This window comes from Actinacidiphila epipremni (genome assembly GCF_012034175.1).
Classification (GTDB): Bacteria; Actinomycetota; Actinomycetes; order Streptomycetales; family Streptomycetaceae; genus Actinacidiphila; species Actinacidiphila epipremni.
In genome coordinates, this window is record NZ_JAATEJ010000022.1 from 115,343 (window position 1) to 165,958 (window position 50,616).

Sequence of the window (50,616 nt, forward strand, 5' to 3'; positions counted from 1 at the left end):
CCGGCCAAGCGTGCCGCCCGCCGCCCGCGCCGGTCACGGCCTCCGGGACGGCCCGGGGGGAATCCGCCGATGCCCCTTCGGGCAGGTGCGGGCGGGCGAGGGGGCGCGTCCCGTGGCCGTCACACCGGTTCCGGCTCCCGGTCGGCGGCCGGCGGCGCCGCCGCGGGGGCGGGAACGGGCGGCCGGCCGGCGAGGATCGCGTCGATGTCGGCGCGTTGCGCCGCTGCCGCCTGCCGGATCAGCGACTCGTCGGGCTTGGCCGAACTCGTCCCGCGCGCGGCCCCGTTGGTGCCCTGCTCGCCGCCCACGGCGGCGACGGTGCGCCGGATCGCGCCCTCGGCGAGCATCGTGAAGGCCCGCAGCGCGTTCGCCGCGCTGTCGCCCGCGCCGACCCGGCCCGGCTGGGCGCCCGTCCGTACCCGGCCCGCCAGTTGCCGCAGCAGCGACTGGTCGCCGCCGGGGCTGTCGGTCTTGAGGTCGGCGGCGCCCTTGTAGATGAGGATCGTGTGCATCCCGCCGTACTCGCCGGGCGTGACCGCCGACTGGCCGCGGGCGGCGAGCAGGCTGTCGACGTACGACCGCGGCACGACGTGCTCGGACTCCAGCTCCCACATCCTGGCGTACGAGGCCATGCCGGCGGGCGGCTGGTAGCGGGCGGTCTGCGAGCGGTGCGGACGGATCTCGCCGAGGTTGGGCGGATCGCCGAGGTGGCCGGTGAGTTGGGCGACGAGCGTCGGGTCGGCGCGGATCAGGGCGATCATCGCGGCGATGACGCGGCGCCGCTCGGCGCGGGTCGCCGTCGCGGGCAGCGCGCGGTATTGGCCGTGCAGGGTGCGCAGTTGGTCGATGCGGCTGACCGGCTGCGGGTTCTCGGAGGCCACGACGAGTTCGCCGCCGGGCGCGTCGAAGATCTCGTGGTCCTGGCCGTCGAGGGTGAAGTGCTCGTGCACCGGCCCGGGTTCGCCCTCCGCGCCGGTCTCGGCCGCGTCCTTGACGTCCTTCTTGTCCTTGCCCTTGAGCTTGTTCAGCACGGCCTTCCCGGCGGCGACGATCTTGGCCACGACCCAGTCGACGACCTTCATCACCGGTGCCTGGATCTTCTCCAGGATCGAGCGGATCTTCTCCCCCACACCGCCGAGGCCGAGCAGGCTCGCGAGGAAGTCCAGGACCACCGGGACCGCCTTGGCCAGCGAGTTCTCGATCAGCGCGGGCACACCGCCGGCGCCGCCGCCCGCGATCGCCTCGACCGAGTCCAGCACGGAGTCCACGAAGCTCTTGATCTGCGCGGCCCGGTGGACGAAGAACATCACCACGTCGTAGATGGCCTTGCAGGCCCGCACGAAGGCCGACGCGGGGTTGAGCAGGCTGACGATCCAGGTGACGCCGGCGGTGACGATCTTCTCGGTGACGAAGTCCTCGATCGCGCCGATCACCGTCTCCTTGATGTCGGCGAGCTTCTCGACGATCCACCGCCACAGGCCCGCCGCGCCCTCCGTCAGCAGGATCTTGACGATCTCGAAGGTCGACTCCAGTGCCTGCATGGCCGGTTCGCCGATCGCGGTGACGACCCGGGTGCGGATCCTGGCCCACGTCAGGCCCAGCACCGACAGCACCAGCTTGATGACGCCCTTGGCGTCGAACTCCTCGGGGATCTCGATACCGCCCGCCGCCAGCTGCCCGAACAGCCATTCCTTCAGGCCGGTCTTGAGATGGTCGCCGATACGCGAGGCGAAGCCCATGACACCGGACTTGACGGCATCGACGAGGTGGCCGAGGAAGCCGATCGGGTCGGTGACGATCCTGTCGATCGCGCCGGCGGCCCGGGCCAGCACGCCCAGCAGCATGTCCTTGAGCTGCAGGACGGTACGGGCGGTGTCGGCGATGGCGTCCTCGGCCTTGCTGAGCAGGCCGCGGTTGTCCGCCTGGAGGGTCTTGATCTCCTCGTCCAGCTCGCCGCGTGCGGCGGTGTAGCGCTGCGCCAAGTCCTCCACGAGACCTTGCGACTTGTCGGTGACGGACGAGTCCAGCTGGTCGAAGTCGGCGGAGATCTGCTGGGCGGCGGACTGCGCGAACTGCCGTAGCCGCGGGCCCTGCCGGGCGACGATCGCGGCGACCTCGTCGCGGCCCCGGGCGATCCGGGCGGTCGCCTCGGCAAGGCGCCGGCCGATGGTGTCGGCGATGTCGCCGATCACCTTCTGCATCTCGGCCTCGTAGAGCCGGCGCGACTCGGTGAAGATCTGGTTCGCCGCAGGCGGCAGGTCCATCACCAGGTCGCCCAGCCAGCGGGCGGCGCCCTCGATGCCGGAGTAGCGGGCGTCCTTGTACGCGGCCATCCGCGCCTGGTGGTCGGCGGTGAAGGCCGCCTTGGCGCGGTCCTGCCCGGCGTCGAAGGCGGTGTCCACCTCGCCGTCGAGGTCGCCGAGGATCTTCTCCGTCTCGGTCTTCGTGGCGTCGAAGGACGCCTTGATCTCGGCGGTGACGGCCGCGCGGGCCTGCTCGTCCTGCGACTTGGCAGCGCCCTGGCCGCCGGCGACCTGCTGGTTCGCGCCCGCGCGGGCGCCGGCCATCTGCTGCACACCGGCCGAGCCGAGCGCCGCCGCGCCGGTCTGCTCGGCGGCGACCCGCGCGCTCTCGGCGGCCCGGTAGCCGCCGGGGGCGATGGCCGCGTGCGCGTCGGCGGCCTGCTTGGCGGCCAACGCCTCGGTGAACTGCGGCTCGTTGGCCTTGCCCAGCTGCTCCGGGGTGAGCCCGGCGTCGGCCAGCTGCGTGTCGGTGCGCCGCGGGGTGCCGGACAGGTCGGTCTGCTCGGCGGGCGCGGGCGCCACCGCGGCGGACCTCGCGTCCGGCGGTGCGGGCGCGGGGGTCGCGGCGGGCGGCGGCAGCGGCGTGACGGGCTTGTCCACCGCGCGCGACGGGTCGGGCGGCGCGGCGGTCTTGTCCGCGACGTCCTTGGCGGAGGCGGCCTTGCCCGCGGTCACCTGCCCCGCGACCTCGCCCTTGATGGCGTCGGCCTTGCCGGAGGCCGCGAACTTGTCGGCCTCGTCGAGCGTCTTGGGCGCCTGCGCGGCGACGGCCTTGTCAACGGCGGCGACGAACGCGGCCTTGTCGAACCCCGCCGGCCGCGCCGTCCCCATCTCCGCGACCCGCGCCGCCTTCGCCTGCGCCTCCCGGTCGTCCTGCGGCCCCACCGCCGCGTCCTGCGCGGCCTTCACCGCCGCGGCCCCGCTCGGGTGCCGGGTGAGCGCGGCCTTCTTGGCCCGTACGTCGGCGCTGACGGCCGCGAACCGCGGGTCCTGGGCGGGAGTGAGCCCCGGCGGCGGTACGGGCCGCTCACCGGCCTCCAGGCGCTGCACGAGCCGCTCACCGGCCTCCAGGCGCTGCACGAGCCGCTCACCGGCCTCCAGGCGCTGGAGTGCGCGCAGCCGGTCGGCTCCGGCGGCGGACGCCGGCGCAGGCCCGGCGTCCTGGCGCTGCACGGCGGACGCGGCCCCGGCTGCGGACTGCGGTGCGGGCGCCGCCTCCGCGCGCTGTACGGCCAGGTCACGGGCCGCCGCCTCCGCGCCGTCCGGGCGGGCCGCCCCGCGGTCCCCGGCGCCCGTCGCCGCGCCCTGCGGACGGCCCGCCCGGCGCTCGGCCAGCAGCCGGGCCACCGCCGCGTTGCCGGCCTGGGCCTGGAGGCGCTGGAGGGCGCCCAGGGCGCCGCCCGGGGGCCCGGCGGGGCGGCGTACCGGTGCGGCGGCGGGGGGCGGTGTGCGCGGCGCTGGGGCCTTCGCGGCGCGCCCTGGGGCGGTCATTCCGCCGGGGCCTCCTCCTCGACGGGCTCCTCCTCGCGCTGCACCACCCGCGCCGCGGTCGCCGCCGCCTCCTGCTCGAAGCGGTCGGCCGGGTCGCTGACCCGCACCCCGCCGCCCGCGTCCGTACCGTCCACAGGGCCCGAGCGCTGCTGGACGACGTGCGTCAGCTCGTGCGCGAGCGTGGTGCGGCCCTGGTGCGAGCCCGGGTCGTAGGCGTCCCGCTGGAAGACCACATGCGAACCGACCGTGTACGCATGGGCGTTGACCGCCTGCGCGGAGTGGTGCGCGGCGGCGTCGGTGTGGACGCGTACGTCGCCGAAGTCGTGGCCGAGGCGCGCCTCCATGTCGGTGCGGACGGCGGGCTCCAGCGGCGTACCGCCCGAGCCGACGACGTCGTGCACCGGGGACTGCTCCTCCTCGGGGGCGAGCGACGCGGACACCGCGCCGTTGCCGAGCGCCCGCTGGAGCCGCAGCAGGCCGCCGCTGCCCAGCACATCGGTACGGCCCGCCGCCGCGGCCTTCAGCAGCAGGCCCTCCGGCACCGCCGGTGCCGCCTGCCGCGGCGCCGCCGACTCGCCCTCTGTCTCGTGGTCACGCTCGAACCCGCGCACGGCCCCTCGCCTCCGCCGCCCAAGGCGGCGCCTGCGCCGCCGCCTTCCACGGTCCCATCGCCGCCCGGGCCCGGCCATTGCGCCGCGGGCACGCCTGCGTGCCCTTTCGTCCCGCGCCCGGTGCCCTGCCCGCGGGTCACGCCTCGGCGGAGGCGTACGCCATGTACGGCCCGAACTCGTTGGGCAGGCACAGCCGTCCGAGCTTGCGGTACTCGCGTCCCACCGCCGCGACCAGTTCGCGCATGCCGACGCCGTGCCCCGCCTCCGCGGCGAGGTACGCGGCGGTCACGGCGGCCGACCGGATGTCGCCGCCGGCGAGCTCGAACGCCCGCCCGCAGAAGGCGAGATCGAGGTCGTCGGCGCGCGGCACGGCGGGGCCGAGGCAGCGGTCCCACAGGGCGGTGCGCTGTGCGGCCTCCGGCAGCGGGAAGTCCACGACGAGGTCCAGCCGCCGGGTGAACGCCTCGTCCAGGTTGGCCCGCAGGTTGGTGGCGAGCACGGCGAGGCCGTCGAAGGACTCCATGCGCTGGAGCAGGTACGCCGACTCGACGTTGGCGTACCGGTCGTGCGCGTCCTTGACCTCCGAGCGCTTGCCGAAGACCGCGTCGGCCTCGTCGAAGAGCAGCACCGCGTTGACGCCGGCCGCCTCGGTGAAGATGCGCTCCAGGTTCTTCTCCGTCTCGCCCACGTACTTGTCGACGACCGTGGCGAGGTCGACGGTGTAGAGGTCGAGGCCGAGCGCGCCCGCGATGACCTCCGCGGACATCGTCTTGCCGGTGCCGGAGTCGCCGGCGAACAGCGCCATGACGCCCCGGCCGCGCCCGCCGCCCGGCCGCATGTTCCAGTCGCCGAGCACCCGGTCGCGATGCCGTGCCCGGGCGGCGAGTTCACGCAGCCGGGCCATGACCGGCGGCGGCAGCACGAGGTCGTCCCAGCCGACGCCGGGCTCGATCCGCCGGGCCAGCCGCTCCAGGCCCGAGGTGTTCTGCGCGCGGGCGCCGTGCAGCAGGTGCGCGTCGGTGAGGTGCCCGCCGGCCAGCAGCGCCTGCTGGTGCGCGGTCCGCGCGGCCCGCTCCACCTGCTCGGGCGACAGCTGGAAGACCGCCGCGGACTCATGGCGTACGCCGTCCAGTCCGCTGACCCCTTCGGGCGCGGTACGGGCCAGGGCCGCGCGCCACAGGGCCGCGCGGGCGCCGGCGCCGACCCGGCGGGCCTCGGCGAGCAGCGGCGGCCGGTCCGCCCACTCCGGGTCCCATGACGCCCGCCCGGTCAGCAGCACGGGCACGGGCAACGCGGCCAGGGCGCGCAGCAGTTCGGGCCGCCCGGCGAGCGCCTCGACGGGCCCGGCGACGAGCCCGCCGTGCCCGAAGGCCGCCTCCCGGCCGGCTGCCGCGACCGCCGCGGCGGGGTCGGCGCGGCCCGCGAGCCGGGCCAGGTCCAGCCCGTAGGCGGCGAGCCCCGCGGCCCGCAGCGCCTGCGCGCCGAGCGCACGGGCGGCGCCGCCGGGGGCCTCCCGCAGATAGCCGGGCCCGATTCCGGCACGCAGTACATTGCCGAGCCGAACGGCCGGCCCGTCCTCATCCGGCTCCGCCAGCTCCGCCGCGAGGTGCGGGGCGAGGGGTTCGAGGAGGTCGAGCAGCCCCGGGTCCGGGGTGTCGTCGCCGAGCAGATGCGCGCTCACCCGGTCCGGTACCCGCAACGCCCGGCTCAGCAGCGGCCGTTCCGGCTCCTCGACGACGAGCAGGCCGCGGGCGACCAGCGGGGCGGCGGGCGAGAGCCGGGCGCGGGCCCCGGCCGAGGCGGGCGGCACCCCGCACAGGCCGAGCGCGAGCCCGACGGTGGGGCGGCGGCGGGTGACGTCGTCGTTGAGGTAGCCGTACAACTGCTCGTAGCGGCGGTCGAGATCGGGTGCGAGGCACACCAGCAGCAGCTCGGTGTCCAGCGGCAGCAGCCCGAAGTCCCGCTCCAGGGCCCGCAGTCGTACGCCCGGGTCGGCGGCGGCGTCCAGTTCGGCGCGCAGCGCCTGGTCCACCGGGTCGGGCTCGGGGACGGCGGCGGGGTCGTCGAGCAGCCGCAGCACGGCGTCGTCGGAGAGGTAGACCCCGCGGAAGGGGTCGTCCGGCTCCGGGTCGCCGGCCCTGCGCGCGGCCACCGCCCGCCGCACCCGGGCCTCGACGAGCCCGAGCCGGGCCATGAGGTGGGCGAGCCCGGCGTCGCCCCGCGTGAAGGAGCCCGGGCCGTCCTGGGCCGTACCGCTCACCGCTTGTGCCGCCGCGGCGCCCGCGTACCGCCCTCGCCCGCCGCCGGGCCCGGCTCGGCGGCGGGCGCCCGTGTGTCGTCCAGGTGCAGGACCAGGCCCTCCTCGACCGGCGGACCCGCCTCGTACAGCGGGCCGACTGCCACCGGTGCGCTCACGACGAGGTCCAGGGACGGTTTGAGCTCGCCGCCGAGCGCGCTCCACACGTCGGCGAACGCCCGGTCCTCGGGCGGTGGGAGGGCGATGGTGAGCGGCACCGGCAGCCCGGTGGCCGACAGTTCGGGGCCCAACCCCGCAGCGGGCAGCGCTTCATGGCGCAGGAAGCAGTGCAGCAGCGTGGCGAGCAGCCGGTGTTCGTCCTCCGGGCGCTGCGTCCAGGCGCTGATCAGGTAGGACAGCTTGAAGTAGCGCGGCGGCAGCCCTCGGGAGACGACCTCGCCCTCTTCGCCGTAGACGTTCTGCCGGCCGCGCGAGCGGCGCTTGAGGTCCTCGCGGATGTCGTAGAGGTAGAGGTTGACGGTGGGGGCGTTGCGGCGGGCGGCCCAGTCGCGGGTGGGCGCGTCGAAGACGACCTCGACGTCGGGGCTGCCGATCTGCCCGCGGACCAGGTCCCGCAGGGCCTCGTCCACCTCGTGGATCACCGGCGCCACTTGAAGTCGGAGGGCTGCAACACCCCGGGGACGACGAGGTAGTCGGCGTGGACCTCGCCGAAGGCGGGGGTCGCCGCCTGGTCGGTGACGAGCAACTGCCGCGGCCCCAGGGCGTCCTGGACGAGCACCAGCATGGGCGCGGTGAAGGTGCCGTTCGCCGCGGCCCGCACGGGCGCCGAGGCGACCGTCACGCCTTTGTCCCAGCGCAGTTGGAGCCGCGCGCCGGGCGGGAAGTCCCGTCCGAAGGCCTGCGTGACGCCGCCGGGCGGGCCGACTGCGGGCACGAGCTGGACGACGGGCTGCTTGACGGTGAGGGCGGCGGTCGCCGTGTCGTCGGTGGTGTCGCTGTCGCTGCCCGTGGTGCTGAGGTTCGCGGTGACGGTGCCGGTCAGCGCGCCCGGGGTGGCGAGCGTGACGGTGACGGTGGTGCTGGCGCCCGGGTCGAGGTCGGCGACGGGGCAGCCGGCGGCGGTCGCGCAGGCCGAGGCGGCGTCGGGGGTGACGCCGGGCGGCGCGGCGAGCACGAGGGTGAGGCCGGTGGCGCGGGCGTGCCCGGGGTTGCGTACGGTCACCCGGGCGGTGGTGCCGGGGCCGCCGGCGTAGGCGGTCGCGGGCGCGAGCGACAGGCCGACCGCCGGGTCGGCGCTCTGCCGCGCGGGCGGTGTGGTCGGCGGGGTCGTGACGGGCGGCTTCTGCGTCACGGTGAGCGGCGCGGTGGCGGTGTTGTTGCCCGGGTCGGCGTCGGTGGAGGTGGAGCTCACGGTGCCGACGGCGTTGCCGCTCAGGGCGGTTGCGGAGGTCACGACCCGGGTGACGGTCGTGCTCGCGCCGGGCGCGAGCGTCCCGAGGTCGCAACTCACGTCCGGGCAGGCGGGGTTCGCGGTGGTGACGGTGACGCCGGCGGGCAGTGTGACGGTGAGCGCGACGCCGGTGGCGGGGCCGTCGCCGCGGTTGGTGACGGTGTAGGCGACGGTCGCGGGTTCGCCGGTGAGGACCGCGGGTGGGGTGACAGTGACGGTCACCGCGGGGTCGGGCTTGAGCGGGTCGACGACCTCGACGGTGACGGCCGCGGTGTTGTCCTGCTCGTCGCGGTCGGTGAGCCGGCCCGCGCCCTTGCCGGTGACCAGCTGCGTACCGGCGACGGCGGCCCGTACGGTCAGGTGGATGTCCGCGGTCGCGCCGACCGGGACCGTACCGAGGTCGCAGTGCAGGGCGGCGGCGGTGCAGGCGCCCTGCGAGGGGACCGGGTCGCCGACCGCGACGAGGCCCGCGGGGAGCGTCAGTTCGGCCTGGGTCGCGGGCGAGTCGGCGATGCCCTGGTCGGTCAGGTGCAGGGTGATCGTCGTGGTGTCGCCGACGGTGACGGGTGCGGACGGGCCGGCCATGGTCACGGCGAGGTCGGCGCTGGGCTGCCAGGTGGGCTCGGTGTCGTCGTGGTAGAGGTTGTTCGGCAGCACCTCGCCGGTGCCGGTGGCCGGGTCGAGGACGGCGAGCCGCACGCTGCGGCCGTCGCCGACGCCGACTTCGGCGTCCACCGCGATCCGGTCGCCGGTGGGCGACCACGCGGCGTCGTCGGGCCGGTAGAAGGGCGCGTCGTCGGCCGGGAGCGGCGGGGCGGTCGGGCAGCCGCTGGTCTGCGGGACGACGCCGTGGCAGCCGGTGCCGTCGGCGCGGGCCAGCAGGATGATGCTGTCGTCGTAGCCGTCGGAGACGGCAAGCCGGGGCTGCACGGGGCCGTCCGGCGTCCCTTCCGCCGCGCGGACGCGGACGACCGGCCCCGAGTCGCTGGGCGAAGGCGACGGTGACGGGGAGGGCGACTGCGAGGACGGCGACGGGGACGGGGACGGGGACGGCGAGTCGGAGGTCGGCGGGGTCGCGTCGCCGCGCCGGGTGAAGGCGAGCGCGCCGTCGCCGGGCCGGTAGGCCGGACGGGCGTCCTGCACCTGGCAGTTGGTGCCGCCGCAGGTCGCCTTGGTGACGTCGTAGGGCCCGCTGCCGTCCGCCGCGTCCACGGTCACGATGTGCCGGGTCTCCGTGCCGGGGGTGATCAGCGGCGCCGCGGCGCCGGGTCCCGCCGCGATGCCGAGGTGCTGGCAGGCGCGGTAGCGGGACAGCGCGATCCGCCGGCCGTCCGGGGACCACGCCGGGTCGCGGTCGTCGGTGGTGCAGGCGTACGCGCCCGCGTCCGGCGGCGGGTAGGGCACGGTGTAGAGCAGCCGGGCCTGCGCGGGCCCGCCGGTGACGTCGAAGACGGAGACCGCCGCGTCGTCGCTGCCGCCCTCGGTGCCGGCGTCGCCCCAGTGCGAGACGGCGAGTTCCGTGCCGTCCGGCGACCAGGCGGCCCGCCCGTAGTTCTCCGTCTCGTCGAAGCCGGTGCGGACGGCGACGGCATCGGCGAGGTGGTCGGCGGGGCCGACCATGACGGAGGCCGGGTCGGGTTTCCCGCCGGTGCCGTGCTGGACGGTGGTGAAGGCGAGTCGGGTGCCGTCCGGGGAGTAGGCGGGCTCGTCCAGGTCGTATTCGGCGCCGAGCGTCGGCCGAAGCAGCAGGCGGTTCAGGGGTTTTGCCGCGTCGACGCCCTCGATCGCGGTGGTCTCGGGGTCCTCCCGGCCGAGCAGGACGGCGGGTCCGCCGCCGGTGGGCGTGTAGTAGGTGAGGTCGTCGATCGCGTAGCCGTCGTCGAGGTCGTCGGGCAGCAGGCGGGTGGGGTCGCAGCTGCTGCCGCAGCCGCCGGCCGGCTGCACGAGGTAGGCGTGCCCGGACAGGAACGCCAACGTGCGCCCGTCCGGGGCCCATGCGACGTCCCGGGAGGCGGACGCGTACTCGCCCTTGGCGATCAGCTTCTGCTCGCCGCCGTTCGCGGGCGTGAGCGCCAGGCGCTGCGTGTAGTCGGTGTCGTCGACGACGACGTAGGCGACGCGGTCGCCGTCCGGCTCCCAGGCCGGGGTGAACGCCTCGGTGCCGGGGGGCGAGAGGGCCAGCGGATGGCCGTCGCCGGCGACCGGTGCGACGTAGACGGTGCCGTCGTCGACGTAGGCGAGCCGGGTGCCGTCGGGCGACCAGTCGGGCGAACTGCCGTGCGCAGCCACCTGCGTGAGGCCGGTGCCGTCGGTGTGCACCGTCCACAGCGAGACGTTGGCGGTGTCGACGTTCTGGCTGGTGCAACTGCCGCCCCCGTAGCGGTCCTCGAACGATCCGAAGACGATCGTCTGCTTGTCCGGGGAGAGTTTCGGGGTGGTGATGCGCCAGCCGGGGCGCAGCAGCACGGTCTGCACCGGGCCTTCGCTGGTGCGCCGGTAGATGCCCTCGCCCTCGCCGCCGCGGTCGCTGACGAACACGACGTCGTCGCCGCGCGCCGCCGGTTCGCAGTCGTCGCCGGCGAGGCCCTGCGGCAGGTAGGGGCTCAACGACCGTGTGCCGGCGACCTGGAGGCTGTGGCGCGGCCCGTAGCCGACGTACGCCAGGCGTCCCGGGTCGGCGCCCGCGGACACCGGGTCGGCCGACGCGGTCCGCGATGTGCCGGTCACTGCCACGGCCACGACAAGGGAGGCGACCAGTCCGGCGACCGGCACCAGTGCCGCCCACCGCGGCGTCCTGACTCTCCGCACCGCCCACCCGTCCCCGGTCCCGGCCTGCCCGCCACCTGACCCTGCACGCCAACCCTGGCGCTCCGCCCGCCCGTCCACCACCCACAGCCGGGGCAGCGCTGCGGGTATCCGGCGGTGCCCCAACGGGCAGCGTCCGCACGGGGGTTACGGCAGCAGGTGGTGGGGCTCGCCCGGCCGCAGGGTGATCTCCCGCCGGCCGGTGGGCCATTGGACGGTGCGGGACAGCGGGTGGCCGGTGCGCAGGACGGCCTCGCGGAGGGTGCCGGCCGACCAGGTGAGGCGCTCGACGGTGAGGCCGCCGCGGGCGCGCAGCCCGGTGACCTCGCCGGCGGGCCACGCCGGGGGCAGCGCGGGCAGCAGGTCGAGGATGCCGGGGCGGTGGGACTGGAGCAGCATCTCGGCGACGGCCGCCGTCGCGCCGAGGTTGCCGTCGATCTGGAAGGGCGGGTGGGCGCACAGCAGCGAGGGGTAGACGCCGCCGCCCTCGGTGTCGGTGGTGACGGGGCGCAGCATGAGGCCGAGCAGGCGGTGAGCGGCGGGGCCGTCGCCGAGCCGGGCCCACAGGGCGGCCTTCCACGCGGTGGACCAGCCGGTGCCCTCGTCGCCGCGCAGCTCCAGGCTGCGGCGGGCGGCGGCGCGCAGCCTCGGGCCGGTGAGGCTCGCGCCGGGGAACAGGCCGACCAGGTGGGACAGATGGCGGTGCCGGGGCTCGGACTCCTCGCGCGCGGTGTGCCATTCGAGCAGTTCGCCGCGGGGCCCGACGCCGAGCGGGCGCAGCCGCGGGAGCGTGGCGGCGATGGCGTCGAGCAGCGCGGGGTCGGCGGCGGGGCCGGCTTCGTCGGCGGACTCCTGGAGGAAGGTGAGCAGTTCGCGGACGAGGGTGAGGTCCATGGCGGTGGACCGGTCGACGGAGGCGGGGCCGTCGGGGGTGCGGAAGCGGTTCTCCGGGGAGGTCGCGGGGGCGGTGACGAGCCGGCGCTGCGGGTCGTCGGGGTCCTCGTGGAGCAGGCCGAGCAGGAAGCGGGCGGCGCCGGCGGCGACGGGCCAGGCGCGGGTCCGCAGGAAGCGGCGGTCGCGGCCGTAGCGCCAGTGCTCGGCGAGGTGGAGGCTGAGCCAGGCGCCGCCGAGCGGCCAACTGGCCCACATCGGGTCGTCGTTGCCGTCGCCGACCGGCCAGGTGGCGCGCCACAGGTCGGTGTTGTGGTGCACGGTCCAGCCCGCCGCCCCGTACAGGTCGCGGGCCACGCCCCGGCCGGCGTCGGCGAGGTCCGCGACGAGGTCGGTGAGCGGCAGGTGGCACTCGGGCAGCGCGGTGGACTCCGCGGGCCAGTAGTTCATCTCGGTGTTGATGTTGACGGTGTAGTCGCAGTGCCAGGGCGGGGTGACGGAGTCGTTCCACAGGCCCTGGAGGTGGCCGGCCTGGGTGCCGGGGCGGGACGAGGCGAGCAGCAGGTAGCGGCCGAAGTCGAAGAGCAGCACGGCGAGTTGCTCGTCGCGCGGACCGGCGCCGTAGGAGCTGCGCAGCCGTGCGTCCAGGGGCGCGGGGTGGTGCGCGCGCTCCGGTCGCGGTGCGGCTGCCGCGCCGGGCCGGTGCTGCTCGCCCAGCCGGAGGCGTACCCGCCGCATCGCCGCCCGGTGCTCGTGCACGTGCGCCGCGTGCAGCTCGTGCCACGGGGTGCGGCCGGCGGCGTCCAGGGACCGTACGGCCTGCTCCAGGCAGTGCTCCGGGTCGGTCAGCGGCGGGCGGTTCCAGGCGGTGAAGCCGGTGCGGACGTCGACGAGGATCACGCACTGCGTGAAGCCGCGCGCCCGCAGCCGGTCGCCCTCGGCCTCGACGCGGCCGGTGTCGCAGTGGACGCGGGCCAGGGCCGCCGCGGCCATCGCGGTGCCGCCGTGCTCGACGACCGGGCGGCGCTGTGCGTCGTCGCCGACGTGCGAGGGGGCGTGCAGCAGCAGCGCGAGGCCGCCGGTGCCCACCGGCCGTACGGTGTGGCGCAGTTGGGGGGTGCGGAAGCCGATCCCGAGGTCGGCGCGGGCGGGTTCGCGGGGGCGCAGCCGGATCACCAGGACGCCGGACGCGGTGTCGGCGAAGACGTCCTGCGCGTAGCCGTCCGTGACGTGCCGGGCGACGCCGGAGGCCAACTCCAGCTCGCGGAAGCGCTCCTCGCCGCCGCCGGCGGCCGTCAGCACGAGGTCGCCGACCGGCTGGTACGCCTCCGCGCCGCGCCCCTGTGCGGCCTTCAGCCGCTCGCCCGCGGCCACATGGCGCCCGGCCCGCAGATCGGCCCGTACGGCGTCGAGCAGGCCCGCGGGGACGGCCGGCGTCGCGGCCGGGGGCGGCCCGGACCAGAAGGTGTCCTCGTTGAGGGACAGCCGCTGCTCGGCGAGCGGGCCCCAGATCATCGCGCCCAGCCGCCCGTTGCCGACGGGGATGCCGTCGGTCCAGCGGCCGGCGGGCCGGTCGTACCAGTACGGCGAGGTCGGCTCAGGTTCCACCCGCACAGCGCAACACCTGCTCTTGTTCCGGCTCCCCAGCCGGGCGCGAGCCTACCGCGCCCGGCCGGGTCGCCGCGGCGGGCCGGTCAGGCGCCCGGACGGGCCAGCAACAGCTCGGTGTTGTGGTCGGCGGCGGCGCCGAACTTGGCAGCGGGCGTCGCGTAGGGGTCGTTGAGGGACAGCTCGCGGTAGAGGGCGGCCAGGCCCTGCTCGGAGGTGTCGCCGAAGTCGGTGGCGTAGGGGGCGGCGGACTCGATGAGGGTGGTGAACAGCGAGAGCGTCCCGTCGCCGTTGTCGGCGACCTCGATGACCCGGGCGTGCTGCGGGAAGTCCACGTGCGAGGCGGTGTTGATCTCCCAGAAGGACCGCTCGGCGACGGCGTGCGCGTGCGGGGTGATCTGGTTGGCGTGGGTGTGGCCGTTGACCCAGCCCAGCACGTTCGGGTAGCGCTGCAGCAGGCTGACCAGCTCCGCGCCGGTGTGCCGGGCCTCGAAGAGGTTGTACGGGTCGGGCAGCGTGTTGCCCATGGTGGTGCTGGTGTGGTGGCTGAAGACCAGCACGTACTGGTCCTGGGAGCCGCGCCGTACGACGTTGCCGTTGGTGTCGTACCAGTGCGTGCTGTAGCTCTGGAGCACCGACTCCAGCCACTTCAGCTGGGCGGTGCCGATCGAGCCGTCCGCCCAGCCGGCCCGGTTGGTGGTGTCGAGGCTGATGCCGAGGACGCCCTCGGCGACCGGGAAGGTGTAGTAGAGCTTGCCGCTGTCGGCGGCGGCCTGCGTGAAGCCGTGGCCGTACGGACCGGGGCCGGTGACCGCGGAGCTGAGGTGCGCGGCGGCGAACTGCTTGGGCGTGAAGGGCGCGCGGCGGGCGTCGGGGGTGATGTGGCGTACGGGGCCGCCGGAGGTGAGGAGTTGGGCGAGCAGCAGGACGGCGCTCGCCGGGTCGTGCTGGATGGCGTCGGCGAGTTTCGCGGCGGTCGCGGAGTCGACGCCCTCGATCTTGCTGCCGCCGGTGTAGAGGGAGTTCAGCAGGCCGAGGTCGGGCAGGGTGCCCTCGATGCTGTCGTCGTGGTTGCCGACGGTGGTGTACCACGGGGTGTGCAGGCCGGTCGCGGTGAAGGGCCGCCCGGCGGCCGACAGGAAGCCGGGGACCTGCGGGAAGCCGGCTGCCTTGTAGTTGTCCTGGAAGGACGACTCGGGGTTCCAGTAGCTCGCCGAGCCGGAGTTCTGCACGCCCTCGTAGCGGCTGGTGTCACCGGTGTTGGGTGTGAGGGCGCCGCCGCTCATCACCGTGAGGTACCAGTCGAGTTCGACGAGCTCGTGGTTGTCGGTGTTGTCGCCGGTGGCCATGACGAGCGAGAACGGGGCGCCGGTGAAGGGGCCGCCGGGCAGCGAGTTGACCCGGTCGACGAGCGAGGCGGCGCCGCGTACGGTCAGCGCCTCGTGCGGGCGGTGCGCGGAGTCGATGTACTGGGCGAGGTATTCGAAGCGTACGGGCGACTCGGTGTCGGCCAGGTGCAGGTCGGTGAACTGCACGAAGGACGCGAGCGCGGTGCGCCGGTCGTCGCGCCCGGCGCCGGCCTTGGCCAGCTCGGTGCGCACCACGAGCGGCCACCCGGGCCCGGACTGCAGCCGCAGGTACGGCCCCGTCCCGCTCGCCGTCGCGACCTGCTCCAGCGTCGTCCCCGCCACCCGCACGGCCCGCGCGGCGCTCGTCCCGAGCGCCCGGTCCACCTCCGCGGCCGACGCCCGCGGGCTCCCCGCGAGCCCGACCCCTGCGGCCACGGCGGCGGCTCCGGCGACGAACTGCCGCCTGCTGTAAGAGGGCATGCCGATCTCTCCTGACGCGGTCGTCATCGTCCCGCCGGCCCCGTTGCCTACCGGCTGGTAATGGTCAGTGCGTCAGCATCATGCCCCCCGATGGCCGTGGCGTGAACATGCCCCGTCCGCCGAACATCGCCCGGGCCTACTCCGGTCCGCCCCCGCGCTACTCCAGCGTCCCGCTGATCAGGGCCGCCGAGGCGCACTGGGTCGCGGCGCCGGAACCGGGCGGGGTGCCGGGGGTGCGGCAGGTCAGGGTGATGGTGACCTTGTCGCCCTCGGGGACGAGGATCGCGGAGGCCCAGTGGAAGTCCTGCTCGCGGAAGTTCTCCAGGGCCGGGGACAGCAGGGTCTTGCCGCCCACGGCGATGGTGACGGTGCCGGAGTCGCCCTGGGGGTTCTCCAGGACGAGGTCGGTCAGGCGGAGGGTCTTGCCCGGGGGGACCGGGTAGTTGGCGGTGCCGTCGGAGCCGGCGGCGGCGGAGGCGGCCAGGCGGGTGGAGAAGAGCAGGGCGTTGGGCGGGGCCTCGGGGCCCTCGCCGGGCTTCATCGGGGAGGGCGTCGCGCCGACGGACTTGGCCGCCTGCTCCGCGCCGTTCGCCGCGTTCTTCGCGTCGTCCGCCTTCTGGTTGGCGCTCGCCGCCTGCGAAGCGGCCGTCGCCACCGGGTCCTTGACGGCCTCCTTCGCCGCGGTGCGCACCGCGGGCTTGAGCAGCCCGTACCAGATCGCGACCAGGGCCAGCGCGATCGCCACCAGCGCGGCCACCGCACGCAGCAGCGTGCTGCCGATCACCGGCTGCTGCACGAACGTGCCGTCCAGCACCACCGGTTCGACGACCGCCTGCTGCGAGGCCGGCGTCGCCGTCAGCTGGAAGGCGTGCGGGACGGCGACCCCGCGCCACAGCCGCTTCTTCGCCCGTACCGGCACCTGCACGAAGGCCGCCCGGCCCGGTTCCACCGTCACCGGCGCCTTGGGCAGCCCGAAGGCCAGCGCCTGCGAGCGGTCGGTGCCGCGCAGGCCCACCGTCAGCGGGTGGTTGCCGCGGTTGTCGACCGCGACCTGGTAGCGCGCCCGCCCGCGCGACTGCGCCATCTGCGGCGACAGCTCCGCCGTGACCTCCGCGTACGGCAGGATCCGCAGCGTGCCCTCCGGCACCGTCGCGAACTCCGCCAGCTCCTGCGGCAGCACCCTGACGGCCAGCGGCAGTTCACCGGGCGGTACGGTGGAGTCGCGCGGCGGGCTCACGACGACGGTGACCTGCCCGGCGGTGCCGGGGTTGAGGGACAGCGACGGCGGCTCCACCACCGTCCACGCGGCGGGCGCGCCCAGCACCTCGAAGGTGTAGGCCTCCACGATGGAGCTGCTGTTGCGCACGTCGAGGACGACTCTGGCCTGCTCCCCCGGGAGCACCGGTACGGAGGCCGCGTCCAGATGAGCGGAAGTCGTCATGGCAGGACCGTAGAGACCGCGCCCACCGGTGACCGGCACCGTGCGGACACCCCCGAGGGCAGGCTGCGCTGCCCGTTGAGTCCATGTGAAGTGCCCGCTGACTGCACGGGTGTTCACTGGTCGCGCGATCCGTGACGCGAAGGGGCGTTCCGGATGCCCGGCTTGACCGGCCGGCGGGGCAAGGGGGAAACACCATGCAATTCCAGGGGGGCAGCGGAGCCGTGCGCATTCCCGTACGGCTGACCGCGCAGGACCCGATCACCCAGGCGGGGCTGGCCGGCCAGCTCAGGACCCGCCACGAACTGCGACTGCTGGCCGAAGGGGAGGACGGGGAGAGCGTCGACGGTGTGGTGTCCGTCTTCGCGGCCGACCGGGTCGCGGAGAGCGAACTGCAGGTGCTGCGGCGCCTCCAGCGCGGCGGCGAGGGCCGAACGGTGCTGGTGGCGACGGAGTTGGACGACAGCGGGCTCGTCGCCGCGGTGGAGTGCGGTGTCGTCGGTGTCGTGCGGCGCGCCGACGCCTCGGCGCAGCGGCTCGCCGACACGATCACGGCGGTCGCGCGCGGCGAGGGCAGTGTGCCGGCCGACCTGCTGGGCCGGCTGCTGGACCAGGTCGGCCGGCTCCAGCGGCAGGTCCTCGACCCGCGCGGCCTGGCCTTCACGGGCCTGTCCGCCCGGGAGGTGGACGTGCTGCGGCTGGTCGCGGACGGCAAGGACACCGCGGAGATCGCCCGCACGCTGTCCTTCTCGGAGCGGACGGTGAAGAACATCCTGCACGACGTGACGACCCGCCTCCAACTGCGCAACCGCTCGCACGCGGTGGCGTATGCGATGCGGATGGGGTTCATCTAGCCGCGGATTCACCTCTGCACATGTGACGGTCGCGGGCGGCGCCCCCACCAGGCACCGCCCGCGGCCGGGTCCTATTTCCCGGACGTGCCCGGGCCCTCGAACGTGAAGGCCCGCAGCCGCAGTTCGCCCCGCAGGGTGAGCCGAACGTCGTGGACCGCGCCGGGCAGGGCGGGCAGCGGCACGCTGCGGGACGTCCAGCGGTAACGGCCGCCCGTCGAGGGGACGTCCAGCCGCGCCACCGGCTCGCCGGCGACGGCCACCTCGATCGCCGCCTCGCCCGCCGCCGTACGGGACACCTCCGCGGTGAACGCCCGTGCGCCCGCGAGGTCGAGGCAGCGGTAGAGCAGGACGCCCTCCGCGCCGGGTGCCGGGGCCACCGCGTCGCCCGCGGAGCGCGTGGCGTCGACCAGCTCCGCGCCCGCCCAGTCGTCGAAGTCCGCCGCGCCCAGCCGGCGGCCGACCGCCCGCCGCGGGGCGGGTGCCGGGCCGGTGACCGCCAGCGGTGCGCCCAGCGGCAGGTCCGCCGCCGACCGGCCGGCCAGCACCTCGTAGCCGCCGGGCTCGACGGCGAATGCCCCTTCGCGCACCGACCAGTGCGCCAGCGCCTCGCCGGCCCGCAGCGTGAAGGCCAGCTCCGCGGACTCCCCGGGCGCGAGCCGCACCTTGCGGTAGCCGGCCAGCCGCAGCAGCGGCGCCTCGTACGTGGCCGCGGCGACCGCCCGTACGTACAGCTGCACGGTCTCCGTGCCGTACCGCTCGCCGCAGTTGGCGACGGTCACGGTCGCGGTGAAGGTGCCGTCCTGCGTCACATCCCGCTCCGACAGGGCGAGTTCGGAGAGCGTGAAGCGCGTGTAGGACAGGCCGTGGCCGAACGCGTAGAGCGGGGCGGGCCGGTGGTATTGGTACGTCCAGCCCGCCTTGACGATGTCGTAGTCGAGCCGGCCGGGCAGCGGGTCGTCCGCGCGGTACCAGGTCTGCGGGAGCCGCCCGGCGGGGTCCGCGGCGCCGAGCAGGACCGCGGCGAGCGCGGCGCCGGTCTCCTGGCCGCCGTGCGAGGTCCACACGACCGCGGGCGCGTGCTCGTCGGCCCAGTCCACGGCGTAGGGGTAGCTGCTCATCACGACCAGCACCGTCTCGGGCCGGGTGGCGACGACCTCGCGCAGCAGCCGCTCGTGCCCGGGGGCGAGCCGGGTGTGCGCGCGGTCCTGCGTCTCACGGCCGTTGATGTGCGGGTCGTTGCCGACGACCAGCACGACCGCGTCCGCGCGCGAGGCCGCCGCGACGGCCTGCGCGATCCCGTCCCGGACGACGCCGAGCGTGAACTTCTCGGCGCCGGACACGTTTTCGGCCGTGACGGACACCGCCCCGGTCGCCGCGTCCACCACCGCGTAGCGGCCCCCGTGCACCGCCCGCAGCGCGAACTCGCCCTCCCCGCCGTGCGGTTCGAGGCGGAAGGTCTCGTGCACGTCCCAGCCGGCGGGCTGGACGCGGTCGGCGGCGAGCGAGGCGTCCTCGTCGACGAGCCCGGCGTAGCGCCCGGTGCGCACATTGCGCAGGGTGAGTACGCCGAGGTCCCAGTCGAAGAGGTCGAACTGCGCGGCGGGGTCGTCCTGTTCGACGCCGGCAACAGCAGCGAGCCGCGCCTCGTCCCCGGCGACCGCGAGCAGGCCGCCGGTCGAGCCGGCCCGCAGCGTGACGCGGTCCACGCCCTCGACGACCTCTGTCGTCCCTCCCGCCGCCGCGACCGCCGCGCCCAATCCGTCGGCGACGGTGACCCGGTAGGGCATGGTGCCGCTGTACCAGTCCTCGAAGAGCGTGTCCGCGAGCGGCCCGACGACCGCGATCCGCCGCCCGGCCGCGTCCAGCGGCAGCAACGGGCCCGCAGCGGAGCCCGGCGCGTTCCTGAGCAGCACGATCGACTCCGTCGCCGCCCGCAGCGCCAGCGCCCGGTGCTCCGCCGAGCCGACGACCTCCCACGGCGTGCCCGCGTACGGCCCGCCGTCCGGGTCGAACTCGCCGAGCCGGCAGCGGATCGCCAACTGCCGCCGCACCGCCCGGTCCACGTCGGCCGCGGTGAGCAGCCCGCGCTCCACCGCCTGCGTGACGCGCCCGACCGTGACCGACGGATCCTCCCCGTGGTCGGTGAAGGAGTCGATCCCGGCGAGCAGCGCCGCCGCGTGCGCGACGGCGTGGTCGTCGAAGTAGTGCTCGTCGTCGACCAGGTTGGACGGCGCCTCGGCGTCGCTCACCACGAACAGCTCGTGCCCGGCCGGCCCGGCCCAGCGCCGCAGCTCGCTCTCCAGCAGCGGACTGACGTGGCAGGGACGGCCGTTGACGAGGTTGTACGCCGCCATGACGCCGGTCGCCGAGCCCTGCTCGACCGCGTACCGGAAGGCCGCCAGGTCGTACTCGTGCAGCACCCGCGGCCGTACGCCGGAGGAGGTCGTGGTGCGGCCGTCCTCGTTGTTGTAGGCGAGGAAGTGCTTGAGGATCGGCGCGGTACGCAGCCGCTCCGGGTCGTCGCCCGCCAGGCCGCGGCAATATGCGTGGCCGAGCCGCGCCGAGAGCAGCGGATCCTCCGCGTAGCCCTCCTCGTTGCGGCCCCACCGCGGGTCGCGCAGCAAATTCACCACCGGCGCCCACGCCTGGAGGCTGATCCGGCCGGCGCCGACCGCGGGCGCCTTGTGGTGGTGGAAGGCCCGCAGTTCGGTGCCGGTGGCGGCGGCGACCGCGTGCACCAGCTCCTCGTCCCAGGTGGCGCCGAGCCCGACGGCCTGCGGGAAGACCGTCGCGGCGCCGAGCCAGGCGACGCCGTGCAGCGCCTCGGTGCCGGTGCGGAAGGGCGCGATGCCCAGCCGCGGGACGGCGGGCCCGTATTGGTGCAGCATCGCGATCCGCTCCTGGAGCGTGAGCCGCCCGAGCAGGTCGTCGACGCGCTCCCGCAGCGGCACCGCCGGGTCGCGGAAGGGCAGGTGCCGCACGGCGGGGTCCACCGGCGGGTCCTCGGGTGGGTCCGCGGGCAGCTCGGCGGGCACGGAGACGGTACTCACAGCGGAAAACCCCTTGCGAAGTGCGGCATTGACGGGCCGGCGCCGGACGCGGGACACGCACCGGGAGGTGAAACGCTTCGACGCTGACATGCCGCTCGGACCCGTGTCAACCATGCGGCCGGCGGAGATCGTTGAGTCGGCCGGGCCCCGCCACCTGCCCCAACTCCCGCCCGCGAGCAGGGATGATGCCGCCACCAGCGCCAACTCCCGTCGCGCCGAAAACTTTCCGCACGACCACTTGTCGAACCCCAGGCCCGTCGTTACTCTCGCCGCAACGTCGAAGCGCTTCGATTGCGATGCGGACGGCATCCCCCCGTCGCTGCGACGCCCAGGACTTCTCCCACCTGCCTTGCACGACGCTCGTCACGGAACCTCCCAGGCGAAGGGCCGCCCCACCATGAGCATCGAGTTGAACCGCAGATCCCTCGTGAACGGCGCGGTCGCCGTCGCCGGAGCCACCGCGCTGTCCCCGCTGCTGGCCGCGTGCGGCGGTGGCGGCAGCGGCAGCAGCACCCGGCGCAAGGGCGGCACGAACACCAAGAAGGGCGCCGCCGCCGCGCTCCCGGCGTACGTCCCGAGCACCGCCGTGCAGGCCGACATCCCCTCGACGACCGGCGCGGCCGGCGCGGTCACCGACCCGGGCTTCCTGAAGTACCCGGCGAGCCCCGTGAAGTCGGTCCAGGGCACCCCCGGCGCGGGCGGCTCGTACACCACCCTCACCCCGCTGTGGGGCACGATCCCGGCGGCGGGCAACCCCTTCTACAAGGCCGTGAACAAGGCGCTGGGCGCCACGCTCACCATGAAGCCGGCCAACGGCGTCACGTACGACACGACCATCACCACGCTGACCGCCGCCCGCAAGCTGCCCGACTGGGTGCAACTGCCCGGCTGGTGGAACGCCACCTTCAAGGTCGGCGAGCTGTGCGGCACCCAACTCGCCGACCTCACGCCGTATCTGGCCGGCGACAAGGCCAAGAAGTACCCCAACCTCGCCGCCCTGCCGAGCGGCGCGTGGGCGGCCGGCATGTGGCAGGACAAGCTCTACGGCATACCGAGCTTCGCCACCGGCTTCGGCCTGCCGGGCCAGTATTTCTACCGGGGCGACGTCTTCGCCGCGAAGGGCATCGACGCCGGCGACGTGAAGTCCTGCGACGACCTGCTCGCCCTCGGCAAGGAACTCACCGACGCCAAGGGCAACGTGTGGGCCTTCGACGACCTGTGGCCGTACATCTTCCAGGTCTTCGACTTCGCGGAGAAGTTCGCCGTCACCGACGGCAAGCTGGTGCACAAGTACGAGCAGCCGGAGTTCATCGAGGCGCTCAACTGGTGCTACAAGGTGGCCAAGTCCGGTTACGTGCACCCCGACGCGCTCGCCGGCAACAACAACGACGCCAAGACCCGCTTCTACGCCGGCAAGGTGCTCGTCACCGCGGACGGCACCGGCGCCTGGAACGGCGCCGACGCGCAGGCCGGCATCGCGGCCGACAAGAACTACCGGCGGGCCTCCTTCACGCCCTTCTCCGCCGACGGCAGCAAGCCGCCGCGCCTTTTCCTCAGCGCCTCCGCGGGCGAGTTCAGCTACCTCAACGCCCGGCTCAAGCCCGAGCAGATCGAGGAGTGCCTGCGCATCGCCGACTACCTGGCCGCGCCCTACGGCACCGCCGAGTACGCGCTGATCAACTTCGGCGTCGAGGGCGTCGACTACACGCTCGGCGCGAGCGGCCCGACGCCCACCAAGTCGGGCCTGGCCAACGTGCAGGCGCAGACCTTCCCCTTCCTCGCCACGCCCGTCAACGTCATCAGCAACCCCGACTTCCCCGACGTCACCAAGGACCGCTGCGCCTGGAACACCGCCGCGGCGGCGTACGCGTACAAGCCGGTCTTCTGGAACATGAACATCACCGTGCCGCAGCGCTACGCCACCGCGGACGCCGGGCAGGCCGTCGAGGACACCGTCAAGGACGTCTACCACGGCATCAAGCCGGTCTCCGCCTTCCAGGACGCGCTGAGCACCTGGAAGGGCAGCGGCGGCGGTGACGCGCTGGTGGCGTGGTACCAGGCGAACGTGCTGGACAAGCTCGGCACGGGCCAGTAAGGGGTACGACGATGGCGTCGACCGTCGCAGAACAGGGCGAGGAAGAGCAGGGCGAGGACCAGGAGCGCGTCGGCGGACCGCGGCGGCCGGCACGGGTCGGGCGGCGGGCACGGGTCGGGCGGCGGGCGCGGGCCGGGTCGGCGGCCGGCCGCGGCGGGAACCGGCTCACCTGGCGGATCCGGTTGCGCCGCGACAAGTCGCTGATCCTCATGACGCTGCCCGCGATCGGCCTGCTGCTGGTCTTCAACTACCTGCCGATGGTCGGCACCGTCACCGCCTTCCAGTTCTACGACCCGCTGGACGGCATCCGCGGCAGCGAGTGGGCGGGCTTCGCCAACTTCCGCCAGCTGTTCGGCGATCCGCTGTTCTGGCACGCGATGGAGAACACCCTCTACATCAGCGCCGTGCAGCTCCTGCTCTTCTTCCCGATCCCGATCCTGCTCGCGCTGCTGCTCAACTCGGTCCTCAACTCCCGTGTCCGGTCGGTCATCCAGGCCATCACCTTCCTGCCGCACTTCTACTCGTGGGTGCTGGTGGTGACCCTCTTCCAGCAGATGCTCGGCGGCGCGGGACTGCTCAACCACTTCCTGCGCGAGCACCAGTTGGGCACCTGGGACGTGATGACCGACCCGCACACCTTCGCGCTGCTGGTCACCTCGCAGGTGGTGTGGAAGGACGCGGGCTGGGGCATCATCGTCTTCCTCGCCGCGCTGTCGGCCATCGACCAGAATCTGTACGAGGCCGCCGCGTCGGACGGCGCGGGCCGCTGGCGGCGCATGTGGCACATCACGCTGCCCGGCATGCGCAGCGTCATCGTGCTGATGCTCGTGCTGCGGCTCGGCAACACGCTGTCGGTCGGCTTCGAGCAACTGCTCATCCAGCGCTACGCGGTGGGCCACGACGCGGCCGACGTGCTCGACACCTTCTCGTACTACTACGGCATCGGGACCCAGAACTACAGCTACGGCGCCGCCGCCGGCATCTTCAAGAGCGTGATCTCGCTGCTGCTGATCTGGGGCGCCAACAAGCTGGCCCACCGCTTCGGCGAGGACGGACTGTACCGGAAATGACCACTCTCACCGCACCCCCCGCGCGCGTGGCCGGCCGTCCGCGCCACCCGGACCGCCCCACGTGGGAGGAACCGCCGACCGTCGCCGGCCAGGGCGCCAAGGGCCTGACGCTGGGCGCCGTGGTGGTGCTCATCCTGCTGCCGCTCTACTGCGTGGTGCTCACCAGCTTCTCCACGCCCGGCGCGATCAACCGGGCCGGCGGCCTGGTCATCGTGCCCGACGGCCTGACCCTGGACGCGTACACCACGATGCTGCGCGACGAGACCGTACGGCGGGCGCTGCTGGTCACGTCCGGCATCACGCTCGTGGGCACGGCGGTCTCGATGGCGGTGTCGGTGCTGTGCGCGTACGGGCTGTCGCGCGCCCGGTCGCTCGGCCACCGGTTCCTGCTGCTGGTGCTGGTCGTGACGATGTTCGTCAACGGCGGCCTGATCCCGACCTTCCTGGTGGTCAACGGGCTGGGCGGCTTCGGGAAATACTGGGCGCTGATCCTGCCGAGCGCGGTGAGCGTCTTCAACATCCTTGTGCTGCGCAGTTTCTACTCCGGCACGGCGAGCGAGCTCATCGACGCCGCCCGGATGGACGGCGCCAACGAGTGGCGCATCCTGTGGTCGGTGGTGCTGCCGACCTCGCGGGCGGTGACCGCGGTCATCTCCCTTTTCTACGCGGTCGGTTACTGGAACACCTTCTTCAACGCGATGCTCTACCTGCCGGCCGACAGCCAGAAGTGGCCGCTGCAGATGGTGCTCTACGAGTACGTGAACCGGGGGATGAACATGCCGGGCCAGGTGAACAGCGGTTACGGCGTCGCGGGCCATTCGCAGACGGCGCCGCTGTCGCTCCAGATGGCCGTCGTCGTCCTCACGCTGCTGCCGGTGACCGTCGTCTTCCCGTTCATGCAGAAGCACTTCGCGAAGGGGATGCTCACCGGCGCGATCAAGGGCTGAGCCGCCCTCCCCCAGACAGGGCCGGTCCCGCGCGCCCATCCCCCGCTGCGTGACGGGACCGGCCCCACGGCGACACCATGACCGGGCAGCGGCACACGCCCGGCACCCGCCCGGCATCCGAGCGGCACTCGACGCGGCAGCACACGCGGTACACGAGCGGCACGACACGAAGGGTCCACCAGCATGGTGACTTTGGCCGAGGTGGCCAAGCACGCGGGCGTCTCCGCGAGCACCGTCAGCTACGTCCTCAGCGGCAAGCGCTCCATCTCCACCCCCACCAGGGAGCGGGTCGAGCAGGCGATCAGCGAGCTGGGCTACCACCCCAACGCCGGCGCCCGCGCGCTCGCCGGGAAGCGCTCGCACATCATCGCGCTGGTCGTGCCGCTGCGCACCGACGTCTATGTGCCGATCATGATGGAGATCGCGATCTCCGTGACGGTCGCGGCCCGCAGCTTCGGCTACGACGTGCTGCTCATCACCAACGACGAGGGCCCCGAGGGCCTGCGCCGGGTCGCCGCGAGCGGCCTGGCCGACGGGGTGATCCTGATGGACGTCGAACTCGACGACGCCCGCATCCCGGTGCTGCGCGAGACCGGCACGCACGCCGCCCTCATCGGGCTGCCCGCCGACACCACCGGACTGGCCTGCGTGGACCACGACTTCGCCGGCGCGGGCGCGCTGTGCGCCGAGCACCTGGCCGACCTCGGCCACCAGGACATCGCCTTCATCGGCTACGCGCCGGCCGTCTACCAGCGGCACGCCGGATACGCCGAGCGCACCCTCAGCGGCTTCCGCGAACGGGCCGCCGAGCGGGGCCTGCGGGTGCTGCACCGGCCGTGCGAGGGCAGTTACGAGAGCACCGCGGGCGCGCTGTCCCGCATCCTCGCCGACCGCCCCGACACGACGGGCTTCGTGGTGCAGAACGAGGGCGCGATCGGCCCGCTGCTGAGCCTGCTGCGCACCAGCGGCCGGGTGGTGCCCGAGGACGCCTCCGTCGTGGCGCTGTGCCCGGACCCGCTCGCCGAGCAGTATTCGCCGCGGCTCACCGCGGTGACCGGGCCGGCCAACGAACTGGGGCGGCAGGCGGTCGCGTTGGTCATGAACCGGCTGGAGGGCGAGCCCACGGCGGAGGTCAGCCTGCTCACGCCGGTGCTCACGCCCCGGGAGAGCAGCGGGCCGGCGCCGGCGCGCTGAACCCGCCCCCCGCCGGCAGGGCCGACGCCGGTGGCGCTGACCCCCGCCCGCCCCGCACACCTTTCCGCCCCTACGTCAACGCCCAAGCACACCGGGAGCTTTCGCATGCCCACCTTCTTCCGCGACCTCGGCCACGCCCTGGAGTGGCGTGCCAAGGGCGAGACCCTGCGCGTCGAGGCGTGGGGGCAGGACTCGGTCCGGGTCCGGGCCGTGCCCGGCGGGGAGTTGCTCGACGACCTGCCGGGTGCGCTGCTGCCCGGCGGCCCGCCGCCGTCGCCGGACCCGGTGGCGGTGAGCGTGGCCGAGCACAGCGCGACGCTCGTCAACGGCGCCCTGACCGTACGCATCGACGCCGGCACGGACGGCCGGCTCACCCCGTATCTCCCGGCGGACGCCGGCCGGTTGACCTTCCTGCGCACCGCGGACGGCGCCGAGCTGCTCGCCGAGGAGCCGCACCACTTCTGGTGGCCGGGCCCCAGGCTCACCACCGCGACCGGCAACGGCTACCACCGCATCGAGCAGCGCTTCCGCGGCCACGACGGCGAGCGCTTCTACGGCCTGGGCCAGCACACCCACGGCCTGCTCGACCAGAAGGGCGCCGTCATCGACCTCGTGCAGCGCAACGCCGAGGTGACCGTCCCCTTCCTGGTCTCCAGCCGCGGCTACGGCTTCCTGTGGAATTCCCCGGCGATCGGCCGGGTCGAACTCGCCGCGACCGGTACGCGCTGGGTCGCCGACAGCGCCCGGCAGACCGACTACTGGGTCACCGCGGGCCAACCCGCGTCCGTCCTGGCCCGATACGCCGACGCCACCGGGCACGCGCCCGAACTCCCCTCCTGGGCCTCGGGGTTCTGGCAATGCAAGCTGCGCTACCGCACGCAGGACGAACTCCTCGCCGTCGCACGCGAGTACAAGCGGCGCGGGCTGCCGCTGTCCGTCATCGTGTGCGACTTCTTCCACTGGACGCACCTGGGCGACTGGCGCTTTGACCCCGCCCAGTGGCCCGACCCGGCCGCGATGACCGCCGAACTCGCCGAGATGGGCGTGCGGTTGATGGTGTCGGTATGGCCTTCGGTGAGCCCGGCGAGCGAGAACTACCACCCGATGGGCGACCACGGCCTGCTCGTCGGCACCGAGTACGGCCCCGTCGCGCACGCCGACTGGCCCGACAAGGGCCTCGGCGCGTACTCGGCGCAGGTCGCCTTCTACGACGCCACGAACGCGGAGGCGCGCGGCTACGTGTGGGAGCGGCTGCGCGACAACTACCTGGCGCACGGCGTCTCGACCTTCTGGCTCGACGCGTGCGAACCGGAGCTCAAGCCCGGCTACCCGGCGAACCTGCGCTACCACGCCGGGCCGGGCCTTGAGGTCGGCAACCTCTACCCGCGGGAGAACGCCCGCATGGTGTGGGAGGGCCTGCGGTCCTGCGGGGTGACGGACGTGGTCTCGCTCAACCGCTCCTCGTGGGCCGGCGCGCAGCGCTACGGCGCCGCGCTGTGGTCCGGCGACATCGCCACGACGTATCCCTCGCTGCGGGCGCAGATCGCCGCGGGCCTCAACGTCATGATGTCCGGCATCCCGTGGTGGACCACCGACATCGGCGGCTTCCACGGCGGCGACCCCGCCGACCCCGCGTACCGCGAGCTGCTCGTGCGGTGGTTCCAGTACGGCGCCTTCTGCCCGCTGTTCCGGCTGCACGGCTTCCGCGGCGAGGAGCAGGTGCTGGAGCCCGGCATGACCGGCCTGGACAACGAGGTGTGGTCGTACGGCGAGGAGGCGTACGGCATCCTGCGGACGTATCTGCTGCTGCGGGAGCGGCTGCGCCCTTACGTGGACGCGCAGATGCGGACCGCGGCGCGGACCGGACTGCCGCCGATGCGCCCGCTGTTCGTGGACTTCCCCGCGGACGAGCGCAGTTGGGGTGTGGCGGACGCCTTCATGTGCGGGCCGTCGCTGCTCGTCGCGCCGGTGACGCGGGCGGGGGCGCGGGAGCGCGAGGTGTGGCTGCCGGGCGGGGCGCGGTGGCAGGACGCGTGGACCGGCGAGGAGTACGCGGGCGGGGCGGTGGTGCGGGTGGCGGCGCCGCTGGAGCGGATACCGCTCTTCCTGCGGGACGGGGCGGAACTGCCCATCGCCGAGGGGGAGTCGGCGCCGTGAGCGGCGGGGCGGAGAGCGTGGTGGGCGACGCGGGGCGCGACCGGGCAGGGGACGCGGCGGACGGCCGGGCAGTGGGCCCGGGCGGTGGCGGCGCGGCGGACGTGGTGCGGCGGCTCGGCGGGCGGCTGGCGTTCGGCGGCGACTACAACCCCGAGCAGTGGGACGAGTCCGTGTGGAAGGAGGACGACCTGCTCATGCGCTGGGCGCACGTCAACCTCGCCACGGTCGGCGTCTTCTCCTGGGCGCTGCTCGAACCCGAGGAGGGCGCCTACGACTTCGGGTGGCTGGACGCGCATCTGGAGCGGCTGCACGCCAACGGCGTCGCCGTGGACCTGGCCACGCCCACCGCCTCGCCCCCGCCGTGGTTCACCCTCGCGCACCCCGACGCGATGCCCGTCACCGCCGAGGGCGTCCGCCTCAGCCACGGCAGCCGCGACACGTACTGCCTGGCCGCGCCCGCCTACCGGCAGGCGTGCGTGCGGATCGCCTCGGCGCTCGCCGAACGCTACGGCGAGCACCCGGCGGTCGCGATGTGGCACGTCCACAACGAGTACGCCACCGTCTGCCACTGCGACCACGCTGCCGCCGCCTTCCGGGTGTGGCTGCGCGCCCGGCACGGCACGCTCGACGCGCTCAACGACGCCTGGGGCACGGCCTTTTGGAGCCAGCGGTACGGTTCCTGGGAGCAGGTGCTGCCGCCGCGCGCCACGCAATGGCACCGCAATCCCGGACTCGCCCTGGACTACCGGCGGTTCTGGTCCGACCTGGCGCTGGGCGCGTACCGCGAGCAGCGCGACGCGATCCGTGCGCGCACGACGGCGGACCGGCCCGTCACCACCAACCTGATGCTGCCCGGCTACCAGGTGCTGGACCTGTGGGCGTTCGGGCGCGAGGTGGACGTCGTCGGCATCGACCACTACCCGGCCGAGCCCGGCCCCGGGGCCGCCGCCGACATCGCCTTCGGCGCGGACCGGGCCCGTTCCTTCGGCGGCGGCAAGCCGTGGCTGCTGGTCGAGCAGGGCGCCAACACCGTCTACACCGCGGACCGTACGCTGCCCAAGGAGCCCGGCGACATCCTGCGCCACACGCTCGCGCACATCGCGCGCGGCTCGGAGGGCGCGATGTTCTTCCAGTGGCGGCAGTCCAGGGCCGGCGCCGAGATCTGGCACTCCGCGATGGTGCCGCACGCCGGGCCCGACTCCCGGGTCTTCCGTGAAGTCACCGACACCGGCGCGGCGTTGACCCGGCTCGCCGAGGTCGCCGGCTCGGTCGTACGGGCCCGGGCCGCGGTGCTGCACGACGCGGACTGCTGGTGGGCGCTGGACGGCCAGGGCCTGCCCGCGGCGTCCCTCGACTACCCCGCGGCGCTGCGCCGCGCGCACCGCGCGCTGTGGGACGCGGGCATCACGGCGGACTTCGCCCACCCCGCGGACCCCGGGCTGGACCGCTACCAACTCCTCATCGCCCCGGCGCTGTTCCTGCTCTCCGACGCCGCCGCGCGGGCCCTGCGGGCGTACGTCCACGCGGGCGGCACGCTGCTGGTCCAGCATTTCGCCGGCGTCGTCGACGAGCGGCACCACGCCCGGCTCGGCGGCTACCCCGCGGAGCCGCTGCGCCGCGCGCTCGGCGTACGCGTCGAGGAGTACCGCCCGCTCCCCGCGGGCGCGACGCTCCCCCTCAGCGACGGCTCCACGGCGAGCGAATGGAGCGAGCTGCTGCGCCTGGCCTCCCCCGCCGAGGCCGTCACCACCTACGCCGAGGGCCCCCTCACCGGCCACCCCGCCCTGACCCGCTGCCCCCACGGCGCCGGCACGGCCTGGTACGCCGCCACCCGCCTCGACGACACCGCCTACGCCGCCCTCCTCGCCCGCCTCCTCACCGACTCCGCCGTCCACCCCGAAGTCCCCCTCCCCCCGGGCGTCGAGGCCATCCGCCGCCACTCCCCGACCGACCCCACCCTGAGCTGGCTCTTCCTCCTCAACCACACCCCCACCCCCACGACCGCCCCCACCCCCGGCCACGACCTCCTCACCACCCGCGACATCCCCCCAGCGGGCCTCACCCTCCCCCCGGGCGGCGCGGCGGTCCTGCGCCAACGCGCCTGACGCCACCCCGGGGCCGGCAGAGGCACCTTGCCGATCTTGTCGATAAGCTTGCCCCGGACGGACGTTCGAGCACATGGGGGTGCGATCACCGTGGTGGACGACAACAAGAAAGTGGTCACGGGCTTCTTCGCGGCGTCGAGCGAGCGCCGGCTGGAGGACCTGCCGCGGTTCATGGCGCACGACGTCGTGGACCACAACAAGATCATCCACGGTGAACCCGACGAACCCGGCGCCGCGTTCGAGGGACTGCGCCAGCAGCTCGCCGCGTTCGACCCGCTCACGGTCCAGGTGGACGAACTGATCGCGGAGGGCGACCGGGTGGTCGCCCGCGTCACCCAGCGCGGCGTCCACACCGGCAGCCACCCGCGCATGCCCGAGCCGACCGGGCGGAGCTTCGAGGTCGAGGCGATCTGGATCTTCACCCTGGCCGACGGGAAGATCACCTCGATCCGCGCGGTCAGCGACCGCCTCGGCCTGTTCCTCCAGCTCGGCTGGCCCTGGCCGCAGGCCGACTAGGGGGTGTCCGGCACATAGCGTCGTCCCGCCCGTCAGAGCGGGGGCCGGCGGGGCTGGGTGCGTGCGAGGGCAAGGCGGAGGGAGGAGAGCGCTCGGGGCGCCTCCCGCCGAAGGCAGGGGGAGGGCTGCGCCGACGACCGACAACGCAGCTGGGGCACCCCCACGCGCCGCCGTGGGGGAATGCGTGCCCAGCCCCGCCAGGCAGACGGGACTTGCCAGACACCCCCCGGCGCGCTCGCGTCACGCGTTCCAGGCCAGCAGCGACTGCACCGCCGGCTGCGGCAGGTTCGCCTCCTGCCCCACCGCCAGGAACGCGCCCTGGAGCGCCGGGGGTTGGACGCCGGGGCCGAACAGCTGCTGCGCCGCGGACAGGGCGATGCTCATCGCCGGGGCGACGCCGCCGCCGGAGGCGAGGGCGCCGATGGCACCCGAGGCGCGGAGGAACTGCGCCAGGAGCGCGCGGTTTTCGGCGCGGGCCGCCTCGTAGGGGTTGTAGCGCACGACGTGGGCCGCGGCCTCGGTGATGACGTCCATCGGGAGGAACAGGTGCCGGCCGATGCCGGCGACGGCCAGTTGGAGGGCGCGGTAGTGGTGGGTCATCGCGGCGGCCTCGGAGTGGTATTCGTCCCGCGCCACACGCGCGAAGTGGTCGCCGCCGGTGCGCGTCATGCCCAACCGCACCAGCAGCGGTCCGATCTGCCGCACCGCCTCGTCCGCGCCGACGGCGTTCGCGTACGCGTGGAAGGCGTACGTGGCCACCGCGTCCCGCGCGCCCGGCTCCAACTCCGGTACGACGATGGCCTGGTGGGACTGCGGCAGCGGCGTCGCCGCGAGCCGGCCGCGTACCTGCGGGGTGAGGTCGAGGGCGTCCAGGACCCGCCAACGCAGGGCGTCGTTGTAGGCGTTGACCGTGCCCTCGGCGAGCGCCGCGAGGTTCACCACCTGCCACACCAGCAGGGCCACCGCCTCGCGCCGCCGCTTGTCGTCGTGCCGCACCTTGGCCTTGGCCAGGCCCGCGCCCACCACCCCGGCGAGCGTCGACGCGAGCTCGACGAGTTCCGCCTCCTCGGCGCGGCGGCGGGCCGAGGCGCCGAACGTACGCTGCCAGAAGGTGCGGCCGTTCTCGTTGACGCGGTGCGCGAGCGCGCCGCCGGCCGCCGCGCCCGCCGCGGAGGCGCCGTCCACCATCCGCTGCGCCTTGCGCTGCGCCTCGGGCGCGTGGTCGAGCATGCGCCGCGCCTCGCCGAACAGGGTCGCGCCACGGGTGCTCGGCAGGTAGCTCTCCAGGCGCGTCAGGCCCTGGCCCATCGTCCGCGCGACCTCGGTCGTCGCCATCACACTCCCCCTCACCGCCGCGCCATGCCCGCTGCCCGCGCCGGCGGCGGTCGGCACGGTGGGGCTCTTCGCGGGGTGGAGGGGCCGGTGCGACCAACCGCGGCGGGGCGGTCCCGGGGCTCACCCCCCGGGCGGCGTCCGGGCCGGGCCGCGAGGTTCCCTCGACCTCGCCGCGACCGTGCCTGGACCTCGCCCCGGTCGTGCCGGGAGCACGCCCCGGTCGTGCCGTGACCTCGCCCGGCCCGGGCGGGGCCGCGCCCGGACCTCCCCCCGGTCACGCGTGCCGCTCCCGCCCTTCCCCCCGGCCGGACGCCGGCCCCTCCCCCATCCCCCCTGACACGGACCTCGTTCCCCGGGGTCCTGCTCCCACGATAAGGACCCGGATCCTCCGCAACCCATCCCAGATTCCTGGGAAGTTGCCTACCCTCGACCCATGGCAGGACCGCGGGGCGGCCCCCGCACGCCCCAGCTCCAGGAACCCGCGCAACCCCCGCAACCCCCGCAGCCCCTCGGCGCCCTCAGGGCCGCGAGCACGCAGCTGCTGCGCCAAGTGCCGGCCGACGTGTGGTGCGCGGTGATGCTCGACCCGGCGACGCTGCTCGACACCGGCGGGCTGCACGAGCACGGCTTCCCGCCCGAGCTGATGCCGCGGCTCTTCGAGATCGAGCACGGCACCCAGGAGGGCACCGAGCACATCCGCGCGCTCGCCGCCCGCCCCGGCACGGTCAGCCTGCTCAGCCGGTCGGCCGCGCCCGGCACGAGCCACCGCCAGGGGCCCTACCACCGCGACGTCCTGGCGCCCGCCGGCCTCGACGACGAGTTACGCGTCACCCTCAAGGCCGACGGCCACACCTGGGGCTTGCTCGTCCTGTGCCGGGCCGCCGGCTCGCGCCCCTTCGGCGCCGACGACCTGCGCCGCGCCGAAGCCCTCGCCGCCCCCGCGGCCGACGCCCTGCGCCGGGCCCTGCTCCTCAGCGGCGTCGACGCCACCGGTACGCCCGGGGCGCCCGGCCTGGTCGTGACCGCCCCGGACGGCGAGGTCGCCTCCGTCAGCCCCACCGCCGCGTACTGGCTCGACCGCCTGAACGAGGACCACCGCCCCGGCCGCGCCCCCTACCCGTACGCCCTCACCGCGATCCTCCAGCAGGCCCGGCACGCCCCCGCCCCCGGCCCCGTCTCCGCCCGGCTGCGCGCCCGCGGCGGTCGCTGGGTCACCATCAGCGCCTGGCGCCAGGGCCCGCCCGGCGCGGAGCTCTGCTACGCCGCCCTCACCCCCAGCCAGCCCGGCGAGCTCGCCGCGCTCGTCCTCGACGCGTACGGCCTGACCCGCCGGGAACGCGACGTCACCCAGCACGTCCTGCTCGGCCGCTCCGGCAGCGAGATCTCCGCGGCCCTCCACATCACGGAGTACACCGTCCAGGACCACCTCCGCCGCGTCTTCGACAAGCTCGGCGTCCGCAGCCGCCGCGAACTCACCGCGACCCTCTTCCTCCGCCACTACCTCCCCGCCCTCCCCCACCCACCCCTCACCACCGACGGCCGCCTCGTCCCGCCTGATGTCCCCTGAAGCGCCGGGGCGGCGTGGGAAGATCGGAGGGAGCGGCCGACGGCGGGAGGAGGCACGTATGACGGGCGGGATCGACAGGTTCAGCGACGGGCTGCTGACGGTCAGGGAGACTGCGTCGTACCTCCAGGTGCCGCACTCGACGCTGTCGGACTGGCTGGCCCGCAGCGCGGCCGGGGCGCCGCTGGTGCACCAGGTCCGGCCGCTGCGCGCGGACCAGCCGTCCGTGCCGTTCGTCGCCGTCGCGGAGGCGTACGTGCTGCGGTCGCTGCGCACCATGGGGCTGCGGATGAGCCAGATCCGGGAGGCCGCCGAGGCGGTCAGGAAGGCCTTCGACACACCGTACGGCCTGGTCTCGCGGCGGATCGCGACCGACGGCGTCGACATCTTCGTCGAGCACGGGCTCGGGGACCTGCGCCGGGCGCGGGACGGGCAGACGCCCATCCGCGAGGTTGTCGACGACTACCTGCGCTACCTGTCGTGGGACGGCGGCGACGACTTCCCGTCCAGCCTGCGGCTGCGCCAGTACGGCGACGCCGTGCCCGTCGTCATCGACCCCCGCTTCGGCCACGGGCTGCCCGTGGTGTCCGCGAACCGGGTTCCGGTGAAGGCGGTTGTCGACCTGTGGGAGGCGGGCGAGTCCGTCGAGGACATCGCCTACGAGTACGACATGGAGCCCGGCGACGTGGAGGAGCTGTGCCGGGCCGTGGTGCACCTTGCCGCATGAGTTCTTCCTCGACCGGAACCTGGGCCGCAAGGTCGCCGACGAGCTGCGCGCCCTCGGCTGGGCGGTGCACAGGATCGGCGAGGTCTTCCCGGCGGACGCGCAGGACGTCTCGGACCAGGACTGGATCGCCCACGGCCTGGACCAGGGATGGGTGCCGCTGTCGAAGGACGGGCGCATCAAGACCCGCGACCTGGAGATCAGGCCGGTCCGCGAGCGCTCGGCGGTCCTCTTCTACCTCAACAACCAGCAGCTCCGGACCATGGAGATGGTCGAGCGCTTCCACGGGTGCCGGCAGGCCATGCACGAGGCGATCGGCAAAGGCGGGCCGGCCGCGTACGCCGTGGGCGTGGCCGGCCTCCAGCTGACGTGGCCGTGAACGCCCCGCCCGCTCCGGGCCGTTGATCCGGCTCGGCGGGCGGCATAGGTTCGCGGGATGAGGAATGTGCGGGTCGGGGTCATGTACGACCGGGAGTGGGATCCGGCGGGGTTGCGGGGGTTTGCGCGGGAGGTGGAGGGGGCCGGGGTGGACGACCTGTGGGTCGTCGAGGACCTGGGGTGGAACGGGGGGATCTCCGCCGCCGCGGTCGCGCTCGGGGCGACGGAGCGGGTCCGGGTGGGGCTGGGGATCGCGCCGGCGCCGTTGCGGAGTGCGGCGCTGCTGGCGATGGAACTGGCCACGCTGGAGCGGGCGTTCCCCGGGCGGCTGGTCGCCGGGATCGGGCACGGCGTGCGGGAGTGGATGGCCTCGGTCGGGGCCGCGCCGCGCTCGCCGCTGGCGCTGCTGGAGGAGACGGTCCTCGCGGTACGGGGGCTGCTGCGCGGGGAGCAGGTCGCGGTGGACGGGCGCGAGGTGCGGCTGGACGGGCTGCGGCTGGTGCACCCGCCGCAGCAGGTGCCGCCGATCGTCGCCGGCGTCGTGCAGCCGCGCTCGCTGGAGCTGGCCGGGCGGGTCGCGGACGGCACGCTGCTCGCCGAGGGCAACGGCCCCCGCGAGGTGCGGTACGCGCATGAGCTGGCCCGCAAGGGCGGCGCCGGGGATGGCCACGGCATGACGGTCTACGCGATCGCCTGCGTCGGCGACGACGCCGGCGAAGTGGCCCGCGCCACAAGGCCGTTCGTCGAGAGCCAGGCCGAGTGGCTGGGCTGCCCGCCGGACGAGGTCTTCACCGTCGCCGGTACGGCCGCCCGGGCCGCCGACCGTATCGGTGAACTGGCCGCCGCCGGCGCGGACACCGTCGTCCTGCGCTTCTTCGGCCCCGACCCCCTGCGCCAACTCCGCGCGGTCCTGGCCGCCCGCAAGAGCTGAGCGCCGCCGCCCGGCGCGCGCCGCAACGCCCGCAGGCACGGACACCGCCCTCGGCCCAACCTCTAGGCCGCGGCGCGCACTTCACCGCACCCGCCGCAATCCCTACGCCCCGATCGCGTGCACATTGCCCGCCCCCGACAGCCCGCCGCGTTCGGCCGGCAGCCGCCGCAGGGCGCGTTCCGCCGCGGCATCCGCAGGCGTGACCGCCACCAGGTACTGCTCGGAGCCGTCGCACGTCGCCAACACGTCGTAGCCGACGGTCAGTTCGCCGGCGGTCGGATGGCGCAGCCGCTTCGTGCCGTGGGCCCGGGTCCGTACCGTGTGGTCGTCCCACCAGGCGGCGAACTCCGGGCTCAGGGCGTGCAGTTCGGCGACCAGCGCGGTCAGGCGCGGGTCACCGGGATGCCGGGCGTGGTTGGCCCGCAGGTTGCCGACCGTCTCGCGGGCGACCCGCGCCCAGTCCAACTGGGCGGCGCGCAGCGGCGAGTCCGGCGCGAAGATCAGCCACGCGGTGTTCACCGCGTCCCCCGTGCCGAAGTCGTCCCCGAAGAGCGCGAGGGCAGCGGAGTTGCGCGCCAGCACGTCCATCCGGAAGTCCAGGACGTACGCGGGCCACAGCGGCATCCCGTCCAGCAGCATCCGCAGCGACGCGGTGACCGGCGCCGGGGCGTACGCGACCGGCGGCGCCTCACCCCGCGCCACCAGGTACAGGTGCCGGCGCTCGGCGGGCGAGAGCCGCAGCGCGTCGGCCACCGCGTCCAGGACGGCCGTGCCGGGCACGCCCACCCGCCCCTGCTCCAGCCGGATGTACCAGTCGATGCTCACCGCCGCGAGCTGCGCGACCTCCTGCCGCCGCAGCCCGGGCGTCCGCCGCCGCCCCTCGTCGGGCAGCCCCACGTCCGCCGGGCCCAGCCGCCCCCGCATCGCCCGCAGGAACCGCGCCAGCTCCGGCCGCCGCGGCCCACCGCCGCCCGTGGACCGCCGCGAGCCCCCGCCCCCCTCGGGCCGACCCCCGCTCTCCGCCATGCCCCCATGATCCGCAGCCGCCGCCCCCGCAGTCCACCGGGAAACCTGGCACTGCGGATGCCAGGTTCCGCACGGCCTTCCCCGCCCCGCCCCCACCACCGGACGGTGGACCCCATCCACGGACCCCGGCCACGGACCTCGGCCACCGAGCCCAGCACAGACCCCGGCACGGACCCCGGCCCCCGAGCCCGGCACCGCGCCCGGCCCCGTACAAGCCGCCCACCCCGCCCGCGGAGCCCACAGCCCCCGCGCACCCCGGAAGAGGACGCCATGCCCACCACCCGCCGCCCCCACCCCCTGCGCACCACCGCCGCCGTCGTGACCGCCGCCGCAGCCCTCCTCGCGACCGGCGCCGTCACCGCACAGGGCACCACCGCGCACCAGCCCCGCTACGGCCACCAGCAGATCCGCGACGGCATCCCGCAGGGCGCCGCGCACTTCGCCGTCACCAGCCCCGACGTGCGCGACGGCGGCACCTTCCCGGCCGGCACCTGGGCGAACGCCTTCGGGTGCGCCGGCGGCAACCGGCAGGTCCGGCTGTCCTGGCACGGCGCCCCGGCCGGCACCCGCAGCTACGCCGTCACGATGTTCGACCCGGACGCCCCCTCCGGCGCCGGATTCTGGCACTGGGTCACATGGGACATCCCGGCCACCGGCACCGCCCTGAACCCGGCCGCACCGCCCGCCGGCACGGTCACCGGCACCAACGACGCGGGCGCCGAGGGCTACCTCGGCCCGTGCCCGCCCGCCGGGGACATCACCCACCGCTACCGGATCACCGTCTACGCCCTGGACGTCCCGACCCTGGCCCTGCCCGCCGAGACCCCGCCCACGGTCACCGCCTTCACCATGTCCGGCCACATCCTCGGCTACGCCCGCCTCACCGCGTACGCCCGCCGCTGACCCGCGCCCCGCCCCGCGCCCCGGCGGTACGGCGCCGGTACGCGGTACGCGGCACGCGCCCGCGCGGGTTTCGGGAGGCATCCGCAGGTCTGATACGCTGATCCAGCGACAACGGCCTGCCAGGCAGTGCTCGACCGGTGACGGAGGGCAAGCCACCGGGGGCGTCGCGAAAACCCGTGCGGGACCATCGGCTCTGATGTGTCAGACTTGTCCCGCGCACAAGCAGTAAGCGCAACACAAGCAGTACAGCAAGGTCCTGTGGAGCAGTTTGGAGTGCTCGCCACCCTGTCAAGGTGGAGGCCGCGGGTTCAAATCCCGTCAGGACCGCTGCGGCTGGGTAGCTCAGTTGGTACGAGCGACCGCCTGAAAAGCGGTAGGTCGCCGGTTCGACCCCGGCCCCAGCCACCGCACGGTGGAGGCCCCGTTCCCGCAAGGGACGGGGCCTCCACCGTTTTCGGCACCCCCCCCTGGACCCCCGGCCCCCCGCTCCGAAACCTCCCCCGCGAAATGCGTTCGCCCCGCACACACCCCAGGTGGGACGATGGGGCCCGTATGTCTACTTACGCGATCGACGACCTGGCCCGCCGCCTCCCCACCCTCTCGCTGCGCGACGAGCAGCGCCTGGGGCGGCGGCTGGACGGCGCGCGCCGGATCAGGAAACCGGAAGCGCGCGAGGCGGTCTTCGCCGAGATCGGCGCCGAGATCGAGCGCGGGGAGCAGCGTATAGCGGCCCGCGCGGCGAGCGTGCCGGAGATCACGTACCCGCAGGCGCTGCCGGTCAGCCAGAAGAAGGACGAGATCCTCGCGGCGATCCGCGACCACCAGGTGGTGATCGTCGCGGGCGAGACCGGCTCGGGCAAGACGACGCAGATCCCGAAGATCTGCCTGGAGCTCGGCCGCGGGGTGCGCGGCCTGATCGGGCACACGCAGCCGCGCCGTATCGCGGCCCGCACGGTCGCCGAGCGCGTCGCGGAGGAGCTGCGGACGCCGCTGGGCGAGGCGGTCGGCTGGAAGGTCCGCTTCACCGACCAGGTGGGCGACCGGACGCTGGTCAAGCTCATGACGGACGGCATCATGCTCGCGGAGATCCAGACCGACCGCGAGCTGCGCGCGTACGACACGATCATCATCGACGAGGCCCACGAGCGCAGCCTCAACATCGACTTCATCCTCGGCTACCTGGCCCAGCTGCTGCCCCGCCGCCCCGACCTCAAGGTCGTCATCACCTCGGCGACGATCGACCCGGAGCGCTTCTCCCGGCATTTCGGCGGCGCCCCGATCATCGAGGTCAGCGGGCGTACGTATCCGGTCGAGGTGCGCTACCGGCCGCTGCTGGAGGAGGGCGCCGAGGAGGGGGCGGACACCGACCGCGACCAGGTCACCGCGATCTGCGACGCCGTCGACGAGCTCCAGGCCGAGGGGCCGGGCGACATCCTGGTCTTCCTGTCCGGCGAGCGGGAGATCCGCGACACCGCGGACGCGCTGGAGAAGAAGCAGCTGCGGCACACCGAGGTGCTGCCGCTCTACGCGCGCCTGTCGTCGGCCGAGCAGCACCGGGTCTTCCAGCAGCACGCCGGCCGCCGGGTCGTGCTCGCCACCAACGTCGCCGAGACCTCGCTCACCGTCCCCGGCATCCGGTACGTCATCGACCCCGGCACCGCCCGCATCTCCCGCTACAGCCACCGCACGAAGGTGCAGCGGCTGCCGATCGAGCCGATCAGCCAGGCCAGCGCCAACCAGCGCAAGGGCCGCTGCGGCCGTACCTCGGACGGCATCTGCATCCGGCTCTACGACGAGGACGACTTCCTCTCCCGCCCGGAGTTCACCGACGCGGAGATCCTCCGCACCAACCTCGCCTCGGTCATCTTGCAGATGACGGCGGCCGGCCTCGGCGACATCGCCCGCTTCCCCTTCATCGACCCGCCGGACAGCCGCAACATCAAGGACGGCGTGCAGCTGCTGGAGGAGCTGGGCGCGCTGGACGCCGCGCAGAAGGACCCGCGGGCGCGCCTGACGCAGACCGGCCGCAAGCTCGCCCAGCTGCCGGTGGACCCGCGGCTGGCCCGCATGGTGCTGGAGGCGGAGCGCAACGGCTGCGTACGCGAGGTGATGGTGATCGCGGCGGCGCTGTCGATCCAGGACCCGCGCGAGCGCCCCGTGGACAAGCAGCAGCAGGCCGACCAGAGCCATGCGCGCTTCCGCGACGAGGGCAGCGACTTCCTGTCCTTCCTGCACCTGTGGACGTATCTGCGCGGCCGGCAGCGGGACTTGTCGTCCTCCGCCTTCCGCCGGATGTGCCGCGGCGAGTTCCTGAACTACCTGCGCATCCGTGAATGGCAGGACATCTACAGCCAGTTGAAGCAGGTCGCGAAGTCCATGGGCATCGCGGTCGTCGAGCCCAAGGGCGACGAGGACGCGGCCGATCCGGTGCGGGTGCACCAGTCGCTGCTGGCCGGGCTGCTCTCGCACATCGGGCTGAAGGATACCGACAAGAACGAGTATCTGGGGGCCCGCAGCGCGAAGTTCGCGGTCTTCCCGGGCTCGGCGCTGTTCAAGAAGCCGCCGCGCTGGCTGATGTCGGCGGAGCTGGTGGAGACCTCCCGGCTGTGGGCGCGGGTCAACGCGAAGATCGAGCCGGAGTGGGTGGAGCCGCTCGCGCAGCACCTGGTCAAGCGCAGTTACAGCGAGCCGCACTGGGAGAAGGACCAGGCGGCGGTGATGGCGTACGAGAAGGTGACGCTGTACGGCGTACCGCTCGTCGCGCAGCGCAAGGTCAACTACGGGCGGATCGACCCGGAGACGTCGCGCGAGCTGTTCATCCGCAACGCGCTCGTGGAGGGCGACTGGCGCACGCACCACCAGTTCTTCCACGACAACCGCAAGCTGCTCGGCGAGGTCGAGGAGCTCGAACACCGGGCCCGGCGGCGGGACATCCTCGTCGACGACGAGGCGCTGTTCGACTTCTACGACGCGCGCATCCCCGAACACGTGGTGTCCGGGGCGCACTTCGACTCGTGGTGGAAGCAGAAGCGGCGCGAAGAGCCGGAGTTGCTGACCTTCGAGCACTCGATGCTGATCAACGAGAACGCGGAGGCGGTCACCAAGGCCGACTACCCGGACTCCTGGCGGCAGGGCAAGCTCAAGTTCCGCGTCACGTACCAGTTCGAGCCGGGTACGGACGCGGACGGCGTGACGGTGCACATCCCGCTCCAGGTGCTCAACCAGGCGGTGCCGGACGGCTTCGACTGGCAGATCCCGGGCCTGCGCGAGCAGGTCGTCACCGAGCTGATCCGCTCGCTGCCCAAGCCGATCCGCCGGCATTACGTGCCGGCGCCGAACTACGCGAAGGCGTTCCTTGGGGTCCCCCATGGCGAAGCCCAGGGGAGTGCGGTCGCGGGGCCGGACCCGCTGCCGTCCGTCCTGGCGCGGGAGCTCCAGCGGATGGTGGGCGTGCCCGTCACGGCGGAGGACTTCGACCTGGCGAAGGTGCCGGACCATCTGAAGATCACCTTCCGGGTGGTGGACGAGCGGCGCCGTACGGTGGCCGAGGACAAGGACCTCACGGCGCTGAAGCTGCGCCTGAAGCCGAAGACGCGGGAGGCCATCACGCGGGCCTTCGAGCGCTCCTCGGACCCGGCGCTGGCGTCCGTGGAGCAGCGCACGGGCCTGACGGACTGGACGGTCGGCACGCTGCCGCGCACGTTCGAGACGCGGCGGGCCGGGCAGCCGGTCAAGGCGTATCCGGCGCTGGTGGACGAGGGCGCGTCGGTCGCGGTGAAGCTCTTCGACACCGAGCCGGAGCAGGCGGCGGCGATGTGGCGCGGGACGCGCCGGCTGGTCCTGCTCAACGTGCCGGTGAACCCGGCGAAGTTCGTCGCCGACCAGCTGTCCAACCAGCAGAAGCTCGCGTTGTCCCGCACCCCGCACGGCAGCGTCCAGGCGCTGTTCGAGGACTGCGCGACCGCCGCGGCGGACCGGCTCATCGCCGAGCACGGCGGCCCGGCGTGGGACGAGGAGTCCTACCGCAAGCTGTACGACGCGGTCCGGGCGGACCTGGTGGAGCTGACCGTGCGGGCGGTCCGCCAGGTGCAGCAGGTGCTGGCCGCCTGGCACTCGTGCGAGCGCCGGCTGAAGGAGACGAGGTCGCCGGCCCTGCTGGCGAACGTCGCGGACGTCCGCGAGCAGCTGGCTGGCCTGATGCATCCCGGCTTCGTGACCGAGGCGGGCCTCAAGCGCCTCCCCGACGTGCTGCGCTACCTGGTCGCCGTGGACCGCCGCCTCCAGCAGATGCCGACGGGCGTGCAACGCGACGCCACGCGCATGGAGAAGGTCCGCGAGATCCAGTCCGAGTACGCCGAGCTGCTCGCCGCGCAGCCCCCCGGCCGCCCCGTCCCCGCCGCCGTCCGCGACATCCGCTGGATGATCGAGGAGCTCCGCGTCAGCTACTTCGCCCACGCCCTGGGCACGGCGTACCCCGTCTCCGACAAACGCCTCTTCAAGGCCCTCGACACCGCCTGGGCCTGACCCCCCGCACCCCCTCGCGATCGAGTTCGACCGCACCCCCTGACCTGCTGTACAGTCTGTCCCGCAGCAAGGTCCTGTGGAGCAGTTTGGAGTGCTCGCCACCCTGTCAAGGTGGAGGCCGCGGGTTCAAATCCCGTCAGGACCGCATCCCATTGCCACTGGCCCGCCCCCTTAAGGCGGGCCTTTCGCATGCCACCCCTGTGGAGGCCGCGCCCGCGGCGCCAGCCGCAAACAAACACAGCAAATCCCGTCAGGACCGCACCCCCACCAGACACCGCCCCACCCCCCCGAAGCCGAGCCCTTCACACACCGCCCCCGTGGAGGCCGCGCCCGCGGCGCCAGCCGCAATCCAACAGGGCAAATCCCGTCAGGACCGCACACCCTCAGCACTGGCCCGCCCCCTTAAGGCGGGCCTTTCGCATGCCCAGCCCTCTCCGCCCGAAGGCCGGGGCCGCACATGCCCACCCCCCCGTGAAGCCAACGCCCGCGTGCAACTCGTCGTCCTCGCCTACGCGTCAGGTCTGTTGCTGATCGGCGAGCACCCTCCCCCCGTGACCCCCTTGCGGCGCGGGAGTTCACTACCGCACCGTGGTCAAGATCCACAAGGCCGCGGCATGTGACGGGAGTCACGTAAATGTGTTCCGGGATCACGGAACCTGACGCCCTCCGGAAGGGCGTCGATTTAATATGTGCAATGGCACCACGTCCGGGACGTGGTGCCAAGGCACGAAAAAGGACCGCATCGGACCCGGCGGAGTCCGATGCGATCCCGGTGAAGCAGAGGTTCTACTGCGGTGTTGCGCGTGGTGTTGCGGGCGGATCCGGCGGGATCCGCGTCATGCGTGGCACTGCTGATGGAGCCGGTGGAGCTGGCCGCGGGGCGGTCCCTGATGGGGGCAGGGCGGTCGCCGCGGGCCGGACGTCGTGAAGGGGACGGCGTCCAGACGTGCTTGTCAGGCCTCGCTGCGCTGCTGCGGAATGCCCGCGAGCAGCGCACGTACCTCCGCCTCGCGGTAGCGGCGGTGGCCGCCCAGCGTGCGGATGGACGTGAGCTTGCCTGCCTTGGCCCAGCGCGTGACCGTCTTGGGGTCGACGCGGAACATGGTCGCGACCTCGGCAGGGGTGAGCAACGGCTCGGCATCAGGGGTGCGAGCGGTCATGAGCGGCCTCCTTGAGAGAACCGAACCAGCGCGGTTCTTTCCTCTGAATTCTGCACCTTGACCCGCGTTGCCCGAAATGGCAGACGCAGGCCGAGTCGGTAATAGGACGAACGGCTTGTCCTCGGCACTACAACTACACCATCCGTCCAGCCGCGTCGGCCAAACCGATGGATTTGCCCTCTCAGGTGTTCAAGCTCGGCGGAAGCCGATGGACCATGCCATAACGGACAGTCACGCGAGCGTGACGATCAGTCACAGGACGATCATCTGCAACATCCCCACCTTCGAATCGAGCCCGAGGCGGACCCGTTGTCCCATTTTGGCATGACACATGGTGATGCAGGCAAGACTCCAGGTACGTGCTCTCCGTCACCCTTGACCCGAAAGCCCGAAAAGCCCCCCGCCCGGGGAGCCCAACGCCCGCCCGCCGCAAGAGGAGTTGAGTCAGCTGGAGAACTGCAGCTCGCGCACCGCCCGCCACCGCTCGGTCAGCCGCTCGTACGCCACCCCCGCCGCCGCGGAGTCGCCGGCCCGCAGCGCCGCCAGGCCCTCCGCGACATCCGCCGCCGAGCGGTCCTCGGCCAGCGCGTCCGGGCCCATGACGTGCACGAGGCCGCCGTAGTCCAGCTCCACCAGCGAGCGCGGGTGGAACTCCTCCAGCCAGCGCCCGACGTCCACGAGCCCGTCGACGAGCGGACCCCCGTCGTCCAGCGCGTCCTTGAGCACCCGCAGGCCCCGCGCCACCCGGCGCCGCGCCTGCACCATGGGCGTCCGGTAGCGCATCACCGGCTCCTTGGACTCCCCGGCGCCCGCCGGCTCGTACTCCCGCTCCTCGTCGGCGACGAGCACGAACCACCGCACCGGTACGTGCCAGGTCGCGGTGCGGATCCACGGCCGCGCGTCGGGGTTGCGCTCGCGCCAGGAGTCGTGGTCGGCGGCGGCCTGCCGGCGCACCACCGGCGGCAGCATCGCGTCCAGCACCGACGGCGGCAGCTGCTGCCCGAACTGCTCCAGCGCCAGCCACCCGCGCAGCCTGGTCCGCCACGGGCAGACGTGCGTCACCCCGCCCACGACGGCGACGAAGGCGTCCGCGCTCTCGTGCACCGGCACGGCGATCGGCGGCACCGGCACCAGCCCGGCGAGCGACTGCCGCAGCTCGTCCTGTGCGGTCCGGCAGGAGCCCGCGGCGGCGTAGCGGTACCAATGGCCGCGTTCGGGCTCGGGAAAGGCCGCCAGCGGCTCGTAGACGCGCAAATACGCCGCGTACGGGACCACTACCGGTGAACCGCCCACGCCCGCTCCCTCGCGCCGCCGTGCCGCCCACGGCCCTCTGCGTCGATCGTCCCACGCCGCCCGGCGCCCCGGACGTGATCCGGGCCACTGGCGGCACCCGCGGCCCGTACCCGGCGCGGCCCCCGCGGACACCGGCGGAACACGGGATCACGCCTACGGGCGACCCGCCCACTGCGCGGCCCCCGCAGGGCCTACGCTGTCGCCATCGAATCCGGGCCCTCGAACCCCTCCGCCACCCGTACGGGGGGCGCGAGGCACCCACAGGACTGGCACCACTGGACTATGGGAGTCACCACCGTGACCGACGTACGACAGACCGACGTACGACCGACCGCGCAGCCGGCGGCCGTACGCGAGACCGGGAGTGTCATCGCCAAGCTGTTCCGATCGGAACAGGGCGGGCACGAGCAGGTCGTTCTCTGCCAGGACCGCGACTCGGGCCTCAAGGCCGTCATCGCGATCCACTCCACCGCCCTGGGCCCCGCCCTCGGCGGCACCCGCTTCTTCCCCTACGCCTCCGACGAGGCCGCCGTCGAGGACGCGCTCAACCTCGCCCGCGGCATGTCGTACAAGAACGCGCTGGCCGGCCTCGACCACGGCGGCGGCAAGGCCGTGATCATCGGCGACCCGGACACCGGCAAGACCGAGCAGCTGCTGCTCGCCTACGGCCGCTTCGTCGCCTCGCTCGGCGGACGCTACGTCACCGCCTGCGACGTCGGCACGTACGTGGCCGACATGGACGTCGTCGCGCGGGAGAACCGCTGGACGACCGGCCGCTCGCCCGCCAACGGCGGGGCCGGCGACTCCTCGGTGCTCACCGCGTGGGGCGTCTTCCAGGGCATGCGCGCCGCCGCCCGGGTCCAGTGGGGCGAGCCGACGCTGCGCGGGCGCCGGGTCGGCATCGCCGGCGTCGGCAAGGTCGGCAAGCACCTGGTGACGCATCTGCTCGACGACGGCGCCGAGGTCGTCGTCACCGACGTACGGCCCAGCGCCGTGGAGGCCATCACCGACAAGCACCCCGAGGTCGGCGTGGTCGGCGACGCCGAGGTGCTGGTGCGCACCCCGCTGGACGTGTACGCGCCCTGCGCGCTGGGCGGCGCCCTGGACGACGCGACGGTCGGCGCGCTGACCGCGACGGTGGTGTGCGGCGCGGCCAACAACCAGCTCGCCCACCCCGGCGTCGAGAAGGACCTGGCCGGCCGCGGCATCCTCTACGCGCCCGACTACGTCGTGAACGCCGGCGGCGTCATCCAGGTCGCGGACGAACTGCACGGTTTCGATTTTGACCGGGCCAAGGCGAAGGCGACCCGGATCTTCGACACCACCCTGGCGATCTTCGAGCGGGCCGCGGCCGACGGGGTGCCGCCCGCGGTGGCCGCCGACCGGCTCGCCGAGCACCGGATGGCGGAACTTACACCCTCGGCGCAATGGCTGCGCCCACAGTGACGCACGTGACCGAATGCACGGCCCGATAGCAAGTTCGCGCTAGAAGCAGGTAAAATCGGGCCTGACCAGGCAGGACAGGGTGGGAAACGGCCCCTGATCCGACGCGCGTCGTGCGGGCGACGTACCGTGCGGCGTCGGAAGCAGGTACCGTTGAGGCCCTACGGACACGTCTCCGCGAAGAGACCGTCCGCATCATGAACGCGTGTCAAGACTCGGGGCCGCTGAGCCCCGCCGTTAAGGGGGTCGAGCCATGGGGCGCGGCCGGGCCAAGGCCAAGCAGACGAAGGTCGCCCGCCAGTTGAAGTACAACACTGGCGGCACGGACCTTGCGCGTCTGGCCGACGAGCTGGGCGCATCGCCGTCGAGGCCGGTTAATCCGGAGCCTGTCGACGATGACGACGAGTTGGACGACGACGACCCGTACGCCCAGTACGCGGATCTCTACAACGACGACGACGAGGACGAGGAGGACGACCAGTCCTCCGGCTCACCCTCTGCGTCGTCGCAGCGTCGTCGCGCTTGACGCGGCAACGACACCACCTGCGGTGACCCGGTCGGGGGCGTCCAGCCTCTGACCGGGTTTTCCGTGCCCTCACCCCGCGTAGTCGCCGATCAGCTGTACGGCCGGGTCGCCGGTCTGCCGCTCGGTGACCTCGCCGGCCACCCATGCCTCGACGTCCCGGTCGTCCAGCACGCTCAGCGCGACGTCCACCGACTCCTGCGGCACCACCGCGACCATGCCGACGCCCATGTTGAGGGTGCGCTCCAGCTCCGAGCGCTCGACCCGGCCGGCGATCCCGACCAGCCCGAAGATCGGCGAGGGCACCCACGAGCCGCGGTCCACGGTCACCGTCAGATGGTCCGGCACGACCCGGGCCAGGTTGCTGGCGAGCCCGCCGCCGGTGACGTGCGCGAACGCGTGCACCTCGGTCATCCGGGTGAGCGCCAGGCAGTCCAGCGCATAGATCCTGGTGGGCTCCAGCAGCTCCTCGCCGAGCGTCCGGCCCAGCTCCGGGATCTGCCGGTCCAGCTCCCAGCCGTCGCCCTCGTTCAGCACATGCCGCACCAGGCTGTACCCGTTCGAGTGAAGTCCGGAGGACTCGATCGCGATCACCGCGTCACCCGTACGGATGCGGTCCGCGCCCAGCAGCTGATCGGCCTCGACGACACCGGTGCCGGCGCCCGCGATGTCGAAGTCGTCCGGGCCCAGCAGCCCCGGGTGCTCGGCGGTCTCGCCGCCGACCAGGGCGCAGCCGGCCAGCACGCAGCCCTCGGCGACGCCCTTGACGAGGGCGGCGATCCGCTCGGGGTGGACCTTCCCGACGCAGATGTAGTCGGTCATGAACAGCGGCTCGGCCCCGCACACCACCAGGTCGTCGACGACCATGCCGACCAGGTCGTGGCCGATGGTGTCGTAGACGCCCATCCGGCGGGCGATGTCGACCTTGGTACCGACGCCGTCGGTCGCGGTCGCCAGCAGCGGGCGCTCGTAGCGCTTGAGGGCGGAGGCGTCGAACAGGCCCGCGAAGCCGCCGATGCCGCCGACGACCTCGGGGCGGCTCGCCTTGCGGACCCACTCCTTCATCAGGTCGACCGCGCGGTCGCCCGCCTCGATGTCGACGCCCGCGGCGGCGTAGCTGGCACCGGAGGCAGCGGGGGTGGCGCCGGATGTCTCAGGCATGGGTGGCACTTTCGGGTCGGGAAGCGTGTGGGGTGGCCCGGGGTCGGGCGCTCACGGCCTGCGCAGCGCGTCGGCCGCGTCGGCGCCGCCGGCCAGCTCGACCTCCAGCAGCTGCTTGCCCAGCAGCTCGGGGTCGGGCAGGTCCATCGGGTACTCGCCGTCGAAGCAGGCCCGGCACAGATCGTTCTTGGGGATCGTGGTCGCCTCGACCATCGCGTCCAGCGAGATGTACGCGAGCGAGTCCGCGCCGAGCGAGGCGCCGATCTCCTCGACCGTCATCCCGTTGGCGATCAGCTCGGCGCGGGTGGCGAAGTCGATGCCGAAGAAGCACGGCCACTTCACCGGCGGCGAGGAGATCCGTACATGCACCTCGGCCGCGCCCGCCTCGCGCAGCATCCGCACCAGGGCCCGCTGGGTGTTGCCGCGGACGATCGAGTCGTCCACGACGACCAGCCGCTTGCCGCGGATGACCTCCTTGAGCGGGTTGAGCTTGAGGCGGATGCCGAGCTGCCGGATGGTCTGCGAGGGCTGGATGAAGGTCCGGCCGACGTAGGAGTTCTTGACCAGGCCCGAGCCGTACGGGATGCCGCTCGCCTCGGCGTAGCCGACCGCGGCCGGCGTGCCGGACTCGGGCGTGGCTATGACGAGGTCGGCCTCGACCGGCGCCTCGGCGGCGAGCCGGCGGCCCATCTCGACCCGGGAGAGGTAGACGTTGCGGCCGGCGATGTCGGTGTCGGGGCGCGCGAGGTAGACGTACTCGAAGACGCAGCCCTTGGGGCGGGCCGCGGCGAAGCGGGAGGTGCGCAGGCCCTGCTCGTCGATCGCGACCAGCTCGCCGGGCTCGATCTCCCGGACGAAGGTCGCGCCGCAGATGTCCAGGGCGGCGCTCTCGGAGGCCACGACCCAGCCGCGCTCCAGCCGGCCCAGCACCAGCGGGCGGATGCCCTGCGGGTCGCGGGCGGCGTAGAGGGTGTGCTCGTCCATGTAGACCAGGCTGAAGGCGCCCTTGATCCTCGGCAGCACCTGCGGGGCGGCGTCCTCCACGGACAGCGGGGTGCCGTCCTCGGCGGTCTGCCCGGCCAGCAGCGCGGTGATCAGGTCGGTGTCGTTGGTCGCGGCGACCTTGGTGGCCCGGCCCGGGGTCTGCGGCAGGTCGGCGACCATCTCGGCGAGCTCGGCGGTGTTGACCAGGTTGCCGTTGTGGCCGAGCGCGAGGGAGCCGTGGGCGGTCGCCCGGAAGGTCGGCTGGGCGTTCTCCCACACCGAGGCGCCGGTGGTGGAGTAGCGGGCGTGGCCGACCGCGATGTGGCCGGTCAGCGAGCTGAGGGAGGTCTCGTCGAAGACCTGGGAGACCAGGCCCATGTCCTTGAAGACCAGGATCTGGGAGCCGTTGCTCACTGCGATGCCCGCGGACTCCTGTCCGCGGTGCTGCAGGGCGTACAGCCCGAAATAGGTGAGCTTGGCGACCTCTTCGCCGGGGGCCCAGACACCGAAGACGCCACACGCGTCCTGGGGGCCCTTCTCTCCGGGGAGCAGGTCGTGGCTGAGTCGTCCGTCACCACGTGGCACGTTTCGAGTCTAGGGCAGGTTGGGCCGTCGTCCGAACGGGGGACGGTCCCGAAGTGCTGCCGATCAGCACTTCTATGCGCGTAGCGCCTTGGGAGGCACGGGGGTGTGACGTACCCCCCAAGGCGGGGCGGCCGGCCGGTCATGGGGTTCGCACCCGGCCGCCGACACTTCGCCCGCATCATAGGGCGCACGTGTTGCTCCGCGCGGGTGATCCACATCGCCCGGCGGGGGCGGCCCCGCCGCCGGTTGGCCGGAAGTCGCCGCTCCGGAGCGGACGGGGAGCAGGGAAACGCCCGCCGGTACGGGGGTTCCGGCGGGCGCGTTCCCGGGCGGCACGGCGACCGGAGGATCGGCGCCGCCGGTCGGGTCCGCTGCGGAAAGCCTAGGCCGGGGCCCGGGCGCCGGCATATACCGCCCGCGATTACCGGCGTAATTACGCCAAGATTGTCGGGGTACGCACCGGGGCGTTCCGGATGCCGCACCGCATGACGGACGCGCCATGAGGTGACGCGGCTGTCACCGCATGACCGGCAGATACGGCGTGAGGTCGGCGCGTTCGCCGCTCGCGGTGAGGGCGGCGGCGGACAGGGCATCGGACCAGGACGTACGGCCGGTGGCCAGCCGCAGCCACGTCACGGGGTCGGTCTCGACGACGTTCGGCGGGGTGCCGCGGGTGTGCCGCGGCCCCTGCACGCACTGCACCGCCGCGTACGGCGGCACCCGCACCTCCACGGAATTCCCCGGCGCCTTCGCCGCGAGCCCGTCGGCCAGCACCCGCACGGCCGCGGCGAGCGCCTGCCGGTCCAGTACGGCCCCGGCGCCGGTCGCCCGCGCCAGGTCGTCGGTGTGCACGACCAGCTCCACGAGCCGGGTCACCGTGAAGTCCAGCGCCCGCATCCCCCCGGACAGCCCGGGCACCATCCGCCCCGGCCGCAACGCCTCGGCCCGCAGCCCCGGCAGCCGCTCCACCGCCGCCTCGACCGCACCGACCGGATCCCCCATCCCCGCAGCCGTCTCCCGGGTCCCGGCATCCAACTCCGCCGCAACCGCCCCCGTGGCCTGCGTCCACCCGTCCAGCCCAACCACCGGCCCCCCAGCCGCCGGCTCCGGCTGCGCGAGCACCGCCCCCAGCGCATCGATCTGCCGCACGACATGGGCGACCAGCATCCCCACATCCCACCCCCCCAGCCCGGACGGCAACCCGTACTCCCCCGCCCCCAGCCCCCGCACGGCGTCCCGCACATGCCCAGCCTGCGCAACGAGCGCCCCCCAGGTGCGCTCGGGTTCATAACTACGTGCACGACGACGAGCAGACGACATACGCCCGAGCGTAACCGCCAGCTCCGACACCACTCACCCGACAAGCGCACCCACCCACCCCCACCCCCAAGGGCAACGGTCGCGCGCCCCC

At 73.9% G+C, this 50,616-nt stretch carries 32 protein-coding genes and 3 tRNA genes; 19 read left to right on the forward strand and 16 right to left on the reverse strand.

What is annotated here, in order from left to right:
• Positions 1 to 119 precede the first annotated feature (119 nt).
• The 8 genes from HCN08_RS24595 to HCN08_RS24630 all read right to left on the reverse strand — a co-directional run bounded on the left by HCN08_RS24595 (position 120) and on the right by HCN08_RS24630 (position 16,686).
• Complete coding sequence (locus HCN08_RS24595; RefSeq protein WP_167985408.1) at positions 120 to 3,794, reverse strand: hypothetical protein; 3,675 nt, start codon at positions 3,792 to 3,794, stop codon at positions 120 to 122.
• Positions 3,791 to 4,405 carry an eCIS core domain-containing protein gene (locus tag HCN08_RS36720; RefSeq protein ID WP_322974656.1) on the reverse strand — a complete coding sequence of 205 codons (615 nt, stop codon included), beginning with the start codon at positions 4,403 to 4,405 and terminating at the stop codon, positions 3,791 to 3,793. Before HCN08_RS36720 ends, HCN08_RS24595 begins: the two co-directional genes overlap by 4 nt.
• Before the next feature lie 136 nt (positions 4,406 to 4,541).
• Complete coding sequence (locus HCN08_RS24605; protein ID WP_167985450.1) at positions 4,542 to 6,599, reverse strand: ATP-binding protein; 2,058 nt, start codon at positions 6,597 to 6,599, stop codon at positions 4,542 to 4,544.
• A gap of 62 nt (positions 6,600 to 6,661) precedes the next feature.
• A complete protein-coding gene (locus HCN08_RS24610; protein ID WP_167985410.1) occupies positions 6,662 to 7,303 on the reverse strand; it encodes a DUF4255 domain-containing protein in 642 nt (213 codons plus the stop codon).
• The gene (locus tag HCN08_RS36280) at positions 7,300 to 10,839 is read right to left on the reverse strand and encodes a DUF11 domain-containing protein (RefSeq protein ID WP_167985411.1); all 3,540 of its coding nucleotides are present in this window, start codon (positions 10,837 to 10,839) and stop codon (positions 7,300 to 7,302) included. The genes HCN08_RS24610 and HCN08_RS36280 overlap by 4 nt, the downstream gene beginning before the upstream one ends.
• Positions 10,840 to 11,064: 225 nt before the next feature.
• The gene (locus HCN08_RS24620; protein ID WP_167985412.1) at positions 11,065 to 13,416 is read right to left on the reverse strand and encodes a glycoside hydrolase family 95 protein; all 2,352 of its coding nucleotides are present in this window, start codon (positions 13,414 to 13,416) and stop codon (positions 11,065 to 11,067) included.
• 86 nt (positions 13,417 to 13,502) lie between these two features.
• Complete coding sequence (locus HCN08_RS24625) at positions 13,503 to 15,245, reverse strand: TIGR03767 family metallophosphoesterase (RefSeq protein WP_167985413.1); 1,743 nt, start codon at positions 15,243 to 15,245, stop codon at positions 13,503 to 13,505.
• 157 nt (positions 15,246 to 15,402) lie between these two features.
• The gene (locus HCN08_RS24630; RefSeq protein ID WP_167985414.1) at positions 15,403 to 16,686 is read right to left on the reverse strand and encodes a COG1470 family protein; all 1,284 of its coding nucleotides are present in this window, start codon (positions 16,684 to 16,686) and stop codon (positions 15,403 to 15,405) included.
• A 194-nt stretch (positions 16,687 to 16,880) separates the two neighbouring features.
• Here HCN08_RS24630 and HCN08_RS24635 point away from each other — a divergent pair, with 194 nt between their 5' ends.
• Entirely contained in the window at positions 16,881 to 17,537 is a 657-nt protein-coding gene (locus HCN08_RS24635) for a helix-turn-helix transcriptional regulator (protein WP_167985415.1), read from the forward strand.
• 71 nt (positions 17,538 to 17,608) lie between these two features.
• On the opposite strand, the gene HCN08_RS24640 is transcribed toward HCN08_RS24635, so the two are convergent.
• A complete protein-coding gene (locus tag HCN08_RS24640) occupies positions 17,609 to 20,587 on the reverse strand; it encodes a glycoside hydrolase family 3 C-terminal domain-containing protein (protein ID WP_322974657.1) in 2,979 nt (992 codons plus the stop codon).
• A gap of 397 nt (positions 20,588 to 20,984) precedes the next feature.
• On the opposite strand from HCN08_RS24640, the gene HCN08_RS24645 reads away from it, so the two are divergent.
• The 7 genes from HCN08_RS24645 (at position 20,985) to HCN08_RS24675 (ending at position 30,671) form a co-directional block, all read left to right on the forward strand.
• Complete coding sequence (locus tag HCN08_RS24645) at positions 20,985 to 22,682, forward strand: type 2 periplasmic-binding domain-containing protein (protein ID WP_167985417.1); 1,698 nt, start codon at positions 20,985 to 20,987, stop codon at positions 22,680 to 22,682.
• Positions 22,683 to 22,693: 11 nt separating this feature from the next.
• A complete protein-coding gene (locus HCN08_RS24650; RefSeq protein WP_167985418.1) occupies positions 22,694 to 23,752 on the forward strand; it encodes an ABC transporter permease in 1,059 nt (352 codons plus the stop codon).
• Positions 23,749 to 24,699, forward strand: a complete 951-nt coding sequence (locus HCN08_RS24655; protein ID WP_167985419.1) for a carbohydrate ABC transporter permease — start codon at positions 23,749 to 23,751, stop codon at positions 24,697 to 24,699. The genes HCN08_RS24650 and HCN08_RS24655 overlap by 4 nt, the downstream gene beginning before the upstream one ends.
• A gap of 183 nt (positions 24,700 to 24,882) precedes the next feature.
• Positions 24,883 to 25,893 (forward strand): LacI family DNA-binding transcriptional regulator, encoded by a 1,011-nt coding sequence (locus HCN08_RS24660; RefSeq protein WP_167985420.1) that lies wholly within the window; start codon positions 24,883 to 24,885, stop codon positions 25,891 to 25,893.
• Positions 25,894 to 25,998: 105 nt separating this feature from the next.
• Entirely contained in the window at positions 25,999 to 28,050 is a 2,052-nt protein-coding gene (locus HCN08_RS24665) for a glycoside hydrolase family 31 protein (RefSeq protein WP_167985421.1), read from the forward strand.
• Positions 28,047 to 30,155, forward strand: coding sequence for a beta-galactosidase (locus HCN08_RS24670; RefSeq protein WP_322974658.1), 2,109 nt, complete (start codon positions 28,047 to 28,049; stop codon positions 30,153 to 30,155). Before HCN08_RS24665 ends, HCN08_RS24670 begins: the two co-directional genes overlap by 4 nt.
• A gap of 93 nt (positions 30,156 to 30,248) precedes the next feature.
• On the forward strand, positions 30,249 to 30,671 hold the full coding sequence (locus HCN08_RS24675; protein ID WP_322974659.1) for an ester cyclase: 423 nt from the start codon (positions 30,249 to 30,251) through the stop codon (positions 30,669 to 30,671).
• 240 nt (positions 30,672 to 30,911) lie between these two features.
• On the opposite strand, the gene HCN08_RS24680 is transcribed toward HCN08_RS24675, so the two are convergent.
• Positions 30,912 to 32,006 (reverse strand): hypothetical protein, encoded by a 1,095-nt coding sequence (locus HCN08_RS24680; RefSeq protein ID WP_167985422.1) that lies wholly within the window; start codon positions 32,004 to 32,006, stop codon positions 30,912 to 30,914.
• Between the two features lie 433 nt (positions 32,007 to 32,439).
• On the opposite strand from HCN08_RS24680, the gene HCN08_RS24685 reads away from it, so the two are divergent.
• Genes HCN08_RS24685 through HCN08_RS24700 form a run of 4 tightly spaced genes read left to right on the forward strand, consistent with a single transcriptional unit; the run spans position 32,440 to position 35,603 of the window.
• Entirely contained in the window at positions 32,440 to 33,573 is a 1,134-nt protein-coding gene (locus HCN08_RS24685; RefSeq protein ID WP_167985423.1) for a helix-turn-helix transcriptional regulator, read from the forward strand.
• Positions 33,574 to 33,631: 58 nt separating this feature from the next.
• Positions 33,632 to 34,297, forward strand: coding sequence for a DUF433 domain-containing protein (locus tag HCN08_RS24690; RefSeq protein WP_167985424.1), 666 nt, complete (start codon positions 33,632 to 33,634; stop codon positions 34,295 to 34,297).
• Positions 34,287 to 34,673 (forward strand): PIN-like domain-containing protein, encoded by a 387-nt coding sequence (locus HCN08_RS24695; RefSeq protein ID WP_167985425.1) that lies wholly within the window; start codon positions 34,287 to 34,289, stop codon positions 34,671 to 34,673. Before HCN08_RS24690 ends, HCN08_RS24695 begins: the two co-directional genes overlap by 11 nt.
• 57 nt (positions 34,674 to 34,730) lie before the next feature.
• Complete coding sequence (locus HCN08_RS24700; protein WP_167985426.1) at positions 34,731 to 35,603, forward strand: LLM class flavin-dependent oxidoreductase; 873 nt, start codon at positions 34,731 to 34,733, stop codon at positions 35,601 to 35,603.
• Positions 35,604 to 35,705: 102 nt separating this feature from the next.
• Here HCN08_RS24700 and HCN08_RS24705 read toward each other — a convergent pair whose 3' ends face one another.
• Positions 35,706 to 36,629, reverse strand: coding sequence for a helix-turn-helix transcriptional regulator (locus HCN08_RS24705; RefSeq protein WP_167985427.1), 924 nt, complete (start codon positions 36,627 to 36,629; stop codon positions 35,706 to 35,708).
• Between the two features lie 270 nt (positions 36,630 to 36,899).
• Here HCN08_RS24705 and HCN08_RS24710 point away from each other — a divergent pair, with 270 nt between their 5' ends.
• From HCN08_RS24710 to HCN08_RS24730, 5 genes are all read left to right on the forward strand, one after another.
• Positions 36,900 to 37,532 (forward strand): YbhB/YbcL family Raf kinase inhibitor-like protein, encoded by a 633-nt coding sequence (locus HCN08_RS24710; RefSeq protein WP_167985428.1) that lies wholly within the window; start codon positions 36,900 to 36,902, stop codon positions 37,530 to 37,532.
• Positions 37,533 to 37,784: 252 nt separating this feature from the next.
• Positions 37,785 to 37,859 (forward strand) — tRNA-Asp (locus HCN08_RS24715).
• 4 nt (positions 37,860 to 37,863) lie between these two features.
• Positions 37,864 to 37,937: transfer RNA gene (locus tag HCN08_RS24720), tRNA-Phe, on the forward strand.
• A gap of 147 nt (positions 37,938 to 38,084) precedes the next feature.
• A complete protein-coding gene (hrpA, locus tag HCN08_RS24725) occupies positions 38,085 to 42,056 on the forward strand; it encodes an ATP-dependent RNA helicase HrpA (protein WP_167985429.1) in 3,972 nt (1,323 codons plus the stop codon).
• Between the two features lie 70 nt (positions 42,057 to 42,126).
• Positions 42,127 to 42,201: transfer RNA gene (locus tag HCN08_RS24730), tRNA-Asp, on the forward strand.
• An 808-nt stretch (positions 42,202 to 43,009) separates the two neighbouring features.
• Here HCN08_RS24730 and bldC read toward each other — a convergent pair.
• Together bldC and HCN08_RS24740 are read right to left on the reverse strand one after the other, a co-directional pair.
• Positions 43,010 to 43,216 carry a developmental transcriptional regulator BldC gene (gene bldC / locus HCN08_RS24735; RefSeq protein WP_003949541.1) on the reverse strand — a complete coding sequence of 69 codons (207 nt, stop codon included), beginning with the start codon at positions 43,214 to 43,216 and terminating at the stop codon, positions 43,010 to 43,012.
• Positions 43,217 to 43,660: 444 nt separating this feature from the next.
• Positions 43,661 to 44,509 (reverse strand): hypothetical protein, encoded by an 849-nt coding sequence (locus tag HCN08_RS24740; protein WP_167985430.1) that lies wholly within the window; start codon positions 44,507 to 44,509, stop codon positions 43,661 to 43,663.
• Positions 44,510 to 44,791: 282 nt separating this feature from the next.
• Here HCN08_RS24740 and HCN08_RS24745 point away from each other — a divergent pair, with 282 nt between their 5' ends.
• Together HCN08_RS24745 and HCN08_RS24750 are read left to right on the forward strand one after the other, a co-directional pair.
• Positions 44,792 to 45,955 carry a Leu/Phe/Val dehydrogenase gene (locus HCN08_RS24745; protein WP_167985431.1) on the forward strand — a complete coding sequence of 388 codons (1,164 nt, stop codon included), beginning with the start codon at positions 44,792 to 44,794 and terminating at the stop codon, positions 45,953 to 45,955.
• A gap of 250 nt (positions 45,956 to 46,205) precedes the next feature.
• Positions 46,206 to 46,478 carry a DUF3073 domain-containing protein gene (locus HCN08_RS24750; protein WP_167985432.1) on the forward strand — a complete coding sequence of 91 codons (273 nt, stop codon included), beginning with the start codon at positions 46,206 to 46,208 and terminating at the stop codon, positions 46,476 to 46,478.
• Between the two features lie 69 nt (positions 46,479 to 46,547).
• Here HCN08_RS24750 and purM read toward each other — a convergent pair whose 3' ends face one another.
• From purM to HCN08_RS24765, 3 genes are all read right to left on the reverse strand, one after another.
• Entirely contained in the window at positions 46,548 to 47,636 is a 1,089-nt protein-coding gene (gene purM, locus HCN08_RS24755) for a phosphoribosylformylglycinamidine cyclo-ligase (protein ID WP_167985433.1), read from the reverse strand.
• 51 nt (positions 47,637 to 47,687) lie between these two features.
• A complete protein-coding gene (gene purF, locus HCN08_RS24760; protein WP_167985434.1) occupies positions 47,688 to 49,205 on the reverse strand; it encodes an amidophosphoribosyltransferase in 1,518 nt (505 codons plus the stop codon).
• Between the two features lie 516 nt (positions 49,206 to 49,721).
• Positions 49,722 to 50,525, reverse strand: a complete 804-nt coding sequence (locus HCN08_RS24765; protein WP_167985435.1) for a maleylpyruvate isomerase family mycothiol-dependent enzyme — start codon at positions 50,523 to 50,525, stop codon at positions 49,722 to 49,724.
• Positions 50,526 to 50,616: the final 91 nt, after the last annotated feature.

Excerpts from the sequence above, each read along its gene's own strand:
- HCN08_RS24700 (WP_167985426.1), top strand. The coding sequence starts at position 34,731 with ATGAGGAATGTGCGGGTCGGGGTCATGTACGACCGGGAGTGGGATCCG.
- HCN08_RS24655 (WP_167985419.1), top strand. The coding sequence starts at position 23,749 with ATGACCACTCTCACCGCACCCCCCGCGCGCGTGGCCGGCCGTCCGCGC.
- HCN08_RS24625 (WP_167985413.1), bottom strand. The coding sequence starts at position 15,245 with ATGCCCTCTTACAGCAGGCGGCAGTTCGTCGCCGGAGCCGCCGCCGTG.
- purM (WP_167985433.1), bottom strand. The coding sequence starts at position 47,636 with ATGCCTGAGACATCCGGCGCCACCCCCGCTGCCTCCGGTGCCAGCTAC.
- hrpA (WP_167985429.1), top strand. The coding sequence starts at position 38,085 with ATGTCTACTTACGCGATCGACGACCTGGCCCGCCGCCTCCCCACCCTC.
- bldC (WP_003949541.1), bottom strand. The coding sequence starts at position 43,216 with ATGACCGCTCGCACCCCTGATGCCGAGCCGTTGCTCACCCCTGCCGAG.
- HCN08_RS24765 (WP_167985435.1), bottom strand. The coding sequence starts at position 50,525 with ATGTCGTCTGCTCGTCGTCGTGCACGTAGTTATGAACCCGAGCGCACC.
- HCN08_RS24750 (WP_167985432.1), top strand. The coding sequence starts at position 46,206 with ATGGGGCGCGGCCGGGCCAAGGCCAAGCAGACGAAGGTCGCCCGCCAG.
- HCN08_RS24605 (WP_167985450.1), bottom strand. The coding sequence starts at position 6,599 with ATGGCCCGGCTCGGGCTCGTCGAGGCCCGGGTGCGGCGGGCGGTGGCC.
- HCN08_RS24680 (WP_167985422.1), bottom strand. The coding sequence starts at position 32,006 with ATGGCGACGACCGAGGTCGCGCGGACGATGGGCCAGGGCCTGACGCGC.
- HCN08_RS24630 (WP_167985414.1), bottom strand. The coding sequence starts at position 16,686 with ATGACGACTTCCGCTCATCTGGACGCGGCCTCCGTACCGGTGCTCCCG.
- HCN08_RS24710 (WP_167985428.1), top strand. The coding sequence starts at position 36,900 with ATGCCCACCACCCGCCGCCCCCACCCCCTGCGCACCACCGCCGCCGTC.
- HCN08_RS24650 (WP_167985418.1), top strand. The coding sequence starts at position 22,694 with ATGGCGTCGACCGTCGCAGAACAGGGCGAGGAAGAGCAGGGCGAGGAC.
- HCN08_RS24595 (WP_167985408.1), bottom strand. The coding sequence starts at position 3,794 with ATGACCGCCCCAGGGCGCGCCGCGAAGGCCCCAGCGCCGCGCACACCG.
- HCN08_RS24645 (WP_167985417.1), top strand. The coding sequence starts at position 20,985 with ATGAGCATCGAGTTGAACCGCAGATCCCTCGTGAACGGCGCGGTCGCC.
- HCN08_RS24690 (WP_167985424.1), top strand. The coding sequence starts at position 33,632 with ATGACGGGCGGGATCGACAGGTTCAGCGACGGGCTGCTGACGGTCAGG.
- HCN08_RS24685 (WP_167985423.1), top strand. The coding sequence starts at position 32,440 with ATGGCAGGACCGCGGGGCGGCCCCCGCACGCCCCAGCTCCAGGAACCC.
- HCN08_RS24705 (WP_167985427.1), bottom strand. The coding sequence starts at position 36,629 with ATGGCGGAGAGCGGGGGTCGGCCCGAGGGGGGCGGGGGCTCGCGGCGG.
- HCN08_RS24665 (WP_167985421.1), top strand. The coding sequence starts at position 25,999 with ATGCCCACCTTCTTCCGCGACCTCGGCCACGCCCTGGAGTGGCGTGCC.
- HCN08_RS24660 (WP_167985420.1), top strand. The coding sequence starts at position 24,883 with ATGGTGACTTTGGCCGAGGTGGCCAAGCACGCGGGCGTCTCCGCGAGC.
- HCN08_RS24745 (WP_167985431.1), top strand. The coding sequence starts at position 44,792 with ATGGGAGTCACCACCGTGACCGACGTACGACAGACCGACGTACGACCG.
- HCN08_RS24635 (WP_167985415.1), top strand. The coding sequence starts at position 16,881 with ATGCAATTCCAGGGGGGCAGCGGAGCCGTGCGCATTCCCGTACGGCTG.